Annotated in this window: 52 protein-coding genes (1 of these 52 running past the window's edge); 32 read left to right on the forward strand and 20 right to left on the reverse strand. The window is 72.9% G+C overall.

Features of this window, described 5'->3' with window-relative positions:
• On the forward strand, positions 1 to 969 hold a 969-nt coding region (locus AMK29_RS13655; protein WP_073813750.1), incomplete at its 5' end, for a hypothetical protein.
• Here the strand turns inward: AMK29_RS13655 and AMK29_RS13660 are convergent.
• From AMK29_RS13660 to AMK29_RS13675, 4 genes are all read right to left on the reverse strand, one after another.
• A complete protein-coding gene (locus AMK29_RS13660; protein ID WP_073812355.1) occupies positions 905 to 1,570 on the reverse strand; it encodes an HNH endonuclease in 666 nt (221 codons plus the stop codon). The genes AMK29_RS13655 and AMK29_RS13660 overlap by 65 nt on opposite strands.
• 509 nt (positions 1,571 to 2,079) lie before the next feature.
• Positions 2,080 to 3,537, reverse strand: coding sequence for a catalase (locus tag AMK29_RS13665; RefSeq protein ID WP_073812356.1), 1,458 nt, complete (start codon positions 3,535 to 3,537; stop codon positions 2,080 to 2,082).
• A 187-nt stretch (positions 3,538 to 3,724) separates the two neighbouring features.
• On the reverse strand, positions 3,725 to 4,615 hold the full coding sequence (locus AMK29_RS13670) for a 2-hydroxy-3-oxopropionate reductase (RefSeq protein WP_073812358.1): 891 nt from the start codon (positions 4,613 to 4,615) through the stop codon (positions 3,725 to 3,727).
• 50 nt (positions 4,616 to 4,665) lie between these two features.
• The gene (locus tag AMK29_RS13675; protein ID WP_073812359.1) at positions 4,666 to 5,517 is read right to left on the reverse strand and encodes a TIM barrel protein; all 852 of its coding nucleotides are present in this window, start codon (positions 5,515 to 5,517) and stop codon (positions 4,666 to 4,668) included.
• A 140-nt stretch (positions 5,518 to 5,657) separates the two neighbouring features.
• Here AMK29_RS13675 and AMK29_RS13680 point away from each other — a divergent pair, with 140 nt between their 5' ends.
• The 9 genes from AMK29_RS13680 to AMK29_RS13720 all read left to right on the forward strand — a co-directional run bounded on the left by AMK29_RS13680 (position 5,658) and on the right by AMK29_RS13720 (position 13,670).
• Positions 5,658 to 5,909: a hypothetical protein gene (locus tag AMK29_RS13680; RefSeq protein WP_073813754.1), complete on the forward strand. Its 252-nt coding sequence runs from the start codon at positions 5,658 to 5,660 to the stop codon at positions 5,907 to 5,909.
• Between the two features lie 44 nt (positions 5,910 to 5,953).
• Complete coding sequence (locus AMK29_RS13685; protein ID WP_073813752.1) at positions 5,954 to 6,292, forward strand: helix-turn-helix domain-containing protein; 339 nt, start codon at positions 5,954 to 5,956, stop codon at positions 6,290 to 6,292.
• Between the two features lie 155 nt (positions 6,293 to 6,447).
• Positions 6,448 to 6,972, forward strand: coding sequence for a 2-oxo-4-hydroxy-4-carboxy-5-ureidoimidazoline decarboxylase (gene uraD, locus AMK29_RS13690; protein ID WP_073812361.1), 525 nt, complete (start codon positions 6,448 to 6,450; stop codon positions 6,970 to 6,972).
• Positions 6,969 to 7,361: a hydroxyisourate hydrolase gene (uraH, locus tag AMK29_RS13695; RefSeq protein ID WP_073812363.1), complete on the forward strand. Its 393-nt coding sequence runs from the start codon at positions 6,969 to 6,971 to the stop codon at positions 7,359 to 7,361. The genes uraD and uraH overlap by 4 nt, the downstream gene beginning before the upstream one ends.
• 5 nt (positions 7,362 to 7,366) lie before the next feature.
• Positions 7,367 to 8,290 (forward strand): factor-independent urate hydroxylase, encoded by a 924-nt coding sequence (pucL, locus tag AMK29_RS13700; RefSeq protein WP_073812364.1) that lies wholly within the window; start codon positions 7,367 to 7,369, stop codon positions 8,288 to 8,290.
• Positions 8,291 to 8,363: 73 nt separating this feature from the next.
• Positions 8,364 to 9,782: a nucleobase:cation symporter-2 family protein gene (locus AMK29_RS13705; protein ID WP_073812366.1), complete on the forward strand. Its 1,419-nt coding sequence runs from the start codon at positions 8,364 to 8,366 to the stop codon at positions 9,780 to 9,782.
• A gap of 48 nt (positions 9,783 to 9,830) precedes the next feature.
• Positions 9,831 to 11,219, forward strand: a complete 1,389-nt coding sequence (locus tag AMK29_RS13710; RefSeq protein ID WP_073812368.1) for an 8-oxoguanine deaminase — start codon at positions 9,831 to 9,833, stop codon at positions 11,217 to 11,219.
• A 295-nt stretch (positions 11,220 to 11,514) separates the two neighbouring features.
• Positions 11,515 to 12,963, forward strand: coding sequence for a nucleobase:cation symporter-2 family protein (locus tag AMK29_RS13715; protein ID WP_073812369.1), 1,449 nt, complete (start codon positions 11,515 to 11,517; stop codon positions 12,961 to 12,963).
• Between the two features lie 59 nt (positions 12,964 to 13,022).
• Entirely contained in the window at positions 13,023 to 13,670 is a 648-nt protein-coding gene (locus tag AMK29_RS13720) for an aspartate/glutamate racemase family protein (RefSeq protein WP_079196877.1), read from the forward strand.
• 139 nt (positions 13,671 to 13,809) lie between these two features.
• Here the strand turns inward: AMK29_RS13720 and AMK29_RS13725 are convergent, their stop codons facing one another.
• Positions 13,810 to 14,409 carry a hypothetical protein gene (locus AMK29_RS13725; protein ID WP_073812371.1) on the reverse strand — a complete coding sequence of 200 codons (600 nt, stop codon included), beginning with the start codon at positions 14,407 to 14,409 and terminating at the stop codon, positions 13,810 to 13,812.
• Between the two features lie 143 nt (positions 14,410 to 14,552).
• Between AMK29_RS13725 and AMK29_RS13730 the strand changes: the two genes are divergently transcribed.
• A complete protein-coding gene (locus AMK29_RS13730; protein ID WP_073812373.1) occupies positions 14,553 to 15,521 on the forward strand; it encodes a fibronectin type III domain-containing protein in 969 nt (322 codons plus the stop codon).
• A 104-nt stretch (positions 15,522 to 15,625) separates the two neighbouring features.
• Positions 15,626 to 17,413, forward strand: coding sequence for a hypothetical protein (locus tag AMK29_RS13735; RefSeq protein WP_073812375.1), 1,788 nt, complete (start codon positions 15,626 to 15,628; stop codon positions 17,411 to 17,413).
• A gap of 9 nt (positions 17,414 to 17,422) precedes the next feature.
• On the opposite strand, the gene AMK29_RS13740 is transcribed toward AMK29_RS13735, so the two are convergent.
• The 3 genes from AMK29_RS13740 to AMK29_RS13750 form a co-directional block, all read right to left on the reverse strand.
• Positions 17,423 to 18,568, reverse strand: coding sequence for a GDSL-type esterase/lipase family protein (locus AMK29_RS13740; protein ID WP_073812378.1), 1,146 nt, complete (start codon positions 18,566 to 18,568; stop codon positions 17,423 to 17,425).
• Positions 18,569 to 18,801: 233 nt separating this feature from the next.
• Positions 18,802 to 20,424 (reverse strand): malate synthase A, encoded by a 1,623-nt coding sequence (aceB, locus tag AMK29_RS13745; RefSeq protein ID WP_073812380.1) that lies wholly within the window; start codon positions 20,422 to 20,424, stop codon positions 18,802 to 18,804.
• Positions 20,425 to 20,661: 237 nt separating this feature from the next.
• Complete coding sequence (locus AMK29_RS13750; protein ID WP_073813758.1) at positions 20,662 to 21,276, reverse strand: nucleotidyltransferase family protein; 615 nt, start codon at positions 21,274 to 21,276, stop codon at positions 20,662 to 20,664.
• A gap of 196 nt (positions 21,277 to 21,472) precedes the next feature.
• On the opposite strand from AMK29_RS13750, the gene AMK29_RS13755 reads away from it, so the two are divergent.
• Entirely contained in the window at positions 21,473 to 21,805 is a 333-nt protein-coding gene (locus AMK29_RS13755; RefSeq protein WP_073812383.1) for a DUF5955 family protein, read from the forward strand.
• A 39-nt stretch (positions 21,806 to 21,844) separates the two neighbouring features.
• On the opposite strand, the gene AMK29_RS13760 is transcribed toward AMK29_RS13755, so the two are convergent.
• Both AMK29_RS13760 and AMK29_RS13765 read right to left on the reverse strand, forming a co-directional pair.
• The gene (locus tag AMK29_RS13760) at positions 21,845 to 22,471 is read right to left on the reverse strand and encodes a response regulator (RefSeq protein WP_073812385.1); all 627 of its coding nucleotides are present in this window, start codon (positions 22,469 to 22,471) and stop codon (positions 21,845 to 21,847) included.
• 3 nt (positions 22,472 to 22,474) lie between these two features.
• Positions 22,475 to 23,686, reverse strand: a complete 1,212-nt coding sequence (locus AMK29_RS13765; protein WP_073812387.1) for a sensor histidine kinase — start codon at positions 23,684 to 23,686, stop codon at positions 22,475 to 22,477.
• Positions 23,687 to 23,797: 111 nt separating this feature from the next.
• On the opposite strand from AMK29_RS13765, the gene AMK29_RS13770 reads away from it, so the two are divergent.
• Positions 23,798 to 24,877 (forward strand): ABC transporter permease, encoded by a 1,080-nt coding sequence (locus AMK29_RS13770; RefSeq protein WP_073812390.1) that lies wholly within the window; start codon positions 23,798 to 23,800, stop codon positions 24,875 to 24,877.
• Positions 24,874 to 25,557, forward strand: a complete 684-nt coding sequence (locus AMK29_RS13775; protein WP_073812392.1) for an ABC transporter ATP-binding protein — start codon at positions 24,874 to 24,876, stop codon at positions 25,555 to 25,557. The genes AMK29_RS13770 and AMK29_RS13775 overlap by 4 nt, the downstream gene beginning before the upstream one ends.
• A 115-nt stretch (positions 25,558 to 25,672) precedes the next feature.
• On the opposite strand, the gene AMK29_RS13780 is transcribed toward AMK29_RS13775, so the two are convergent.
• Positions 25,673 to 26,128, reverse strand: a complete 456-nt coding sequence (locus AMK29_RS13780) for a winged helix-turn-helix transcriptional regulator (RefSeq protein ID WP_073812395.1) — start codon at positions 26,126 to 26,128, stop codon at positions 25,673 to 25,675.
• A 126-nt stretch (positions 26,129 to 26,254) separates the two neighbouring features.
• Here AMK29_RS13780 and AMK29_RS13785 point away from each other — a divergent pair, with 126 nt between their 5' ends.
• Entirely contained in the window at positions 26,255 to 27,535 is a 1,281-nt protein-coding gene (locus tag AMK29_RS13785; RefSeq protein WP_079196878.1) for an MFS transporter, read from the forward strand.
• 12 nt (positions 27,536 to 27,547) lie between these two features.
• Here the strand turns inward: AMK29_RS13785 and AMK29_RS13790 are convergent, their stop codons facing one another.
• On the reverse strand, positions 27,548 to 28,354 hold the full coding sequence (locus AMK29_RS13790) for an IclR family transcriptional regulator (protein ID WP_073812398.1): 807 nt from the start codon (positions 28,352 to 28,354) through the stop codon (positions 27,548 to 27,550).
• A gap of 338 nt (positions 28,355 to 28,692) precedes the next feature.
• Here AMK29_RS13790 and allB point away from each other — a divergent pair, with 338 nt between their 5' ends.
• Together allB and alc are read left to right on the forward strand one after the other, a co-directional pair.
• Positions 28,693 to 30,027: an allantoinase AllB gene (gene allB, locus AMK29_RS13795; protein WP_073812401.1), complete on the forward strand. Its 1,335-nt coding sequence runs from the start codon at positions 28,693 to 28,695 to the stop codon at positions 30,025 to 30,027.
• 3 nt (positions 30,028 to 30,030) lie between these two features.
• Entirely contained in the window at positions 30,031 to 31,152 is a 1,122-nt protein-coding gene (gene alc / locus AMK29_RS13800) for an allantoicase (protein ID WP_073812404.1), read from the forward strand.
• Between the two features lie 135 nt (positions 31,153 to 31,287).
• On the opposite strand, the gene AMK29_RS13805 is transcribed toward alc, so the two are convergent.
• Positions 31,288 to 32,028, reverse strand: a complete 741-nt coding sequence (locus AMK29_RS13805) for an SDR family NAD(P)-dependent oxidoreductase (protein ID WP_073812407.1) — start codon at positions 32,026 to 32,028, stop codon at positions 31,288 to 31,290.
• A 165-nt stretch (positions 32,029 to 32,193) separates the two neighbouring features.
• On the opposite strand from AMK29_RS13805, the gene AMK29_RS13810 reads away from it, so the two are divergent.
• The 3 genes from AMK29_RS13810 to AMK29_RS13820 all read left to right on the forward strand — a co-directional run bounded on the left by AMK29_RS13810 (position 32,194) and on the right by AMK29_RS13820 (position 34,099).
• Positions 32,194 to 32,802, forward strand: coding sequence for a dihydrofolate reductase family protein (locus tag AMK29_RS13810; RefSeq protein WP_073812410.1), 609 nt, complete (start codon positions 32,194 to 32,196; stop codon positions 32,800 to 32,802).
• A 128-nt stretch (positions 32,803 to 32,930) separates the two neighbouring features.
• Positions 32,931 to 33,899, forward strand: coding sequence for a DMT family transporter (locus AMK29_RS13815; protein ID WP_073812413.1), 969 nt, complete (start codon positions 32,931 to 32,933; stop codon positions 33,897 to 33,899).
• Positions 33,863 to 34,099 carry a hypothetical protein gene (locus AMK29_RS13820; protein WP_198942239.1) on the forward strand — a complete coding sequence of 79 codons (237 nt, stop codon included), beginning with the start codon at positions 33,863 to 33,865 and terminating at the stop codon, positions 34,097 to 34,099. The genes AMK29_RS13815 and AMK29_RS13820 overlap by 37 nt, the downstream gene beginning before the upstream one ends.
• Before the next feature lie 15 nt (positions 34,100 to 34,114).
• Here AMK29_RS13820 and AMK29_RS13825 read toward each other — a convergent pair whose 3' ends face one another.
• Positions 34,115 to 34,336 (reverse strand): hypothetical protein, encoded by a 222-nt coding sequence (locus AMK29_RS13825; protein WP_073812416.1) that lies wholly within the window; start codon positions 34,334 to 34,336, stop codon positions 34,115 to 34,117.
• A gap of 145 nt (positions 34,337 to 34,481) precedes the next feature.
• On the opposite strand from AMK29_RS13825, the gene AMK29_RS13830 reads away from it, so the two are divergent.
• A complete protein-coding gene (locus tag AMK29_RS13830; RefSeq protein WP_073812419.1) occupies positions 34,482 to 35,696 on the forward strand; it encodes a sensor histidine kinase in 1,215 nt (404 codons plus the stop codon).
• Positions 35,693 to 36,361, forward strand: coding sequence for a response regulator transcription factor (locus AMK29_RS13835; protein ID WP_073813762.1), 669 nt, complete (start codon positions 35,693 to 35,695; stop codon positions 36,359 to 36,361). The genes AMK29_RS13830 and AMK29_RS13835 overlap by 4 nt, the downstream gene beginning before the upstream one ends.
• A gap of 166 nt (positions 36,362 to 36,527) precedes the next feature.
• On the opposite strand, the gene AMK29_RS13840 is transcribed toward AMK29_RS13835, so the two are convergent.
• Positions 36,528 to 37,532: a Gfo/Idh/MocA family protein gene (locus AMK29_RS13840; protein ID WP_073812421.1), complete on the reverse strand. Its 1,005-nt coding sequence runs from the start codon at positions 37,530 to 37,532 to the stop codon at positions 36,528 to 36,530.
• A 139-nt stretch (positions 37,533 to 37,671) separates the two neighbouring features.
• Between AMK29_RS13840 and AMK29_RS13845 the strand changes: the two genes are divergently transcribed.
• The 7 genes from AMK29_RS13845 (at position 37,672) to AMK29_RS13875 (ending at position 45,567) form a co-directional block, all read left to right on the forward strand.
• Complete coding sequence (locus AMK29_RS13845; RefSeq protein ID WP_073813764.1) at positions 37,672 to 38,391, forward strand: GntR family transcriptional regulator; 720 nt, start codon at positions 37,672 to 37,674, stop codon at positions 38,389 to 38,391.
• 87 nt (positions 38,392 to 38,478) lie between these two features.
• A complete protein-coding gene (locus AMK29_RS13850; RefSeq protein WP_073812424.1) occupies positions 38,479 to 39,498 on the forward strand; it encodes a sugar ABC transporter substrate-binding protein in 1,020 nt (339 codons plus the stop codon).
• Positions 39,495 to 40,547 carry an ABC transporter permease gene (locus tag AMK29_RS13855; protein WP_073812426.1) on the forward strand — a complete coding sequence of 351 codons (1,053 nt, stop codon included), beginning with the start codon at positions 39,495 to 39,497 and terminating at the stop codon, positions 40,545 to 40,547. Before AMK29_RS13850 ends, AMK29_RS13855 begins: the two co-directional genes overlap by 4 nt.
• Positions 40,544 to 41,350 carry an ATP-binding cassette domain-containing protein gene (locus AMK29_RS13860; protein WP_382615592.1) on the forward strand — a complete coding sequence of 269 codons (807 nt, stop codon included), beginning with the start codon at positions 40,544 to 40,546 and terminating at the stop codon, positions 41,348 to 41,350. The genes AMK29_RS13855 and AMK29_RS13860 overlap by 4 nt, the downstream gene beginning before the upstream one ends.
• 37 nt (positions 41,351 to 41,387) lie before the next feature.
• Entirely contained in the window at positions 41,388 to 42,563 is a 1,176-nt protein-coding gene (locus tag AMK29_RS13865; protein WP_073812428.1) for an ROK family glucokinase, read from the forward strand.
• On the forward strand, positions 42,560 to 43,138 hold the full coding sequence (locus tag AMK29_RS13870) for a hypothetical protein (protein WP_073812431.1): 579 nt from the start codon (positions 42,560 to 42,562) through the stop codon (positions 43,136 to 43,138). Before AMK29_RS13865 ends, AMK29_RS13870 begins: the two co-directional genes overlap by 4 nt.
• A gap of 128 nt (positions 43,139 to 43,266) precedes the next feature.
• A complete protein-coding gene (locus AMK29_RS13875) occupies positions 43,267 to 45,567 on the forward strand; it encodes an alpha-N-acetylglucosaminidase (protein WP_079196879.1) in 2,301 nt (766 codons plus the stop codon).
• Here the strand turns inward: AMK29_RS13875 and AMK29_RS13880 are convergent.
• From AMK29_RS13880 to AMK29_RS13900, 5 genes are all read right to left on the reverse strand, one after another.
• The gene (locus AMK29_RS13880; protein WP_073813768.1) at positions 45,488 to 47,785 is read right to left on the reverse strand and encodes an ATP-binding SpoIIE family protein phosphatase; all 2,298 of its coding nucleotides are present in this window, start codon (positions 47,783 to 47,785) and stop codon (positions 45,488 to 45,490) included. The two genes, AMK29_RS13875 and AMK29_RS13880, sit on opposite strands and share 80 nt — an antisense overlap.
• A 132-nt stretch (positions 47,786 to 47,917) precedes the next feature.
• Positions 47,918 to 48,754 carry a class II fructose-bisphosphate aldolase gene (locus AMK29_RS13885; RefSeq protein ID WP_073812433.1) on the reverse strand — a complete coding sequence of 279 codons (837 nt, stop codon included), beginning with the start codon at positions 48,752 to 48,754 and terminating at the stop codon, positions 47,918 to 47,920.
• A 68-nt stretch (positions 48,755 to 48,822) separates the two neighbouring features.
• Complete coding sequence (locus tag AMK29_RS13890) at positions 48,823 to 49,773, reverse strand: SIS domain-containing protein (RefSeq protein WP_073812436.1); 951 nt, start codon at positions 49,771 to 49,773, stop codon at positions 48,823 to 48,825.
• Between the two features lie 326 nt (positions 49,774 to 50,099).
• Positions 50,100 to 51,104 (reverse strand): NEW3 domain-containing protein, encoded by a 1,005-nt coding sequence (locus tag AMK29_RS13895; protein WP_079196880.1) that lies wholly within the window; start codon positions 51,102 to 51,104, stop codon positions 50,100 to 50,102.
• A 37-nt stretch (positions 51,105 to 51,141) separates the two neighbouring features.
• A complete protein-coding gene (locus AMK29_RS13900) occupies positions 51,142 to 52,578 on the reverse strand; it encodes a Gfo/Idh/MocA family protein (RefSeq protein WP_073812439.1) in 1,437 nt (478 codons plus the stop codon).
• Positions 52,579 to 52,850: 272 nt separating this feature from the next.
• Between AMK29_RS13900 and AMK29_RS13905 the strand changes: the two genes are divergently transcribed.
• Both AMK29_RS13905 and AMK29_RS13910 read left to right on the forward strand, forming a co-directional pair.
• Positions 52,851 to 54,443 (forward strand): oleate hydratase, encoded by a 1,593-nt coding sequence (locus tag AMK29_RS13905; RefSeq protein WP_073812442.1) that lies wholly within the window; start codon positions 52,851 to 52,853, stop codon positions 54,441 to 54,443.
• Positions 54,443 to 56,219, forward strand: the 5' portion of a protein-coding gene (locus AMK29_RS13910; RefSeq protein WP_079196882.1) for a SpoIIE family protein phosphatase. 251 nt of this gene lie beyond the right edge of the window; the window shows 1,777 of its 2,028 coding nt (coding positions 1-1,777); it begins with the start codon at positions 54,443 to 54,445; its stop codon lies beyond the right edge, outside the window. Before AMK29_RS13905 ends, AMK29_RS13910 begins: the two co-directional genes overlap by 1 nt.

Here is a 56,219-nt window from a genome sequence, read left to right on the forward strand (position 1 = left end):
GGCACCGCCGTCCTGGCGCTCCCCGGCCTGCCGACGTGGGCGCTCTTCGCGATCCTCCTCGCCGAGGGGCTCGTGGCCTCGCTGGGCGGCGGGGTGCGGTACGGGCTCCTGCACGAGATCCTCGACCGGGAGCGCTTCCTCCTCGGCCGCTCGGTGACGAACATGGCGGTCGGCGTCTGCCAGATCGCCGGCTTCGCGGCCGGCGGCGCCCTGATCGCCCTGCTCTCGCCGCGCGGCGCGGTCCTCGCCGGCGCTGTCCTGTACCTGTCCGCCGCGATCCTCGCCCGCACCGGGCTCGGGGCGCGTCCGCCGCGCGCCGCCGGACGCCCCTCGGTCGCCGCGACGTGGCGGACGAACCGGCGGCTGTGGTCCTCACCCGCCCGCCGCCGCTGCTACCTCGCCCTCTGGGTGCCCAACGGGCTGATCGTGGGCTGCGAGTCGCTCTTCGTGCCGTACGACCCCGAGCGCGCCGGGCTCCTCTTCGCGTGCGGCGCGCTCGGCATGCTGGTCGGGGACACGGCCGTCGGCCGCTTCGTGCCGGCGCGGCTGCGCGGCCGGATCCGCTTCCCGCTCCAGGCGCTGCTCGCGGCCCCGTTCCTGGTGTTCGCCCTGGACCCGCCGCTGCCGCTCGTACTCCTGGCGGTGACGGTCTCGGCGGTCGGGTACGGGGCGAGCCTCCTGCACCAGGAGCGGCTGATGGCCCTGGTGCCGGAGGAGCTGAGCGGTCACGCCCTCGGGCTGCACTCCTCGGGGATGCTCGCCCTGCAGGGGGTGAGCGCGGCGCTGGCTGGCACCCTCGCCCAGTACACGTCACCGCGTACGGGGATGGTGCTCCTCGCCCTCGCCTCGCTCACCGTGACGCTCCGGCTCGCGCGGGCCGACCGCGGGGCCGGCGGGGCGCCGTCTAGCGGGGCGCCGTCGAGCGGTGCACGACCGTGTCCTCGCACGGACCGTCGGCGAACAGCTTGAGCGCCTCCATCTCGTCCTTGTCGACCGACAGGCCCCAACGCAGCTTCGTGCCCACCCACTCGCCGACGTAGCGGCAGTACCGGGCGTTCTCCGCGGGCACCCATTCGGCGGGGTCGCGTCCGGCCTTGTCCTTCTGGCTGCGGGCGGTGACGGCGACGAGGGTCGCGGGCGCGCCCTGGTCGTTGGCGTACTTCTCGCGCCGGGCGGCCGTCCAGCCGGACGCCCCCGACCGCCAGGCCTCTTCGAGCGCGACGAGGTGGTCGACGCGGAGGAGGGCCGGGTCGGTGACGTTCTGTCCGTCGTAGTACGAGGTCCACGTGCCGCCGGTGAGGACGCAGTCCGTGCCGGTCTTCGGGGCGTCGACGGCCTCGGCGACGAGGACCTCGGCGCGGGTGTCGCAGCCGTCCGCCGGGTCGAGACCCTTGTTCCAGTGGCGGAACGCCGACTTCGTGTAGCCGGCCGGCTCCTCGGCGGCCTCGGGGAGTTCGGCGAGCGCGTCGGGAAGGAGGACGACGCCGGCGGAGAGGGCGGGGGAGGGGACGGCGAGCGGGGACAGGATCAGGGCGAGCGGCGCGAGACCACGCATCAGGTTCTTGATCATGTACGAGTGGATAGCGCCGGTCGCGGGGCGCACGGGAACCGAATCGCGGTGCGCTCGCCCGACCGGGTGTGGATCTTCACCGCAGAAACGATGCGCTGCGGGTCCGGCCGCCGCGTACCTCCGTACACACGGAGAAGAGCGCGGAACCAGGGACCGTAAACCTGGTTCCGCGCTCTTCCGTCTTGTGACCGCCCGACGGCACGAGGCTGGCGCGACAGGACGTTCGCGCCGCCGGGCGGTGGCTCGGGGGGAGGAGGAGGGTTCCTTCCGGGAAGGCGCCCCCACTGGGGCGTTGGGACCGCGGCGGTGCCGACGGGCGTCACGACCGTCCCCTTCTTTCAGGTCAAGAAGGAGGGCCCGCGCCCTTACCACCGCACTGGCTCGGCGCCGCCGCGGTCCTCACGCTTGTCCGGATCGCCGGCCACCCCTCATCCGGGTCGGCGATCCGGACCACGTACGGCACTGACCTCCCGTCAGGTGCCGTACGCAGTCTGGGTGGTGCTGGTCGGTCAGTCCTCGCGCAGGGCGCGGACGGCCTCGGCGACGCGCTTGCCGTACTCCGGGTCGGCTGCGGCGAAGTGCGCGAGGTTCTTCTCGATGACGTCCTCGCGGGACACCTGGGACAGGCCGCCGGCGATGTTGGCGATCAGACGGCCCTTCTCGTCCTCGGACATCAGCCGGTAGAGCTCACCGGCCTGGAAGAAGTCGTCGTCCTTGGTGTGCTGGGGCGCCTCGTGGGTGCCGGTCCAGCCGTGGATCGCGAGCGGGGCGGAGAGCGCCGCGTCGGTCTGGGCCGGGCCGTGGTACGAGTTGGGCTCGTAGTTCTTGTCGTAGCGCGAGCCCTGGCGGGTGGCCATGAGGCCGTCCCGGCCGTAGTTCTCGGCGACGGTGGCCCGGGGGGCGTTCACCGGGAGCTGGGTGTGGTTGACGCCGAGGCGGTAGCGGTGGGCGTCCGCGTAGGCGAAGAGGCGGCCCTGGAGCATCTTGTCCGGCGACGGGCCGATGCCCGGGACGAAGTTGTTCGGGGAGAACGCGGCCTGCTCGACCTCGGCGAAGACGTTGTCCGGGTTGCGGTCGAGGACCAGACGGCCCACGCGCTGCAGCGGGTAGTCCGCGTGCGGCCACACCTTGGTGAGGTCGAAGGGGTTGAAGCGGTAGTCCACGGCCTCGGCGGCCGGCATCACCTGGACGTACAGGGTCCAGGAGGGGTTCACGCCCCGCTCGATCGCCTGGAGCAGGTCGGTCTGGTGCGAGTTGGCGTCCTTGCCGACGAGCTCGGCGGCCTGGTCGGCGGAGAGGCTGCGGATGCCCTGGTTCGTCTTGAAGTGGTACTTGACGAAGAAGGCCTCGCCCGCCTCGTTGGTCCACTGGTAGGTGTGCGAGCCGTAGCCGTTCATGTGACGGTACGAGGCGGGGATGCCGCGGTCGCCCATGAGCCAGGTGATCTGGTGGGTCGCCTCGGGGGAGTGCGCCCAGAAGTCCCAGACGTTGTCCGGCTCCTGCTTGCCCGTGAAGGGGTCGCGCTTCTGCGAGTGGATGAAGTCGGGGAACTTGATCGGGTCCTTGATGAAGAACACCGGGGTGTTGTTGCCGACGAGGTCGTAGTTGCCCTCTTCGGTGTAGAACTTCAGGGCGAAACCGCGCGGGTCGCGGACCGCGTCCGCGCCGCCGAGCGAGTCGGCCACGGTGGAGAAGCGGATGAAGGTCTCGGTCTTCTTGCCGACCTCGGAGAGGAAGGCGGCCTTCGTGAAGCCGGTGACGTCGTCGGTCACCTCGAAGTAGCCGTACGCGCCGGAGCCGCGGGCGTGGACCACGCGCTCCGGGATCCGCTCACGGTTGAAGCGCGCGAGCTTCTCCAGGAGGTGCTGGTCCTGGAGGAGGAGAGGGCCACCGACGCCGGCGGTGGCGGAGTTCTGGTTGTCGGCGACGGGGGCGCCGGACTCGGTCGTAAGCACGCGCTTCGACATCGTGACCTTCCGTACGGGAGCTCTGCAGACGGTGCGAGGAGCGTAAATTCGGCTCGAACATAACGTCAACAGTTTGTTGAAAAGGAAGTGTGGTGTCCCGGTCGGCGGCGGCGCCTGGGCGCGACAGGACAGTTGTCAGCGCCGCCGCCGACCGGAGATCTGGGCCCCGTCGTGACGGGGCGGTGGGTCAGACCTGCTGGCCGGAGAGGCGCTCGACGGCGCGCAGCAGGGCCGAGTGGTCCAGGCCGCCGTCACCCTGGGCGCGCAGCGAGGCGACCAGCTGTGCGACGACCGCGCCGACCGGGAGGGCCGCGCCGACGTTGCGGGCGGCGTCGGTGACGATGCCCATGTCCTTGTGGTGCAGGTCGATCCGGAAACCGGGCTTGAAGTCGCGGTTCAGGAAGTTGTCCTTCTTGCGGGTCAGGACCGTGGAGCCGGCCAGACCGCCGTTGAGGACGTCCAGGGCGGCCTGGAGGTTCACGCCGGACTTCTCCAGGAAGACCACGGCCTCGGCGCACGCCTGGATGTTGACCGCGACGATCAGCTGGTTGGCGGCCTTCACCGTCTGGCCGGAGCCGTGCGGCCCGCACAGGACGATGGTCTTGCCGAGGGCCTCCAGGATCGGCAGGGCCTCGTCGAAGTCGGCCTGCTCGCCGCCGACCATGATCGACAGCACCGCCTCGATCGCGCCGGCCTCGCCGCCGGACACCGGGGCGTCCAGGACGCGGATGCCCTTCTCGGCGGCGTTCTTGGCGAGGTCGACCGAGGTCTGCGGGGTGATCGACGACATGTCGACGATCAGCGCGCCCTGCCGGGCGTTCTCCAGGATGCCCTCGGGGCCGTAGGCGATGGCCTCGACCTGCGGGGAGGCGGGCACCATCGTGACGATGACGTCGGCGTCCTTCACGGCCTCGGCGATCGACGCGGCGGCCGTGCCGCCGGCCTTCGCGAGCCGGTCCAGCTTGTCCTGCTCCAGCGTGAAGCCGGTGACCTGGTAACCGGCCTTCAGCAGGTTCTCGGACATGGGCGAGCCCATGATGCCGAGGCCGATCCACGCGACCTTGGGAAGATTGCTCATGGTGAGGGTGCCTCTCGGAAAACTGGTGGTACGGGGAGGGGGTCGGCCGGTCAGCGGGCCGCGCGGGCCTCGGCGGGGAGCCACTCGAAGGACGCGGCGGCGTCGGCCGCCTTGTACTCCAGGCCGATCCAGCCGTCGTAGCCGGCCTTCTTCAGCTCGTCGAGCAGCTGCTCCAGCGGGAGGGATCCGGTGCCCGGGGCGCCACGGCCCGGGTTGTCCGCGATCTGGACGTGGCCGGTCTTGGCGGCGTACTCCGCGATGACCTGGCTGACGTCCTCGCCGTTCATCGACAGGTGGTAGATGTCGAGGAGGAACTTGGCGTTGCCGAGCCCGGTGGCCGCGTTGACCTTGTCGACGACCTCGATCGCGGAGGGGGCGCTCACCAGGGGGTAGAGCGGCGACTCCGGCTTGTTGAGGGTCTCGATCAGCAGGATCGCGCCGATCCGGTCCGCCGCGCGGGCGGCCAGGACCAGGTTCTCCAGGGCGAGGGCGTCCTGGATCTGCGGGTCGACGCCGTCGACGCGGTTCCCGTAGAGCGCGTTGAGCGCCTTGCAGCCGACCGAGGCGGCGAAGTCGGCCGCGACCTCGATGTTGGCGCGGAAGCGGTCCGACTCGTCACCGGGCACGGAGAGGGCTCCGCGGTCCGGGCCGGGCAGCTGCCCGGCGTAGAAGTTCAGGCCCACCAGCTGGGTGCCGGCGTCCTCAAGGGCCTTCTTGAGGGCGTCGAGCTCGCTCTGCTCGGGGGTGGCGGTGTCGATCCAGGGCCACCACAGCTCGACCGCGGTGAAGCCCGCCGCGGCGGCGGCCGCGGGGCGCTCCAGGAGCGGGAGTTCCGTGAAGAGGATCGACAGGTTCACATCGAAGCGCTGGTCCGTGCCTGCGCCTACTGAGAAGCGGGCCATGAGGGGCGGCGCTCCTTCCGTATAGCGGAAGTAAGTTTCTGTCTGACGGAATGTTGCAAGGCGGGCGGCGCGCTTGTCAAGAGGTCCCCGCAGGTCCGGGGCTCCCGCGCGGCCGAGCGGGGCCGTAGCGTGGGGCCATGGTGCGTTTGAGAGTGGAGTTCACGACCGAGCCGTTCGACCTCGACGAGGCACCGGCACACGCGGTCGTGGCCCGTGAGGTCATCCAGTCGGCCGAGCTGGACGCGGTCGACGTCGGTCCCTTCGGCAACACGGCGGAAGGCGGCGCCGACGCCGTGCTCACCGCCGTCGACGCGCTGCTGCGCTCGTCGCTGGAGGCCGGCGCCACCCGTGTCTCGCTCCAGGTCAACGTCATCGGGGAGGACGAGAAGTGAGCGAGCACCCCTTGGTCGCTGCGGTGAAGCCCCTGGTCGACGCCATGGGGGCGGAGGTGCTGGTCCCCGCGCAGGCGGAGGCCGACGACGTCGTCCTGTCCTGGGAGGGCGAGGACGTGATCGCCGTACGGCTGCCCCAGCTGTCCGACTCCCTCGATCACATCCTGGCGGCGATGGAGCGGCGGCACGGGATGCCGCTGGCCGAGCTCGACCGGAAATCCAAGCAGGAGGTCGTCCGGCTGCTCGAGGCGCGCGGCGCCTTCTCGGTGCGCCACGGGGTGGAGACGGTGGCGGGTGCACTGGGTGTCAGCCGCTTCACCGTGTACAACTACCTCAACAGGGAGACCGCCCTGAACAGGGAAAAGGCTCCCAAGGGCGACTAGTTGATCATGTGTGACCACAAGCCGTCGTCCGGATGTCGGGACGACGGCTTTTGTGTGGCCGAGTTTTCAACAAAGTGTTGACGTTGTGTTGCGGAGGGCGTTAGCTATCCGCAGCCCGTCCGACGCACAGCGAAAAACAGCCACGGAGGCTTCCCGTGACTTCAGGTACGACACCGGGCCTCACCCGGTTCAACACCTCGGCGGACAGCGAGGCCGTCGCCGCGCTCCACGAGGTGTGTTCCAGTTCGGCGTGGGGGAGCAAGATCCTCGCCCAGCGCCCGTACTCCACCGCCGAAGCTCTCTTCCTCGCCAGTGACGCCGCCATGGCCGAGCTGACCGCCGAGGACCTGGCCGAGGCGATGGCGGGGCACCCGCCGATCGGTCGTCCGAAGGCAGGGGACCCGACCTCCTCCCGCGAACAGAGCGGGATGGCCGGCGCCTCCGCGGAGCTCAAGGCCGAGATGCTCGAACTCAACCTGGCCTACCAGGACACGTTCGGACACGTCTTCCTCATCTGCGCCACCGGCCTGACCGGCGAGCAGATGCGCGACGCGCTCCGGCAGCGGATCGGCAACGCGCCCGAGGAGGAGCGGGAGATCGTCCGCTCCGAACTGGGCAAGATCAACCGCATCCGGCTGACCCGACTCGTAGAGACCACCGAGGAAGAGAGCTCCGCATGAGCACCGACACCACCGCCTCGGTGTCCACCCACATCCTGGACACCAGCATCGGCCGCCCCGCCGAGGGCGTCGCCATCACGCTCGCGGCCCGCAGCGGCTCCGACGCGGAGTGGGTCGCGCTCGGAGGTTCGGCCACCGACGCGGACGGACGGTGCAAGGACCTGCCGGCGCTGCCGGAGGGCACCACCCACGTACGGCTCGACTTCGAGGTCGAGACGTACTTCGCCAGCAAGAAGCAAGCCGAGGCGCAGCAGGACGCCCCCCGCGTAAGGGACAGCGGTGCGTTCTTCCCGGAGGTGGCGATCACGTTCGCCGTCACGCCGGGCGAGCACTATCACGTACCGCTGCTGCTCAACCCGTTCGGCTACTCCGTATACCGAGGGAGCTAGCAGACATGCCCACGATTCTCGGCCAGAACCAGTACGGCAAAGCAGAGAACCGCGTCGTCAAGATCACGCGGGACGGCGACACCCACCACATCAAGGACCTGAACGTCTCCGTCGCCCTCTCCGGCGACCTCGACGACGTCCACCTCTCCGGCTCCAACGCCCACTGCCTCCCCACCGACACGACGAAGAACACCGTCTTCGCGTTCGCCAAGGAGTACGGCATCGAGTCCGCCGAGCAGTTCGGCATCCACCTCGCCCGCCACTTCGTGTCGAGCCAGGAGCCGATCCACCGGGCCCGCATCCGGATCGAGGAGTACGCCTGGGACCGGATCGCCACCTCCGAGGCCAACTCCAAGTTCATCGGCTCCGACGAGGTGAACCACTCCTTCGTCCGCCAGGGCCAGGAGACCCGCGTCACCCAGATCACCTACGACGGCACGAACTGGGAGGTCATCTCGGGCCTCAAGGACCTCGTCGTCATGAACTCCACCAACTCGGAGTTCTGGGGCTACATCAAGGACAAGTACACGACGCTCCAGGAGGCGTACGACCGCATCCTGGCGACGCAGGTCTCCGGCCGCTGGCGGTTCAACTGGACCGACGACGAGCAGCGCATGCCCAACTGGGAGCGGTCCTACGCCGAGACCCGGAAGCACATGCTCCAGGCCTTCGCCGAGACCTACTCGCTCTCCCTCCAGCAGACGCTGTACCAGATGGCCTCGCGGATCATCAACCACCGCTCGGAGATCGACGAGGTCCGCTTCTCGCTCCCGAACAAGCACCACTTCCTGGTCGACCTCGAGCCCTTCGGCCTGAAGAACGACAACGAGGTCTACTACGCCGCCGACCGCATGTACGGCCTCATCGAGGCCACCGTCCTCCGCGACGGAGCCACGGCGCAGATCCCGGTCGACATGACCAACCTCTAAGCGGCATCTGAGTGACCGGCCCCGCCCGCCCGCAGTCGGGCGGGGCCGGTCCACCAGACCGGAGGGAACTCCCATGGCACTGCCCGCAAAGGGACCGGCGACCGCCGAAGGCCCGTGTCCCACCCCGCCGTCCACCCCCGGCCCTGCCCCGACCGAGTGCCACCCGGTGGACGAGAAGCTCCCCGCCTCGCGGCTCGTCCCCGCGGCTCTCCAGCACATCGCCGCCATGTACGCCGGCGTCGTCACCCCTCCGCTCATCATCGGCCAGGCCGTCGGCCTGGACGCCGCCGGGATGACCCGGCTCATCGCCGCGAGCCTGCTCATCGCCGGCTGCGCGACGATCCTGCAGACCCTCGGCGCCGGACGCTTCGCGGGCAACCGCCTCCCGTTCGTCAACGCCGCCTCCTCCGCCGGCATCGCCCCGATGCTCGCCATCGCCGAGACCAGCGCCCCCGGGCACCAACTCCCCGCCATCTACGGCGCGGTGATGGTCGCCGGAGTCTTCTGCCTCGCCGTCGGCCCCTTCTTCGGCAGGCTCCTGCGCTTCTTCCCGCCGCTCGTCACCGGCGTCGTGATCACCCTCATCGGGGTCACCCTGATGCCCGTGCCCGTCGGCTGGGCGCAGGGCGGCGACAGGACCGCCGCCGACTTCGGCGCCATGAGGTACCTGGCGCTCGCCGGCTTCACCCTCGTCGTCATCCTGCTCTTCCAGCGCTTCGGCAAGGGCTTCGTCAAGCAGATCGCCCTGCTGCTCGGCCTCTTCGTCGGCACCCTCGCCGCGATCCCCTTCGGGATGGCCGACTTCTCCGCCCTGCGCGAGGCGCCCGTCGCGGCCCTGCCCGCCCCCTTCGCCTTCGGCACCCCCGAGTTCCAGCCCGCCGCGATCCTCTCCCTGTGCATCGTGATGCTGGTCCTGATGACCGAGTCCAGCGCCGGCATGCTCGCGCTCGGCGAGATCTGCGAGCGCCGCAGCGACGGCCGGACCATCACCCGCGGCCTGCGCACCGACGGCATCGCCACCCTGCTCGGACCCGTCTTCGGCGGCTTCCCGACCTCGGCCTTCGCCCAGAACGTCGGCGTCGTCTCGCTGACCCGGGTGCGCTCCCGGTACGTGGTCGCGGTCGCCGGCGGCGCCCTGCTCGTCCTCGGCGCCTTCCCCGTCCTCGGCGCGGTCGTCTCCATGGTCCCGATGCCCGTCCTCGGCGGCGCCGGCATCGTCCTCTTCGGCTCGATCGCGGTCAGCGGCATCCGGACCCTGTCGGAAGCCGGACTCGACGACAGCTCCAACATCATCCTGGTGGCCGTCGCCCTCGGAGCGGGCATCATCCCGCTCGCCGCGCCCACCTTCTACACGGACTTCCCGGCCTGGGCGCAGACGGTGCTCGGCTCGGGCATCAGCGCGGGCGCGCTCGTCGCCGTCCTGCTCAACCTGTTCTTCCACCACCTCGGCACCCGGAGCCGTCAGACGGCTCCGGCACTCAAATCCTCCTAGGGTCCTGCCGTGCCCACTCCACCCCAGAGGAATGAAGGAACCACCGCCATGGCAGCACCTTCGGCAGCCCAGCGCATCGTCATCGAGAACGCGGCGATCGCGACGGTCGACGCGCACGACACCGAGTACGCCTCCGGCCATCTCGTCGTCGCCGGCAACAGGATCGAGTCCATCGGTGCCGGCCAGGCTCCCGAGGGCCTGGAGAACGTCGTCCGGAGGATCGACGCCTCCGGGCACCTGATCACGCCCGGTCTCGTCAACACCCACCACCACTTCTACCAGTGGATCACCCGGGGCCTCGCGACCGACCACAACCTCTTCGACTGGCTCGTCGCGCTCTACCCGACCTGGGCCCGGATCGACGAGCAGATGGTGCGCGCCGCCGCCCGGGGCTCGCTGGCGATGATGGCCCGCGGTGGTGTCACCACCGCCATGGACCACCACTACGTGTACCCGGTGAACTCCGGTGACCTGTCCGGGGCCATCATCGGTGCCGCCTCCGACATGGGGGTGCGCTTCACCCTCGCCCGCGGCTCCATGGACCGCAGCGAGAAGGACGGCGGCCTGCCGCCGGACTTCGCCGTGGAGACCACCGAGGGCGCGCTCGCCGCGACCGAGGAGACGGTGAAGAAGTACCACGACGCCTCCTTCGACGCGATGACCCAGGTCGCCGTCGCCCCCTGCTCCCCCTTCTCCATCTCCACCGAACTCCTCCGGGAGGGCGCGGCGCTGGGCCGCCGCCTTGGGGTGCGCATGCACACCCACGGCTCGGAGACCGTGGAGGAGGAGAAGTTCTGCCACGAGCTCTTCGGGATGGGCCCGACGGACTACTTCGAGTCCACCGGCTTCCTCGGCGAGGACGTGTGGATGGCGCACTGCGTCCACATGAACGACTCCGACATCGCCGCCTTCGCCCGCACCAAGACCGGTGTGGCGCACTGCCCCTCCTCCAACGCCCGCCTCGCCGCCGGCATCGCCCGCGTCCCCGACATGCTCAAGGCCGGTGTACCCGTCGGCCTCGGCGTCGACGGCACCGCCTCCAACGAGTCGGGCGAGCTCCACACCGAGCTGCGCAACGCCCTCCTGATCAACCGCCTCGGCGCCCACCGCGAGGCCGCGCTCAACGCCCGCCAGGCCCTGCGCCTCGGCACCTACGGCGGCGCCCAGGTCCTCGGCCGCGCCGACAGCATCGGCTCCCTCGAAGCCGGCAAGCTCGCCGACTTCGTCCTCTGGAAGATCGACGGCCTCGGCCACTCCACCATCGCCGACCCGGTCACCGCCATCGTCTTCGGCGCGGCGGCCCCGGTCACGGCCTCCTTCGTCAACGGCCGGCAGATCGTCGAGAACGACCGCCTGCTCACCGTCGACGAGGACACCATCGCGCGCGAGGCGCGCGAGGAGGCGCAGCGCCTGGCCCGCATCGCGGCCCAGGGCTGACCCTCCCCATGGAGTCCGACCGAGGGGGACGGCCCTCGGTCGGTCGCCGCGGACCCGAGCGGGGCCCGCGGCAGCCCGACCGGGAGGTGCCGTACGCAGAAGACGTACGGCGCCTCCCGGGACGGTGACATCCGCCCGCACCCCCACCGGGCACCCCGTCCCCCGCGCCGAGCCTCCCCCCGCGCGCACCGCACCACCCCCGCAACGAGCCGCACCTCCTGCACCTCGCACCGCATCGCACCACCTCCCTGAACCCCGCGTCGCCGCCGACGTGTAACCGACCGGAGGAACCGCCGTGGCCGCCAAGCCCCAGGTTCGCAATGCACAAGACGCAGGCTCCGCTCCCGACGACCGAGAGACGCATCCGGTCGACGAGACGCTGCCCCCAGTGAAGATGCTCACCAGCGGCCTCCAGCACGTGGCCGCCATGTACGCGGGGGTCGTCGCCCCGCCCCTGATCGTGGGAGCGGCCGTCGGCCTCTCCGGCACCGAACTCACCTTCCTGACCGGCGCCAGCCTCTTCACCGCCGGTCTCGCCACCTTCCTCCAGACGCTCGGCGTCTGGAAGATCGGTGCCCGGCTGCCGTTCGTCAACGGCGTCACCTTCGCCGGCGTCGCCCCGATGCTCGCCATCGTCGACACCACCGACGACAAGGCCGACGCCCTCCCCGTGATCTTCGGCGCGATCATCGTGGCCGGACTCCTCGGCTTCCTCGCCGCCCCCTGGTTCTCCCGGCTCGTGCGGTTCTTCCCGCCCGTCGTCACCGGCACCGTGATCACCCTCATAGGCGTCTCCCTCCTCCCGGTCGCCTTCGGCTGGGCCCAGGGGCCCAACCCCCAGGCCGAGGACTACGGTTCGACCACCTTCCTCTCCCTGGCCGCGATCACGCTCGTCGTCGTCCTGCTGCTCCGCCGCTTCACCCGCGGCTTCCTCAAGCAGATCGCCGTCCTCGTCGGCCTCGTCATCGGCACCCTCATCGCCATCCCGTTCGGCGTCACCGACTTCTCGCCGGTGACCGAGGCGGACATCGTCGGCTTCCCGACCCCCTTCCACTTCGGCGGCCCCCAGTTCGCCCTCGCCGCGATCATCTCCATGTGCGTGGTCATGCTGGTCTCCATGACCGAGTCGACCGCCGACATGCTGGCGCTCGGCGAGATCGTCGAGCGGCCCGCCGACGAGAAGACCATCGCGGCCGGGCTGCGCGCCGACACCCTCGGCTCCGCGATCAGCCCGCTCTTCAACGGCTTCATGTGCAGCGCCTTCGCGCAGAACATCGGCCTGGTCGCCATGACCCGGATCCGCAGCCGCTTCGTCGTCGCCTGCGGCGGCGGGTTCCTGGTCCTGATGGGCCTCTCGCCGGTCGCCGCCTCGCTCATCTCGGTCGTCCCCCGGCCGGTCCTCGGCGGCGCGGGCGTCGTCCTCTTCGGCTCGGTCGCCGCGAGCGGCATCCAGACCCTGGTCAAGGCAGGCCTGGAGAAGGACAACAACGTCCTGATCGTGGCCGTCTCCCTGGCCGTCGGCATCATCCCGATCACGGCGCCGGAGTTCTACCACGCCTTCCCGGAGACCGCGAAGATCATCCTGGACTCCGGCATCTCGACCGGCTGTGTCGCGGCGGTCGTGCTCAACGTGGTCTTCAACCACCTGGGCAGGGGCCGGGACGACGACGAGGTGACCGCGCCGATGGAACCGGGCGAGGACATCTCCGGCAGCCACACGGCGAAGGCGGCGCACGTCCACTGAACCCGCCCGTCGCCCCACCGCCCGCCCCGGTCCCCGCGCACGCCGCGGGGCCCGGGGCCGTGGTGCTCGTCAACCCCAACACCTCCGCCGCCACCACCGCGATGATGACCGTCCTCGCCCGCCGCGCCCTGGGCCCCGCCCTCCCGGTCCGCGGCGTCACCGTGGCCCGGGGACCGCGCATGCTCACCGAGCCGGCCGCCCTGCGCGCCGCGGCCCCCGAGGTCCTGGCCGCGGGCCTCCGCGCCACGGCCGGCGGCGGTTGCGCGGGGCTCCTGGTCGGTGCCTTCGGCGACCCGGGTGTGGCGGCGCTGCGCGCGGCGGTGGACGTCCCCGTCGTGGGCATCGGCGAGGCGGCCCTCAGGGAGGCCGCCGCCGACGGGACGCCCTTCGGGGTCGCCACCACCACGCCGCTCCTGGCCGCCGCGGTCAGCGACCAGGTGTCGGCCCTCGGCCTCGCCGACCGGTTCACCGGCCTCCGCCTCACCGTGGGGGACGCCGCGCGCCTCTCCGCCGATCCGGCCCTGCTCCTCGACCGGCTGGAGCTGGCGGTCCTGGCCTGCGCGGAACGGGACGGCGCGGAGGCGGTGGTGATCGGCGGCGGCCCGCTGGGCGAGGCGGCGGAGGAACTCCGGTCCCGCTGCCCGGTCAGGATCGTGGCCCCGATCCCGGCCGCCTGTCGAGCGCTCACCCGGCTGCTGCGCCTCTGACGGCCCCGGGCCCGGGCGAGGTGACGGTCACTCAGCCACGCCGCGCGACGGCCACGGAAACGAGCCACGCGGTCCCGAGCCGCGCGCCGCCCCCGGAACCACGCCGCGAGACCGCCCCGGAGCCGCCCCCCGGCGCCGTTCACCGTTCCACCGCGATCCGGCGGCGGCATTCGTCGGTCAGCGCCGGGTACGCGGCTGCGATCGCCTCGTACAGACGCCTCCGTAGCAGCCGTTCGGCCTCGCCCCGCCCGGTCTCCCCGTACAGACCGTCGAGCAGCACCTCGTACCGCGACAGGACGTGCCGCAGATAGGTCACCTGCCACCGCACGAGGGCCCCCGCGGGTGCGCCGCAGGGCCCGTCCCCGGGGGCGCCCGGCCTCCGTGCCCCGAGCAGTTGCCGGTGGCGGACGGCCCGGCGCTCCAGTTCGGGTCCGGGGAGCCGGGGCACCTCGATCGGTTCCGCGCGGATCGCGGCGAGCACGGCGCCCCGTCGCCGCTCGGCGTAGGCCGCGGCGGCCGAGGAACGGGCGGGGGCGAGCGCCGAGGTCTCGGCGAACTCCGGTGTCCGCTCCACGGTCTCGACCCGGGCGAGGAGGTAGAGCCGCAGCGGCGCGAGGGACCAGCGGCGCGGATCGCGCCCCTGCACGTCGGGCGTGCCGAGCAGGTCCCGCACCATCGAGTCGGTCCACCCCCGGCGGCGTACCCCGGCGAAGCTCACATAGGTCGTACGGTCCGTCATGATTCCCCCAGAATCGACTACGGAGAGTGATGTTCTCAGTGAAGCGCACGCCACTGACAACGCCCCTCTTGCCGTGATCGGCCCGGCTGTGCGATATAGGTCTGGACCTTTTCGACGGACCGCTCCGGACGGAGGCCGCCCCCGTGCAACGTCCGCTCGCCCGCAGCCTGTTGGCGCCCCTCGCACTCGTCGGCACGCTCGCCCTCGCGGGGTGCTCCGGCGCCGCCCCCGTGGTGAAGGACACCCGCGCCCCCACCGCCCCCGCCGGGGTCACCGCGACCGCCGGCAGCGCGAGCACCGTCCACGTCATGTGGAGCGCGGCCACCGACGACCGGGCCGTCACCGGCTACACGGTCTTCAGCGAGGGCCGCAGGGTCAAGGACCTCCCCGCCACCACCCTGATGACCGACATCGTCGGACTCGCCCCCGCCACCCCCCACCGCTTCACCGTCCGGGCCCGCGACGCCGCCGGCAACGCCTCGCCGCCCAGCGCCACCGTCACCGCCACCACCCTCCGCGCCGCCGCCGAGGACCGCACGCCCCCGACCACCCCGACCGCCCTCCGCGCCACGCCCGACGGCGGTCGCGCCGTCACCCTCCGCTGGTCCCCGGCCAGGGACGACACCCGGGTCACCGCGTACGACGTCTACCAGGCCGACACCCGCATCCACACCGTGCCCGGCACGACCACCAGCGCCCGCGTCGACGGCCTGCGCCCCGGCACCGCCTACGCGTTCACCGTCCGCGCCCGCGACGCCGCCGAGAACTCCTCCCCGGACAGCGCCCCCGCCGACCTCACCACCGCCGCGTCCCCCGGCGCGCCCCCGAACACCGCCCCCACCCGCCTCGCCGTGACCTCGGCCCGGAGCGAGGTCACCGTCACCTGGACCCCACCCGACACCGGCGCCCCGGTGACCCACCACGAACTCCACCTCGACGGCCGCTTCACCACCACCATCATCTGGGGCACCGCCCCACCCCCCGGCCGCGCCACCTACACCTTCCCGGTCCAGGACCCCCCGGGCACCCGCTACACCGTCACCCTCCGCGCCCGGCTCCCCGACGGCACCTGGGGCGACTTCTCGGCACCGCGCACGGTGGTCGTGCGCTGACGCCGCCGTCCGCCCTGGCCGTGACCGCCGTGACCCGCCATGTCGCGCACCCGTCCCGCCTGCGTCGTACGCCCGATTCGTCCCCTCGGAACTACTCTGGGAGCGTGGCCGAGACCGTTCTGACCAACACCGGGCTCGACAGCTTCCTCGACGGAGCGCCCGAGCGCCGCGATCCTGTCTTCGTCCGTGCCGCCGAGGCGGTCCTCGGACTGCTCGCCCTCCGGGGCGCCGACCGGGGGAGCGGAGTGCCCGAGCCGACTCCCGCGCTCGTCCGGCAGCTGCTCGTCGAGGACCTGCCCACCTTCGTGTACGCGGCGCCCGGGGAGCTCGACGTCTACCCGGCCGTCCTCCGCGAACTCGCCGGACGGTTCGACGGGGAGCTGCCCGAGCGGGTCGCCGCCGTGGTCAGCGAGGCCGGGCCCGACTTCGAGCGGGCCATGACCGACCCCGGCAACCTCACCTGGCAGCGCTGGTACGCCTCCCTGCTGCGGGCCTGCGGCGCCGACCTCGGCGACCCCGAGGACGTACGGCGCCGGCTCACCGCCCTCGACGGGGCGCCGCTCCCCGACGGGGTGCACCGGGCCGATCTCATGGGGCGCACGGCCCTCGCGGACGTGCTCCTCGCCGAGGCCCTCACGCGCGCGTACGTCCGGGACGCCGAGAAACCGCCCGCCGCCGGGCCGCTGCTGACCGACCACGACGTCGCCACGGGCATCGGGCGGGTCGCCGCCGCCCTCCAGGACCGGTGGACCGCCGCCGGTCTCACCGAACAGCTCGCCGGGCCGTACGCGCAGTTCGCCCCGGGACCCGACGCGTTCCCCCATCTGGTGCTGGCCGACGCCCTTCTCGACGAGCACCTGGACCACTACGGCGACATCGGCGTCCCCGCGCCTCCGCCGCCCGCCATCGAGGCCGGGCCCGTCGAGGAGGACGCCGACACCCTCATCGCCGCCGTCGAGGAGCTGGCGGAGGAGGAGTTCGAGCCGTACGGCGGGGAGGCGCCCCACCTCCTGTACGTGGTCTACCGGCGCGGCTGCGCGCCGGAGTCCGTCGCCCGCAAGGCCGCCGAGTACGAGGACTGGTCCGTCGACCCGGACCTGGAGGACGTGGCCGTACCCGTACCGGCCGAGGCGCCCGAGGAGTACGCGCTGCCGCCCCTGCCCGAACTCGTGCGGCTCCTCGGCACGGCGGGGGCGACCGAGGCCGACCGGGCCGGTCTGGAGGAACCCGCCCGCGAGCTGGCCGGCGTCATCGACCGGCTCGCCGCCACCGGCCTGGTCTTCCGCGCCGGCGACGCCTTCGGGCTCACCCCGCGCGGCGCGGGCGTCGTGCGGTACCTGCTCGGGGTGCGCGGGATCGCCGCTCCCCGCGCCGCCGACGCCCGGGGATGGGCGGCGCCCGAGCTGGTCGCGGCCGCCGCCGGCTGGCCCCGGCCGGTCGCCGCGCGCGTGCTCGCCGACTGGCTCCACGCGCGCGGGGGGACCCCCGACGCCTGGTCGCAGCTGCTGGCCGCCCTCGGCACGGTCCACGCCGGCGGCTCCGACGCGGCCGCCGTCCGTGGGCTCTTCGCGGCCCTCGACACCACCACCGCCCCGCCCGAGGCCCTGCGCGGCGCCCTCCGGGACCCGGTGATCGGCGCGTACGCCCACCAGGCCCTGCGCCTGCGGGGCGAACCGTCCGACCTGGTCCAGGTGGGCACCTCGGCGCGGGCGCTCTACGTCCTCGACGCGCTGCCCGCCAAGAAGGGCCCCCTCGAAGCCCGGCGCACCGCCTTCGACACCGCGGCCGCCGCCTGGCCGGGCGGATCCGCCGCCCTGGTGCGGGCGATGACCGAGGCGGACCACCACGAGACGGAGCGGGTCCTCGGCCCGCTCGGTCTCGTCCCCTCGTGAGGCCCTGGCTCAGCCCGCCGTGAGGTACATCCCGGCGGGACCCGACCCCGCCGTGTTGCGGCAGCTGTGGTTGCCGGTGGGGCGGGCGTGGATGAGGGCCAGGCAGCGGCCGAGGGCCTGCTGGCCGTAGGCGTTCGGGTGCATGGACTCCTGGACGAGGCCCTGGGTGCTCTGGCTGTCGATCCACCGCGCCCATTCGCTCGTCGTGCCCGACGCGGGCGCGGTCGCGGTCACCTGACGGCTCGCCTTCGCGCAGACCTCACGGCCCTGGAGCGCGTCCCGCAGGTCCATGAACTGCACGCCCTTGGCGGCGGCGACGCCCTTCAGACGGTTGGCGAGCTGCGGGACGAGGGAGTCGCGGGCCCAGTCGGAGTCGGCGTTCCAGAAGGGGCAGCCGCCGGTGTTCGTCCGGGCCCAGCCGCTCTCGGCGTACCGGTTGTCGGCGGCGCGCGGGATGGGGGAGGGGTACGACTGGAGGACGATCCGGTAGTCGGACGAGCCGTAACCGGCGGCCGTCATGACGGCCCTGATCTCGTCGACGGAACGGGAGACGTCCGCCATGACGCCGTCGATCTTCGCGTCGACCTCGGCCTGCTGGTCGTCGTGGCAGTACGAGTACCAGACGATGTAGTCGGTGGCGCAGCTGGTGATGATGTCGGCGAAGCCGAGGTCGTTGCCGCCGACGGAGAGCGCGATCAGCTCCACGTCGTGCGAGGCGGCGACGGCGGCGAGGCGGTCGGCCTGCGGGGCCTCGCCCTTGTAGGCCTGGCCGCCCTGGGAGGCGCGGATGACGTTGTCGGTGGTCGCGCCCGAGCAGGCCAGGTTGATCAGGGAGCTCGCGATCGGTCCGGCGCTGAGCACCTCGGAGGTGTCCGAGCGGTGGCAGCCGCCGGCGGTGCTCCCGTAGACCCGGGAGGGGGCGTATCCGCTGCCCGTCCAGGCGCGGTCGGTGCCGTTGCGGCTGCCGGAGTTGGTGAGGCTGTTGCCGAGCCAGCGGCCGGCCTCGCCGGAGATGTAGCTGTCGCCCATGGCGACGACGGCGGTGGGCCCGCTGCCGTTGGACGCCTGGGCGGAGGGGGCGGCGACGGAGGCGAGCCCGGCGGCGGTACACAGTGCCAGGAGTGCGCGCAGCGCACGGTGGGGGGTCGAAGGCATGGCTGTGCTCCTGCGGTACGCAGTGACGTGGGGGACAGCCGCCGGCCGGTGGCATGGCGGAATCTCGCACGCGCCGACTTGTTACCGCTAGGTAGCTGCACGTCTCGGTTGCGTCACGGCACCTGTGGCACACCAGGGCGGGCGACGCGGCACGGAACAGGGCTCTGCCCCCGGTGCCTGTGCGGGCACCGGGGGCAGAGCCCCGTCCTGTGAGCTGTCCGGCCGCTGTGCGGTCAGCCGACCAGCTGTTCGTACGCGGGCAGCGTCAGGAAGTCCGCGTAGTCCGCGTCGAGGGAGACGTGCAGCAGCAGGTCGTGCGCCTGCTGCCACTTGCCGGCCGCGAAGGCCTCCTCGCCGATCTCGGCGCGGATCGCGGCCAGCTCCTCGGCGGCCACCGTGCGGGCCAGCTCGGGGGTGGCCGTCTCGCCGTTCTCGAAGACGACGCCGGCGTTGATCCACTGCCAGATCTGCGAGCGCGAGATCTCGGCGGTGGCCGCGTCCTCCATCAGGTTGAAGATGGCGACGGCGCCCAGGCCCCGCAGCCACGCCTCGATGTAGCGGATGCCGACCTGTACGGCGCTCACCAGACCGGCGTAGGTCGGCCTGGCGTCCAGCGAGTCGATGGCGATCAGGTCGCCGGGTGCGACGGAGACGTCCTCGCGGAGGCGGTCCTTCTGGTTCGGCTTCTCGCCGAGGACGGCGTCGAAGGAGGCCATCGCGATCGGCACCAGGTCGGGGTGGGCGACCCAGGAGCCGTCGAAGCCGTCGCCGGCCTCCCGGTCCTTGTCGGCCTTGACCTTCTCGAAGGCGACCTTGTTCACCTCGGCGTCCTTGCGGGACGGGATGAACGCCGCCATGCCGCCGATCGCGTGCGCGCCGCGCTTGTGGCAGGTGCGCACGAGGAGTTCGGTGTACGCGCGCATGAACGGGGCCGTCATCGTGACCGCGTTGCGGTCCGGCAGGACGAACTTGGATCCGCCGTCACGGAAGTTCTTGACGATGGAGAAGAGGTAGTCCCAGCGCCCGGCGTTCAACCCGGCGGCGTGGTCGCGGAGTTCGTAGAGGATCTCCTCCATCTCGTACGCGGCCGTGATGGTCTCGATGAGGACCGTGGCGCGGACGGTGCCCTGCGGGATGCCGACGTAGTCCTGGGCGAAGACGAAGATCTCGTTCCAGAGGCGGGCCTCCAGGTGCGACTCCGTCTTCGGCAGGTAGAAGTACGGGCCCTTGCCGAGGTCGATGAGCCGCTGGGCGTTGTGGAAGAAGTACAGGCCGAAGTCGACCAGCGCGCCCGGCACCGGGCGTCCGTCGAAGGTGAGGTGACGCTCCTCCAGGTGCCAGCCGCGCGGCCGCATGACGACCGTGGCGAGCTGGTCGGCGGGCTTGAGGGCGTACGACTTGCCCGAGCGCGGGTCGGTGAAGTCGATGTTCCGGCCGTACGCGTCGATCAGGTTGAGCTGGCCCAGGACGACGTTCTCCCAGGTCGGCGCCGAGGCGTCCTCGAAGTCGGCGAGCCAGACCTTCGCGCCGGAGTTCAGGGCGTTGATCGTCATCTTGCGGTCGGTCGGGCCGGTGATCTCGACACGGCGGTCGTTCAGCGCCGCCGGGGCCGGCGCGACCCTCCAGGAGTCGTCGGCGCGGATCGCCGCCGTCTCCGGCAGGAAGTCCAGGGTGGACGTGCGGGCGATCTCGGCGCGGCGCTCCGCCCGGCGGGCGAGGAGCTCGTCCCGGCGCGGGGTGAACCGCCGGTGCAGTTCGGCGACGAAGGCCAGGGCGGCCTCGGTGAGCACCTCTTCCTGACGCGGCAGGGGCTCGGCATCGACGACGGCCAGGGGGGACGGCGCTGGTGCGGACATGAACTGTCACTTCCTTCAGCGGACTTCACGGGCGGTGCCAGGCGGCCGCCGGGCGTCGCGGGACGGCACGGAGTGCCGCAGGCGCCGAGATACGGCCGCAAGCGCCTTCTCAACGAGCAGACGCTTCTGAACAGTGGATACTAGTTTCCTCATGGTGGAAGTTCAATGGTTTGTTGATGTCGAGATTCTCCGGATCGACAGACCATGGCGCTCGGTGCCAGGCCGTGCACGCCCCGCTCACTCCAGGTGGTCCAGATCCGCCTCCGTGTCGATGTCATACGGCTCGGCCACATCCGAACAGTCCACCGGCGTGATCGCATCCCGGTGCGCCCCCAGATAGTCCCGCGCGCCCCGGTCGCCCACCGCCGACGCGACGATCCCCGCCCAGTGCCCGGCGCCGAACAGCACCGGATGGCCGCGCTCCCCGTCGTACGAGGCGGCCGCCAGCGTGTCCCGTGAGCCGTACGCCCCCAGGACCCGGGACACCGCCTCCGCTCCGATCCCCGGCTGGTCGACCAGGAGGACCAGCGCCGCGTCCACCCCGCGCGGATCGGCGGCCAGGGACGCGAGTCCCGCCCGCAGCGAGGAACCCATCCCCTCCGCCCACGCGGGGTTGTCCACCAGGACGCACCCCGGCAGCTCGGCCCGCTCGCGTACGACCTCGGCCGACGCCCCCAGGACCACGTGCACCACCTCGCAGCCGGCCGCGCGCAGCACCCCCGCCGCGTGCTCGACCAGCGGCCGGCCCCGGTGCGACAGGAGCGCCTTGGGGCGCCCGCCGAGCCGCCGCCCGCCCCCTGCGGCGAGCAGCAGACCGGCGACGACGGGCCTTCGATCATTCACAGAAGTCATGGGGAGTGCATACCGCATCAGGCGGAATGACACGGTCGCCTGAATTCCGCCCTCCAAGGGTGGCGCGCCGGGGTGGCGAAGGAGTTAACTGGCCCGCGACTCACAGCGCCGGGCACCGTCCGGCAGGCCCGCCCGAGGTGTGCGGTGAGTCGGGGGCAAGGCGTTCTGCGCACAGTGTCGTGCGAGGGGGAGAACCATGTTGCGAAGCGTGGGGCAGAGGCGAGTGACCGGCGAGGGCGTGGACCCCAGGGTGGCCGAACTGCGGTCCGCCGTGTCCCGGCTCAGGCGTGAACTCGCCGCCCACCGGGTCGAGTTCGCCGACCGGGGCATCGCCGAGGACGAGCTCGCCGCCCTGGACGCGATGGCACTCAGCGGCGCCCCGGAGGTACGGCGGCTGCGCCGCTCCCTGCTGCTCGTCGCCGGCTCCGTCGGCTCCGTCAGCGCCCTCGCGGAAGGCCTCGCCGGGGTCCGCCGCGCCGTCGAACTCTTCGGACCGCCGCCCGCCCAGGACGCCGGGCCTACCGCCTGAGCAGGACGCCGGGCCAACCGCCCGCCCAGGACGCCGGGCCTACCGCCTGATCAGCCGGCGTGCCGTCGCCGCCGCCACGGCCGCCGTGCGCGAGTCCACGCCGAGCTTCGCGAAGACATGCACCAGATGCGACTTCACCGTCGCCTGGCTCAGGAAGAGCGCCTTGCTGATCTGCTGGTTCGACAGACCCTCGCCGACCAGCTGGAGCACTTCCAGTTCCCGTCGGGTCAGCGCCTGCGCCGGGGTCCGCATCCGGTCCATGAGCCGGTGCGCCACCGCCGGCGCGAGCGCCGACTGCCCGGCCGCGGCCGTCCGCACCGCCGCCGCCAGCTCCTCCGGCGGCGCGTCCTTCAGGAGGTAGCCGGAGGCGCCCGCCTCCACCGCCGCCAGGATGTCCGCGTCCGTGTCGTACGTCGTCAGGACCAGTACCTTCGGCCCGCCGGGCGCCGCCGTGATCGCCGCCGTCGCCTCCGAGCCGTGCATCCCGGACCCGAACTGCAGGTCCATCAGGACGACGTCCACCCCTCCGGCGGTGGCCAGTTCCACCGCGCGCCCGGCGGTGGCGGCCTCCGCGACGACGGCGAAGTCCGGCTCCGTGTCGAGGACCGCGCGCAGGCCCGCCCGTACCACCGGGTGGTCGTCGGCGAGAAGAAGGCGGATGGTCATGGCTCAGGCTCCAGCCGGGAGAGGGAGGGAGACGGCGACGGCCGTGCCCTGGCCGGGCGCGGACTCCACCGTGAACATGCCGCCCAGCGACTCCGCCCGCGAGCGCATCGCCGGAAGCCCGAAACCGCCGTCGGACGACGGGCGCACGGACGCGGGCTCGAACCCCTCGCCGTCGTCGACCACGTCCAGGGTGACCGAGGCGTCCATGAACGACAGGGTGATCTCCGCCCGCGAGGCGCCCGCGTGCCGCACGGTGTTCGCGAGCGCCGACTGCGCGATGCGCAGCAGAGCCACCTCGTAGGGGGTCGGCAGCTCGACCGGCGTACCGCTCACGGAGAAACGCACCCGCGGCCCGCCCGACCGTTCGTAGACCCCCGACTCGGGTGCCGCCCCCGGCTCGCACAGCCGTTCCAGGGCCGCCGCCAGGGAGCCGTGCTCCAGGTCCGGTGGGGACAGGGCCCGGACGAAGCGCCTCGCCTCCGCCAGGTTGTCCTGCGCCGCCTGCCGCGCCCGGTCGATGTGGCCGGCGGCCGGGGAGCCCGGCGGCAGCGCCCGCTCGGCGGCCCGCAGCAGCAGCTGGATCGACGACAGGCCCTGCGCGAGCGTGTCGTGGATCTCCCGCGCGAGCCGCTCCCGCTCGGCGAGCGTCCCCGCGTGCCGCTCGGCCGCCGCCAGCTCCGCCCGGGTCGCGATCAGCTCCTCGATCAGCCGGCGCCGCCGCTCGCTCTCCCGGTACAGGGCCTGGTAGCCCAGGACCGTCGCCACCGCGACCGCCCCGCCGAGCAGCGGCCCGATGAAGACCCCGGGGTTGAGCGCGGCGCCGTGCCCCACGAACGAGAGGATCGCCGCGCCCGCCGTCAGCGCGACCACCGGCAGCGACCAGCGCACCGGCAGCAGATGCAGCTGGAGGAAGTAGAGGGGGAACGCCACCCACAGCGCCTCCGGGGTCAGCCAGAGCAGCGCCAGCCAGGACGCGCCCAGGACCGCCAGCCACACCGCGGCGGCCCGCTGCGAACTCCGTACGGACGGCAGGTACGAACCGGCCGCGTACACCGCGCCCGTCACCACCGCGAGCGCCGATCCGGCGGCCGAGTCCGCCCCTGCCGCCGCCAGGACGAGCAGGCCCGCCATCAGCAGATGCAGACAGAGGCGCAGCGCGCGCAGGACGGGCGTCGGGGGGCGCCGGGAGGGGTGGGGGGAGGGTTGCGGATCCATGTCCCCCCAGCCTAGACACGGGGCGACAATCCGGACTCAACCGAAAGTTTGATTGCGGGGCCATCCGCGGCGCGATGCCCGCCCGGCACCGGCCGGACCACTCTGGTCGGCATGTTCGTGGCATGGAGAGACCTCAGATTCGCCAAGGGGCGGTTCGCCCTCATGGGCACGGTGATCGTGCTGATCACCCTCCTCGTCGGGTTGCTGTCGGGGCTGACAGCCGGGCTCGCGCGGGAGAACGTCTCCGCGATCACCGGGCTGCCCGCCGACCGGCTCGCCTTCGCGGCGCCGCCGGCCGGGCAGTCGGTCTCCTTCACCAACTCGACGGTGACGGAGGACCAGTGGCGCCTCTGGTCCCGGCGGCCGGGCGTGACGGCCGCGACACCGCTCGGCATCCGTACGCTCAACGGCGCCGCCGGGGACCGTACCGCCGCCGTGTCCGCCTTCGGCACGGAACCGGAGGCCGGGCTCGCGCCCGTGCCCCCCGCCCCGGGCAAGGCGGTCCTCTCCGCGTCGGCGGCCGAGGAGCTGGGCGTCTCCGCGGGCGACGCCGTCCGCGTCGGCCCTCTGGAGCTCACCGTCGCGGCGGTGGCCGGCGATGCCTCGTACAGCCACACCCCCGTGGTGTGGACCGCCCTCGACGACTGGCAGCGGATCGGCCACGACGGCACGGCCGCGGGGGAGCAGGCCACCGTCATCGCGCTGCGCGGGGGAGACGGGGCCGACTGGACGGCCGGGGACGAGGCCGCCGGCACCGAGGCCCGGAGCGTCGACGAGGCCCTCACCGCCCTGGGCTCCTACCAGGCCGAGAACGGCTCGCTCCAGCTCATGCGCGGGTTCCTCTTCGCCATCTCCGCGCTGGTCATAGGAGCCTTCTTCACCGTCTGGACCATCCAGCGCAGCGCCGACGTCGCCGTCCTCAAGGCGCTCGGCGCCTCCACCCCGTACCTCCTCAGGGACGCCCTCGGACAGGCCGTCCTCATGCTCGCGGCGGGCACGCTGCTCGGCACCGCGCTGGCGGTCGGCATCGGCGCGCTGGTCAGCGGCGGGAACGTGCCCTTCGTCCTGGAACCGCTCACCGTCCTCGGACCGGCCGCCGTGATCATCGTGCTCGGTGTCCTCGGGGCCGCCCTGTCCATCCGGCGGATCACCGCCGTCGACCCCCTCACCGCCCTCGGGAGCGCCCGATGAGTCTCGTCCTCGACGACGTCACCCTCACCTACCCGGACGGGGACGGTCGCCTCACCGCCCTCGACGCCGTCTCCCTCGTCGTCCCCGCCGGGACGCTCGCGGCCGTCGTCGGGCCCTCCGGATCCGGCAAGTCCAGCCTGCTCGCGGTCGCCGCCACCCTGGTGACGCCCGACCGTGGACGCGTCGTCGTCGCCGGTACGGACACGGGCCCGCTCACCCCCGCCGCCCGCGCCGCACTGCGCCGCGAGCACGTGGGGATCGTCTTCCAGCAGCCGAATCTGCTGCCTTCGCTGAGCGCGGCGGAACAGCTCCAGGTGATGGCGCACCTCTCGGGCCGGACACCGGCGTCGGTACGGGGCCGGGCCATGGAACTCCTCGACGCGGTGGGCCTCGCGGAGCTGGCCGGGCGGCGGCCCCACCAGCTGTCGGGCGGCCAGCGGCAGCGCGTCAACATCGCGCGGGCCCTGATGAACGAGCCCTCAGTCCTCCTGGTCGACGAGCCGACGTCGGCCCTCGACCACGAGCGGGGGGCGGCGGTCATGGACCTGCTGGCCCGCCTGACGGCGGACCGCGGCACGGCGACGGTCCTGGTCACCCACGACCGCGCCCATCTGTCCCGCGCGGACCGCACGGTGACGGTCCAGGACGGCCGACTCGCGGATCCGGTGACGGCGGACTGAGGCCGGGCTTCCGGCCGTGCTGAGGGCCGCCCGGCTTCCGGTCGTGCTGAGGCCCGTCCGGCTTCCGGTCGTGCTGAGGGCCGCCCCGCCGCCGGCGTACTCCCCGTCCTCCGGTCTACTCGGCGTCCTCCGCCTTCTCCACCACCGTGTCCGCCGGTTCCACCGGCCGTCCGTCCGCCGCCCGGACCTCCAGGCGGCGGAGCGGCCGGCCGGTCCGGCGGTCCAGCAGACGGGACCGGGGCTCACCGGGGGTGAAGCACTCCTCCTCGCCCCACTGGCGCAGGGCCACGATCACGGGGAACAGCGCCCGGCCCCGGTCGGTGAGGACGTACTCCCGGTGGGGCGCCCCGTCCGGCGCGGGCGTGCCGTGCAGCACCCCGGCCTCCTCGAGCGCCCGCAGCCGGGCGGTCAGGATGTTCTTGGCGATACCCAGACCCCGCTGGAACTCGCCGAAGCGGCGGCTGCCGTCGAAGGCGTCTCGCACGATCAGCAGCGACCACCTGTCACCGATGACGTCCACCGATCTCGCGACGGGGCAGGGGGCGTCGTCGAAACGCGTGCGGGCGACCATCCGCCCACCTTCCTCTCGGCCTCTCTCGGCCTGCTCGGCTTCTCCCGACCTGGTTGCAACATGCTACCGCTTACGCCTACGGTACGGGCCGGTGGCACGTTGCAACCAGGGTGGAGGCGTGTGCGCATGGCGATCGAATGCTCCGGCCGGGCCGGGAGGACGGGCGGGCCCGGTGGCCCCGGTGCGCCCGGCCCCGACGGGCCGCCACCCGCCCGGGTCGTGCCCCTGCTCGCACTGGCCTGCGGCAGCTCCGTCGCCACCGTCTACTTCGCCCAGCCGCTCCTGGTGACCCTCGGGGAGCGGTTCGCGCTGGACCCCGCACTGGTCGGCGTGATCGTCACGCTCACGCAGCTCGGTTACGCGGCCGGCCTGTTGCTCCTGGTGCCGCTCGGCGACCTGCTCGACCGGCGGCGGCTGGTCACCGGACAGCTCGGGCTGCTGGCGCTCGCCCTCCTGGGTGTCGGGCTCGCCCCGGGCGCGGCGGCGCTGCTGGTCGCGCTCGCCGCCGTCGGGCTCCTCGCCGTCGTCGCCCAGACGATGGTCGCCACGGCCGCCGCCCTGACCCCGCCCGCCCGGCGCGGGCGCGCCGTCGGAACGGTCACCGGGGGCATCGTCACCGGAATCCTGCTGGCCCGCGCCGCCTCCGGAGTGCTCGCCGACCTCGCCGGCTGGCGGGCGGTCTACCTGGTGTCCGCGGCCTTCACCGCCGTGCTCGCCCTGCTGCTGCGCCGCGCGCTGCCGGCCGTCATGCGGTCGGAGGGGCCGGGCGGGGCGCCGTCGGAGAGGCCGGGCGGTAGCGGTGGGTCGTACGCGCGGTGGGTGGCCTCGACCGTCACCCTCTTCGCGCGTGAGCCGCTGCTGCGGATCCGGGGCACGCTGGCCCTGCTGGTGTTCGCCGCCTTCAGCACGCTGTGGACCGGGGTGGCGCGGCCGCTGAGCGACCCGCCGTGGTCGCTGTCGAGCACCGCGATCGGCGCGTTCGGGCTCGCCGGAGCGGCCGGGGCCCTCGCCGCGGGGGTCGCGGGGCGGTGGAACGACCGGGGGCTCGCCCGGCGCACGACCGGCGTGGGCCTCGCCGTGCTGGTGCTGTCATGGCTGCCGATCGGACTGACCGGGCGGTCGCTGTGGGCGCTCGCGGCCGGAGCGGTTCTGCTGGACTTCGCCGTGCAGGCCGTCCACGTCACCAACCAGACGGTGATCCACGCCGTCCGCCCGGAGGCGGGCAGCAGGATCATCGGCGGCTACATGGTCTTCTACTCGGCGGGCAGCGCGCTCGGCGCCCTCGGCTCCTCGCTCGCCCACGCGGCCGGAGGCTGGCCGATGGTGACGGCTCTGGGTGCGGCGTTCAGCCTGGCCGCTCTGCTGCTGTGGGCGGCGACCCTCCGGACGGCGCCGCCCGTCGGCTGAGCCGTCCCCGCCTCAGGCGCCGCCGTTGCCCGCCGTGTTCGCCAGGGCCGCCGACAGCTCGCGGGCCACCTGCTGGAGGATCGGGACGATCTTCTCCGTGGCCGCCTCGGTCACGCGGCCCGCCGGGCCGGAGATGGAGATGGCCGCCGCGGTGGGGGAGTCGGGCACGGACACCGCGAGGCAGCGGACTCCTATCTCCTGCTCGTTGTCGTCGACCGCGTACCCCGTCTCGCGGACCGCGACGAGCGCGTCGAGGAAGCCGTCCGGCGTGGTGATCGTCTTCTCGGTCGCGGCGGGCATGCCGGTCCGGGCGAGCAGCGCGCGCACCTCCTCCGCCGGGGTGTGCGCGAGGAGCGCCTTGCCGACGCCGGTCGAGTGCGGCAGCACCCGCCGGCCGACCTCGGTGAACATGCGCATCGAGTGCTTGGACGGCACCTGCGCCACGTACACGATCTCGTCGCCGTCGAGCAGCGCCATGTTCGCGGTCTCGCCGGTCTCCTCGACGAGCCGCGCGAGGTACGGGCGGGCCCAGGTGCCGAGGAGGCGGGAGGCGGACTCGCCGAGCCGGATGAGCCGGGGGCCGAGCGCGTACCGCCGGTTGGGCTGCTGGCGCACGTAGCCGCAGGCGACCAGGGTGCGCATCAGGCGGTGGATGGTGGGGAGCGGGAGTCCGCTGCTGGCGGAGAGCTCGCTCAGCCCGACCTCGCCCCCGGCGTCGGCCATCCGCTCCAGGAGGTCGAAGGCACGCTCAAGGGACTGGACGCCCCCGCTCGCGGCGGGCTTGGCGGCGTCGGTGGTGCTGGCGCTGGACGTCGGCACGTCAACGGTCCTTTCGGGGCAGGCGGGCAAGGCAGCAGCCTACCGGGCCACCGGCCGGGGCACCCGGCCCCGGTACCGGCGTACGGGCCGGTCAGGGGGTGTTTGTCCGGTGTCGGGGAGGGCTCGGCGGGGTCCGGCTCTGCCCCGCATGTGGGGAGCTACGTTCTACTGTACGGAATTAGGATTCCACTTTGTGGAAACATCCAAGACGGGTTCGCCGACGGCCGATGCTGGAAGTGTGCCCTTGACGACCCGTCGCCCGGAAGTGAACACTCCTTTTCAACAGTTCGTTGAATTTCTCGGATTTCTCCGCGAGTCACTTGAAGAGAGGGGTACGGGTGGACGTCACCCTGGTCCTGCGCTCGACACGCGTCATCACCCCCGAGGGGACGCGTCCGGCGTCGATCGCCGTCTCCGGAGGGACGATCGCGGCCGTGCTGCCGTACGACGCCGAGGTACCCGCCGGTGCCCGGCTCGAGGACGTCGGCGACGACGTGGTCCTGCCCGGTCTCGTCGACACCCACGTGCACGTGAACGACCCGGGCCGCACCGAGTGGGAGGGCTTCTGGACCGCCACCCGCGCGGCCGCCGCCGGCGGCATCACCACCCTGCTCGACATGCCCCTCAACTCGCTGCCCCCGACCACCACCGTGGAGCACCTGCGGATCAAGCAGGAGGTCGCCCGCGCCAAGGCCCACATCGACGTCGGCTTCTGGGGCGGCGCCCTGCCCGACAACGTCAAGGACCTGCGGCCGCTCCACGACGCCGGTGTCTTCGGCTTCAAGTGCTTCCTCTCACCCTCCGGAGTGGATGAGTTCCCCGCGCTCGACCAGGAGCAGCTGGCGACCTCCCTCGCCGAGATCTCCGGCTTCGACGGCCTGATGATCGTGCACGCCGAGGACCCGCACCACCTCGCCGCCGCGCCCCAGCGGGCGGGCGGCGCGTACGCCGACTTCCTCGCCTCCCGTCCCCGGGACGCCGAGAACACGGCGATCGAGAACCTGGTCAACCAGGCCCGCCGACTCGACGCCCGCGTCCACGTGCTGCACCTCTCCTCCTCCGACGCGCTGCCGCTGATCGCCGCCGCGAAGGCCGAGGGCCTCAAGATCACCGTCGAGTCCTGCCCGCACTTCCTCACGCTCACCGCCGAGGAGATCCCGGACGGCGCCACCGAGTTCAAGTGCTGCCCGCCCATCCGGGAGGCCGCCAACCAGGACGCGCTGTGGCAGGGGCTCGCGGACGGCACGATCGACTGCATCGTCTCCGACCACTCGCCGTCCACGGCCGACCTCAAGACCCCCGACTTCCTCTCCGCCTGGGGCGGCATCTCCTCCCTCCAGCTCGGACTGCCCGCCATCTGGACCGAGGCCCGCCGCCGCGGCCACACCCTGGAGGACGTCGTCCGCTGGATGTCCGCGGGGCCGGCCCGGCTCGCCGGACTCACCCGCAAGGGCGCCATCGAGGCCGGCCGCGACGCCGACTTCGCCGTCCTCGCCCCGGACGCCACCTTCACCGTCGACCCGGCGGAGCTCCAGCACCGCAACCGCATCACCGCCTACGCGGGCAAGACCCTCAGCGGCGTCGTCACCTCCACCTGGCTGCGCGGAGAGCGGATCGCCGACCACGGCACCCTCGCCGAGCCCTCCGGCCGCCTCCTCGAAAGGAACAACTGACCCGTGAGCAGCGGCATACCCTCCTTCACCGGTGACGCCAGCCCCTACGGCGGCGGCGACCCGTACGCCGACTACCGGACGGCCGACTTCGCCTTCACCCGGTACGCGGACCTCGCCGACCGGCGCCTCGGCGCCGGCGTCATCGCCGCCAACGACGAGTTCTTCGCCGAGCGCGAGAACCTGCTCAAGCCCGAGGCCGCCGAGTTCGACCCCGAGCACTTCGGCCACAAGGGCAAGATCATGGACGGCTGGGAGACCCGCCGCCGCCGTGGCATCTCCGCCCAGCAGCCGCATCCCACCGAGGACGACCACGACTGGGCCCTCGTCCGGCTCGGCGCACCCGGTGTCGTCCGCGGCATCGTCGTCGACACGGCCCACTTCCGCGGCAACTACCCGCAGGCCGTCTCCGTCGAGGCCACCTCCGTCGCCGGCTCGCCCTCGCCCGAGGACCTCCTCGCCGACGACGTGAAGTGGACGACGCTCGTCCCGCGGACCGCCGTCGGCGGCCACGCCGCCAACGGCTTCGCCGTCGACGTCGAGCAGCGCTTCACCCACCTGCGCGTCAACCAGCACCCCGACGGCGGCATCGCCCGCCTCCGCGTGTACGGCGAGGTCGCCCCGGACCCGGCGTGGCTCGGCGTCCTCGGCACCTTCGACCTCGCGGCCCTGGAGAACGGCGGCCAGGTCGAGGACGCCTCCGACCGCTTCTACTCCCCGGCCACCAACACGATCCAGCCGGGCCGCTCCCGCAAGATGGACGACGGCTGGGAGACCCGCCGCCGCCGTGACAAGGGCAACGACTGGATCCGCTACCAGCTGGCCGCCGAGTCCGAGATCCGCGCCGTCGAGATCGACACCGCGTACCTCAAGGGCAACAGCGCCGGCTGGGCCGCGCTCTCCGTCGCCGCCGAGGGCTCCGACGAGTGGACCGAGGTCCTGCCCCGGACCCGCCTCCAGCCCGACACCAACCACCGCTTCGTCCTCGACGCCCCGGCGGTCGGCTCCCGCGTCCGGATCGACATCTACCCCGACGGCGGCATCTCCCGCCTCCGCCTCTTCGGCTCCCTCACGGAGGCGGGCACGGCCCGGTTGACCGCCCGCCACCAGGAGCTGGGCGGCCAGTAGTCCTGGACCGCAGTCCTGGGCCGGGCGGGTACGACACCCCGCCCGGCCCATGAGGGCGCACCGGCCCGACAGCACCCGGTGCGCCCTCGCTCCTCTCCTTCTCGACCGCACCCCCGCGTCATGTCCGCCCGGGGTTCACGCCGCGTGCCCGCCGTCCACCGCGAACTCGGCGCCCGTCACGTACCGCCCCTCCGGCCCCGCCAGGAAGGCGACCATCGCGGCCACCTCGTCCGGGGTGCCGAAGCGGTCGAGGGCCGTCAGGGCCGCCTGGCCCTCCGCGTGCGGGCCGCCGACCGGGTTCATGTCGGTGTCGACGGGGCCGGGGTGCACCAGGTTCGCGGTGATGCCGCGGCCGCCGAGATCCCGGGCGAGCCCTTTCGTCAGGCCGATCAGCGCCGTCTTGCTCAGCGCGTACAGCGCCCCGCCCGGGCCCGGCACCCGCTGTGCCATACAGCTTCCGATCGTGATGATCCGCCCGCCGTCCGGCAGCCGTCCGGCCGCCGCCTGCGAGGCGAGGAACACCGCCCGGACGTTCACCGCGAGGACCCGGTCCACGTCCGCGAGAGCCAGCGACTCCAGCGGACCGAGCACCCCGACGCCCGCGTTGTTCACCAGGACGTCGAGCCGCCCCAGGGCGTCCGCCGCCCAGGCCACCGCGCCCGCCGCGTCCCCGGCGTCGGCCGCGTCGGCCCGCAGGGGCAGCGCCTTGCGCCCGACCGCCTCGATCCGCGCGGCGACCTCCGCGGCCCGTGCCTCGTCCTGGACGTAGGTGAAGGCCACGTCGGCGCCCTCCCGCGCGAGCCGGACGGCCGTCGCCGCGCCGATCCCCCTGCTGCCGCCCGTCACCAGAACCGCCGTGCCGTTCATCGTGGACATCCCGAACCTCCGTGGAAGAACTAATGGTTGCGGGTTCAATGAAAGTCGTCCGGCTCTCCGGACGCTGGCGGGAATCGGACCCCGACCCGATCACCGATGACTTCCGCCGAGCTGTGCCGTCTGCACGGGTGAGACACGATGGACCGGAGACGAAAGGGCACCCCCATGGCCACGCTCAGCCTCACCCAGTTCCTCACCCTCGACGGCGTCCACCAGGCCCCCGGCGGCCCGGACGAGGACCCCAGCGGCGGCTTCGAGCACGGCGGCTGGTCCGTGCCGTACGGCGACGAGGACTTCGGACGCTTCATGGACGAGGTCTTCACCCGGCCGACGGCCTTCCTCCTCGGCCGGCGCACGTACGAGATCTTCGCCGGCTACTGGCCGCTGCAGACCGACCCCGCCGACCCGGTCGCGAGCAAGCTGAACGCCCTCCCCAAGTACGTCGCCACGACCACCCTCGACTCCGCCGACTGGGCCGGGACCACCCTCCTCCGCGGGGACATCGTCAAGGAGGTCGCCGCCCTCAAGGAGCGCGCGGACGGCGAGATCCAGATGCACGGCAGCGCCGGTCTCGCCCGGACACTCCTCGACCACGACCTGATCGACACCCTCCACCTGCTCGTCTTCCCCGTGGTCCTCGGCACCGGCCGCCGCCTCTTCTCCGACGGCGTCCGGCCCACCGCCTTCCGGCACACCTCCGCGCGGACGACCGGCTCGGGCGTCGCCATCCACACGTACGAGCTGGCGGGCCGGCCCACGTACGGCAGCTACTGACGGGAGCCGCCGTGACGACCACCACGGAAAGATGTAGCCACCACGGGCCGCTCCGGGTACGGTGATCGCTCCGTGTGCGAGCCGTCGAAGTCTCCACCCCGCCCCGAGACTTGGAGAACCGGCCCGCCATGGCAGCTTCGTCCCCCGTCGCCGCACCCCTGTCCCTCGGCGCCCCGCGCCGCGCCTGGCTCACCGATCTGCCCGTCCTGCTCGTCGCCGTCGTCTGGGGCGCCAGCTATCTCGCGGCCAAGGGCATCACCACCACCCACACCGTCATCGCCGTCCTCGTGCTGCGGTTCGCGGTGGTGCTGCCCGTCCTCGTCGTCGCCGGCTGGGCCAGGCTCCGCGCGCTGAGCGCGGCCCAGTGGCGCGGCGCCGCGACCCTCGGGCTGATCCTCAGCGGGATCTTCCTCCTGGAGACCTACGGCGTCGTCCACACCTCCGCCACCAACGCGGGCCTCATCATCAGCCTCACCATGATCTTCACCCCGCTCGCCGAGGCCGCCGTCCACCGGGCCCGCCCCGGGGCCGACGGCTCCGCCGGGGCGGCCCCCATGCCCCGCGCCTTCCTCGCCGCCGCCGCGCTCTCCGTCACCGGCGTCGTCCTCCTCACCCAGGGCGGCGGGTTCACCGCCCCCTCCCTCGGCGACCTGCTCATGCTCCTCGCCGCCGTCGCCCGTACCGTCCACGTCCTCGCCATGTCCCGGACCAAGGCGGTCCAGGGCGCCGACGCGCTCTCCCTCACCACCGTCCAGCTCGGCGCCGCCGTCGCCGTGTTCGCCGTCATCGCGGCCTTCCCCGGCACCGGCGCCTCGCCCTGGGCGGTCGCCCTCGACTTCGGCCCCCGCGAGTGGGCCGGGCTGCTCTTCCTCTCCGTCTTCTGCACGCTCTTCGCCTTCTTCGTGCAGATGTGGGCGGTCCGCCGCACCTCCCCGTCCCGGGTCAGCCTCCTCCTCGGCACGGAACCGCTCTGGGCCGCCGCCGCGGGCATCGCCCTCGCCGGCGACCGCCCCGGCGTCCTCGGCCTCGTGGGCGCCGTCCTCGTGCTCGCGGGCACCAGTTGGGGCCGCCGGGCCGTCGGCGAGGGCGCCGGGTAGGTTCTTCGACCGTCACCAGCGAGTACGTCCACCACGACGACTGCGTCGAGAGCAGGGACTGGCCCGCCCTGCTCGCCCTGCTCGGCGGGTCCCTCCCCTTCGCCGTCGTCGGCGGCGCCCTCTACACCAGCGGCGCCGTCTCCCACCGCATGTCCGAGCACCTCGCCGAGGTCACGCGCCTGGACACCGCGAGCGTCTGACGCCGGGACGGACCGTCAGGACTTCGCCAACCGGCTCGCCGATATCGCCAGGGCCACGCCCAGGACCGCGATCACGATGTTCGCGAACAGCTCCCGGCCCTCCAGGAACCCCACGTTCTCCGTCAGGAACCGGGTCAGACCCACGAATCTGAACCAGCCGTCCGTCAGCTCGCGGATCACTCCGCAGACGCCCGCCACACACATCAGGGCCCCCAGGCCCTCCAGAAAACCCTTCATGATCCGATCATGCCGGGCAGGACCGAGGGGCCGCGTCCGCCGCTCGTCTACGGCGGCCGATACGAAAGTATCGACCTCGGCGACTCCCGTAGCCCGGGCGCCCGTACGACCGGTGGAGCGCCCCCCGCCTGCGTACATTGCGGATATGACTCGCACGGACCGGCAGCGCTGGCTGCTCCCCTCCCACCTGGTCGAACCGGGCGGGAGCGGGGCGGCCCGGCCCCGCCGCACCGTCCGCGACTGGATCGTGGACACCTCGCTCTTCCTCCTCGCGGCCCTCGTCGGCCTGCTCGCGGCGGAGACCAGCGCCAAGTACACCAGCGAGGCCGTCGTCCTCACCGACCAGGTGATCGGCGCCGCCGCCTGCTGCGCCCTCTGGCTGCGCCGCCGTCTGCCCGTCGCGCTCGCGATCGCGCTCTCCCTGGTGAGCGCCGTGGTCCCCGTCGCCGGCGGCGCCCTCCTGGCGAGCCTCTTCAGCCTCGCCGTACGCCGGCCCTTCCGCGAGGTCTCCTGGATCGCGGCCCTCGCCGTCCTCGGTTCGGTCGTGTCCGCCTTCGTCCGCCCCGACCCCGAGACCCCGACCTGGCTCAACATCGCGCTGAGCCTGATCCTCGTCCTCCTCGTCACCGCCTGGGGCATGCTCGTCCGCTCCCGCCGCCAGCTCGTCGAAGCCCTCAGGGAACGAGCCCGCCGTGCCGAGGCCGAGGCCGAGCTGCGCGTCGCCCAGGCCCAGCGGCTCGCCCGCGAGTCCATCGCCCGCGAGATGCACGACGTCCTCGCCCACCGGCTCACCCTGCTCAGCGTCCACGCCGGAGCCCTGGAGTTCCGGCCCGACGCCCCTCCCGAGCAGGTGGCCCGCGCCGCCGGAGTCATCCGGGACAGCGCCCACGAAGCCCTCCAGGACCTCCGCGAGATCATCGGGGTCCTGCGCGCGCCCGGCGAGAACGGCGACGGAGGCAACCGGCCGCAGCCCACCCTCGCCACCCTGGACGCGCTGATCGCCGAATCCCGCGAGGCCGGAGCGGACGTCGTCCTCGACACCACCGTCGACGACCCCGCGGCCGTGCCCGCCGCCACCGGCCGCACCGTCTACCGCATCGCCCAGGAAGCCCTCACCAACGCCCGCAAGCACGCCCCCGGCACGACGGTCACCGTCACCGTGCGCGGCCGGCCCGGCGAAGGCCTCACCGTCGACGTCCACAACCCTGCCCCCGAGGGACCGGTCCCGCCCGTCCCCGGCTCCGGGCAGGGCCTCATCGGCCTCACCGAACGCGCCGCCCTCGCCGGCGGCCGGCTCGACCACGGCCCCGGCCCCGACGGCGGATTCACGGTGCGCGCCTGGCTACCGTGGCCCCCATGACCATCCGGCTGCTCGTCGTCGACGACGACCCCCTCGTCCGCGCGGGCCTCGCCCTGATGCTCGGCGGCGCCGAGGACCTGGAGATCGTCGGCGAGGGCGCCGACGGCGGCGAGGTCCCCGAGCTCGTCGCCCGCCTCGCCCCCGACGTCGTCCTCATGGACCTCCGCATGCCCCGGGTGGACGGCCTCACCGCCACCGAACGCCTCCGCGCCCTGCCCGGCGCCCCCGAGGTCGTCGTCCTCACCACCTTCCACGCCGACGAGCAGGTGCTGCGCGCGCTGCGGGCCGGTGCCGCGGGCTTCGTCCTGAAGGACACCCCGCCCGCCGAGATCGTCGCCGCCGTCCGCCGGGTCGCCACCGGCGACCCGGTGCTCTCCCCGGCCGTCACCCGCCAGCTGATGACCCATGTCGCCGGGCAGCCCGCACAGCCCCGGCGGGCCGCGGCCGCCGATCGGCTCGCCGTGCTCGCCGCGCGCGAACGGGAGGTGGCTGTCGCGGTCGGTCGCGGCCTCTCCAACGCGGAGATCGCCGGGCGGCTCTACATGAGCGTTCCGACGGTCAAGGCGCACGTCAGCCGGGTCCTGGCCAAGCTCGGGCTCGACAATCGCGTGCAGATCGCGCTGCTCGTCCACGACGCGGGGCTGCTCGACGACGAACCGGCCTGACGCGGCGGGACCCCCCTGCCGGACCCGGGCTCCCGCGCCTGGACGTGCACCCCGGGTGCGGCGCCGTCGTGGGTTGTGCCCACCCGTTCCGCCCCGCGGAACGCCTGCCCACAACGGAGGGCCCCGCCCGTTCCGCCCCGCGGAACGCCTGCCCACAACGGGAGGGCTACGGCGCCTCGTTCTCCCCCACCCGTACCGGGCGGCGTTCGCGGCGGGAGTGTTCGCAGGCCTCGGCGATGCTGAGGGCCGCCAGGGCCTCGCGGCCGTCGCACGGGTTGGCGGCCTCGCCGCGTACGAGCCGGACGAAGGCGTCGAGCTCCGCCTCGTACGCGGGGGCGAACCGCTCCAGGAACCCCGGCCACGGCTTCCCCGGCGCCGCCGGCCCGTGCCGTTCCACCGAGGTGAGCGGGGTGCGGTCGTCCAGGCCCACCGCGATCTGGTCCCGGTCGCCCGCCAGCTCCATCCGGACGTCGTACCCGGCGCCGTTGCGGCGGGTCGCGGTCGCCGTCACGAGCGTCCCGTCGTCCAGGGTCAGGAGCGCGGCGGCCGTCGACACGTCCCCCGCCTCCCGGAACATCGCCGGGCCCGCGTCCGAGCCCGTCGCGTACACCTCCACGACCTCCCGGCCGGTCACCCAGCGGACGATGTCGAAGTCGTGCACCAGGCAGTCCCGGTAGAGGCCGCCGGAGAGCGGCAGATACGCGGCGGGCGGCGGCTCCGGGTCCGAGGTCACCGCCCGTACGGTGTGCAGCCGGCCGAGCCGCCCCGACTGCACGGCCTCCCGGGCCGCCCGGTACCCCGCGTCGAAGCGGCGCATGAACCCCAGCTGGAGTTCGGTCCCCGCCTCGGCGACCGCCGCGAGCGCGAGCCGCGTCCCCGGCACGTCCAGGGCGATCGGCTTCTCGCAGAACGCCGGGAGCCCGGCGCCCGCCGCGCGCGCGATCAGCTCGGCGTGCGCGGCCGTCGCCGAGGCGATCACCACGGCGTCCAGGGCGTGCCCGAACAGGGCCGTCACGTCCGGCGCCGCCTCCGCCCCGAGGGCCCCCGCGACCCCGGACGCCCGGACGGGATCCACGTCCGCGAGGACCAGCGCCCCGACCTCCGGGTGGCGGGCCAGCACCCCCGCGTGGAAGCTCCCGATCCGTCCCGTACCGATGAGTCCGATGCGCATGGCCCCACCGTGGAGGCGCACGTCCACGGTGTCAAGGATTTGTCAGGACAACCGGACGTCACGACTTCCCGTCATCAGCGCCCCGAGCTACGCTCCCCCCGTGTCCAAGCAGTCCGGCTCGTCCCTGCCCCCGCTCGCCGTGGACCGCACCAGCCCGGTCCCGCTCTACTTCCAGCTGGCCACGCAGCTGGAGGACGCCGTGGCGAACGGGACGCTGACCCCGGGCACGCTCCTCGGCAACGAGATCGACCTCGCCACCCGCCTCGGCCTCTCCCGCCCCACCGTCCGGCAGGCCATCCAGACCCTCGTGGACAAGGGCCTCCTCGTCCGCCGCCGCGGCATCGGCACCCAGGTCGTGCACAGCACGGTCCGGCGCCCGCTGGAACTCAGCAGCCTCTACGACGACCTCGACGCCGCCGGGCAGCTCCCCGCCACCCGGGTCCTCGTCCACCGCGTCGAACCGGCGACCGCCCCGGTCGCGGCCGCCCTCCGCGTCCCCGAGGGCAGCGAGGTCCTCTACCTCGAACGGCTCCGTACCGCACACGGCGAACCCATGGCGTACCTCCGCAACCACCTCCCGGCCGGGCTCGTCGAACCGGACACCGAACGCCTGGAGACCACCGGCCTCTACCGGATGCTCCGCACCGCCGCGCTCACCCTGCACAGCGCCCGCCAGACCGTCGGCGCCCGCGCCGCGACCGCCGCGGAGGCGGCCCTGCTCGACGAGAGGGAGGGCGCCCCGCTCCTGACGATGGAGCGCGTCACCTTCGACGACACCGGCCGGGCCGTCGAGTACGGTTCCCACCTCTACCGCGCCGCCCGCTACACCTTCGAGTTCCAGCTGATGGTCCGTCCGTAGCCCCGGAAGGCCCCCCTGACGAGTGCCACGACCCGCATGACCGATACTGCAATGCACGCAGAAGGACACAAAGGAGGGCACGGCCTCGTGACCAGGCTTCGGACAGGAGGGGTACGCGCCGCAGTCGGCGCCGTCCTCGCGCTCGCGCTCACAGGAGCGCTCGCCGGATGCAGCAGCACCGGCGGCAAGCGGGCGGAGGACGCCCGCAAGGCGGCCGAGGCCCAGGGCAGGGCGGCCGTCGACACCCCCCGCTGGACCTTCGCCATGGTGACGCACTCGGGTGACGGCGACACCTTCTGGGACATCGTCCAGAAGGGCGCCAAGCAGGCCGCCGCCAAGGACAACATCAACTTCCTCTACGCCCACAACGACGAGGCGCAGCAGCAGGCCCAGCTGATCGACTCGTACGTCGCCAAGGGCGTCGACGGGCTGATCGTGACCCTCGCCAAGCCCGACGCCATGAAGGCCGCCGTCGAGAAGGCCGTCAAGGCGGGCATCCCGGTGATCACGGTGAACTCCGGCGCCGAGCAGTCCAAGGCGTACGGCGCGCTCACCCACATCGGGCAGGACGAGACGGTCGCCGGCGAGGCCGTCGGCGAGGAACTCGACAAGCGCGGGAAGAAGAAGGCGCTCTGCGTCCTGCACGAGCAGGGCAACGTCGGCCACGAGCAGCGCTGCGCCGGCACGAAGAAGACCTTCGGCGGCGAGCTGGTCAACCTGTACGTCGACGGCACCAACATGCCCGACGTCAAGGCCTCCATCGAGGCCAAGCTCCAGTCCGACAAGGACATCGACGCCGTCGTCACCCTCGGCGCCCCCTTCGCCGACACCGCCGTACAGGCCGCGAAGAGCGCCGGGAGCAAGGCCGAGGTCGACACCTTCGACCTCAACGCCAAGGTCGCCACCGCCCTCAAGGCCGGCACCCTCGGCTTCGCGGTCGACCAGCAGCCCTACCTCCAGGGGTACGAGGCCGTCGACCTGCTCTGGCTGTACCGCTACAACGCCGACGTCCTCGGCGGCGGGAAGCCGGTCCTCACCGGCCCCCAGATCATCACCGAGGACGACGCGGCCAAGCTCGTCGAGTACGCGGAGCGGGGCACCCGATGAGCTCCACCGCCCCGCCGTCCGGCATCGACCACGTCGACGAGCGGCTGCTCCGCACCACCCCGCTGAAGAAGTTCCTCGCCCGCCCCGAGCTCGGCTCGGTCGTCGGCGCACTCGCCGTCTTCGTCTTCTTCGCGGTGTTCGCCGACAGCTTCCTGCGCGCCTCCAGCCTCGGGACCGTGCTCTACGCGGCCTCCACCATCGGCATCATGGCGGTGCCCGTCGCGCTGCTCATGATCGGCGGCGAGTTCGACCTGTCCGCCGGTGTCCTCGTCACCAGCTCGGCGCTGGTCTCCTCGATGGTCAGCTTCCAGATGACGGCGAACGTCTGGGTCGGCGTGGGCGTCTCACTGCTCGTCACCCTGGCGATCGGCGCCTTCAACGGCTTCATGCTGACCCGTACCGGACTGCCCAGCTTCATCATCACGCTCGGCACCTTCCTCATGCTGACCGGTCTGAACCTGGGCCTCACCAAGCTGATCAGCGGCACCGTCTCCACCAAGACCATCGCCGACATGGAGGGCTTCCCCTCCGCCCGCAAGCTCTTCGCCTCGCAGCTGACCGTCGGCGGTGTCGAGTTCAAGGTCACCATCCTGTGGTGGATCGGCCTGGTCGCGCTCGCCACCTGGATCCTGCTCCGCACCCGCTTCGGCAACTGGATCTTCGCGGTCGGCGGCGGCGCCGACGCGGCCCGCGCGGTCGGCGTCCCCGTCCACCGGACGAAGATCGGCCTCTACCTGGGCGTGGCCTTCTGCGCCTGGGTCTCGGGCCAGCACCTGCTCTTCTCCTTCGACGTCGTCCAGTCGGGCGAGGGCGTCGGCAACGAGCTCATCTACATCATCGCCGCCGTCATCGGCGGCTGTCTGATCACCGGCGGATACGGCTCCGCCATCGGCTCGGCGATCGGCGCCCTCATCTTCGGCATGACCAGCAAGGGCATCGTCTACGCCGAGTGGAACCCGGACTGGTTCAAGTTCTTCCTGGGGGCGATGCTCCTCCTGGCGACCCTGCTCAACGCCTGGATCCGCAAGCGCGTGGAGGCCACCAAGTGACGACGGCCCTGAAGACCGAGTCCGTTCCCCTCGTCGAGCTCGACGACGTCAGCAAGTACTACGGCAACATCCGCGCCCTCGAAGGCGTCTCCCTGGAGGTCCGCTCCGGCGAGATCACCTGCGTCCTCGGCGACAACGGCGCCGGCAAGTCCACCCTCATCAAGATCGTCGCCGGGCTCCACCGGCACGACGCCGGCGTCTTCCGCATCGAGGGCGAGGACGTCACCCTCGCCAACCCGCGCGAGGCCCTCGACCGGGGCATCGCCACCGTCTACCAGGACCTCGCCGTCGTCCCCCTGATGCCGGTCTGGCGGAACTTCTTCCTCGGCTCCGAGCCGACCAAGGGCTCCGGCCCCTTCAAGCGGCTCGACGTCGGCCTGATGCGGTCCACCACCCGCGAGGCGCTGCTCCGCATGGGCATCGACCTGCGCGACGTCGACCAGCCGATCGGCACCCTCTCCGGCGGCGAGCGCCAGTGCGTGGCCATCGCCCGCGCCGTCCACTTCGGCGCCAAGGTCCTCGTCCTCGACGAGCCGACGGCCGCCCTCGGCGTCAAGCAGTCCGGCGTCGTCCTCAAGTACGTCGCCGCCGCCCGTGACCAGGGCCTCGGCGTGGTCCTCATCACGCACAACCCGCACCACGCCTACCTCGTCGGCGACCGTTTCGTCCTCCTGAAGCGCGGTGTGATGGCCGGAAGCCACACCAAGGGCTCCGTCACGCTCGACGAGTTGACCCGGCAGATGGCCGGCGGCACCGAGCTCGACGACCTGCGCCACGAACTGGAACGGCCCTCCGCGACGTAACGGCCCCTTCACCCCCCACCTGGCAGAATCGGAGCCGATGAGTACCTACCGTGACCTCGCGCACCGGGGCTCCGCCCGCGGCACCGTGCTGCGGACCGTCGGCACCCGGGAGCGGCGCTCCCACCTGACGGCGCCCCGGGTGCCGACCGTCGGCATCGACATCGGCGGTACGAAGGTGATGGCCGGGGTCGTCGACGCCGACGGGAACATCCTGGAGAAGCTCCGCACGGAGACCCCGGACAAGTCCAAGAGCCCCAAGGTCGTCGAGGACACCATCGTCGAACTGGTCCTCGACCTCTCCGACCGGCACGACGTGCACGCCGTCGGCATCGGCGCGGCCGGCTGGGTCGACGCCGAGCGCGCCACGGTCCTCTTCGCCCCGCACCTGGCCTGGCGCAACGAGCCCCTCCGCGACGCCCTCCAGGGCCGTCTCGCCGTCCCCGTCATGGTCGACAACGACGCCAACACCGCCGCCTGGGCGGAGTGGCGCTTCGGCGCGGGACGCGGCGAGGACCACCTCGTGATGATCACCCTCGGCACCGGCATCGGCGGCGCCATCCTGGAGGGCGGCCAGGTCAAGCGCGGCAGGTACGGGGTCGCCGGCGAGTTCGGGCACATGCAGGTCGTCCCCGGTGGACACCGCTGCCCCTGCGGCAACCGCGGCTGCTGGGAGCAGTACAGCTCGGGCAACGCGCTGGTCCGCGAGGCCCGCGAGATGGCCGCCGCCGACTCCCCGGTCGCGTACAACATCATCGACCGGGTCAAGGGGAACATCCCCGAGATCACCGGGCCGCTCATCACCGAGCTCGCCCGCGAGGGCGACGCGATGTGCGTGGAGCTGTTCCAGGAGATCGGGCAGTGGCTCGGCGTCGGCATCGCGAACCTCGCCGCGGCCCTCGACCCCTCCTGCTTCGTCATCGGCGGCGGCGTCTCCGCCGCCGACGACCTGCTCATCGGCCCCGCCAGGGACGCGTTCCGCCGTCACCTCACCGGCCGCGGCTACCGTCCCGAGGCCCGCATCACCCGCGCCCAGCTCGGTCCCGAGGCCGGCATGGTCGGCGCCGCCGACCTCGCCCGGCTGGTCGCCCGGCGCTTCCGCCGCGCCAACCGGCGCCGGGTCGAGCGGTACGAGCGGTACGAGCGCTACGCCCAGGCCCTGCGCAACGGGACCTCGGCCCTGGCCCCCCGCCCTCCCGAGGATCCGCGTCCATGACCGTGCCCCGCCAGTCCCTCCCGCCGCGCGACACCCGGGAGAAGCTGCCCGAGGACCGCCGGCACATGATCCGCCGCCGCTGGCTGACGGCCGTCATCATCGTGCTGCTCGTCGGCATCCCGGCCGGCTACCTCGTCATCTCCGCAGGCCAGAGCCGGGACAGCGGCCGCGACAAGGAACGCGAGTCCTCGGCGGCCGGCCTCCAGGACAATTGGCCCTCGCTGATGAAACGCCGTGTCTTCGAGGTCCCCGTCCCCGCGGGGGCCTGGGGCGTCGCCTACTACGAGACGAGCAACTGGAGGACGAGCCGGCTGTACGTCCAGTTCACGACGACCGCGGCCGGCCTCGACACCTATCTGGCCGAGTCCGGCACCAGCCGCGCCGCGCTCACCCCGGGCCGCATCACCATCGGCGAGCGGGACGCCGACATCGCCGGCTGGAAGTTCGTCGAGGGCATGAACTGGGCGGGCACCACGGTGAAGCGCGAGGAACCCCGCCCGACCACCGACATCACCGTCGATCTCACCGACCCCGCGTTCCCGCGCGTCCACACCGTCTCGACGACCAGCCCCTGAAATGATCGGACGCTCCCACACCCCCGCTCCGATGGGTAGCCTCCGTGAGAAGACTGTGCTCCTGGGCCTCCGCGTTCGTGGCCCTGGCCCTCGCCGTTCCCGCCGCTGCCGCGGATACGTCCACGGCCATGACGGAGCCCCGGCCGGTGGCGGCCGCCACCGGCCGGGCGGCTTTCGACCCGGCGCCGGCCAGGGAGGCGCTCGCCCGGCTGCTGCCCCGCCACGCCTCCCAGTTCACCTTCGTCCCGGTGAGCCGCCCCGCGTCCGGTGACCACTTCACCGTGTCCGGCGCCGCCGGCGCCCTGAGGGTCGCGGGCACCAGCCCCGCCGTCCTCCTCAGCGGCGTCAACTGGTACCTGAAGTACACCGCGAAGGTCGACATCGGGTGGCCCGGCGACAGCACCGCGAGACTGCCCCGGATCCTCCCCGCTCCCTCCGGCACCGTCCGCAAGGACGCGTCGGTGCCCCACCGCTTCGCGCTCAACGACACCGACGAGGGCTACTCCGGCGCCTACCGCGACTGGGCCGCGTACGAGAGGCAGATCGACCTGCTCGCCCTGCACGGCGCGAACGAGGTCTTCGTCCAGATGGGCGCGGACGCCGTCTACCACCGGACGTTCCAGGAGTTCGGCTACTCCCCGGACGACCTGCGGTCCTGGATCCCCGGCCCCGCGCACCAGCCGTGGTGGCTGATGCAGAACATGTCGGGCTTCGGCGCCCCCGTCTCCGAGCGGCTCCTCGACGACCGCGCCGCCCTCGGCCGCAGGATCGTGGACCGACTGCGCCGGCTCGGCATGACCCCGGTCCTGCCCGGCTACTTCGGCACCGTGCCCCCGGGCTTCACGGCGCGCAACCCCACCGGACCCGTCGTCCCGCAGGGCCGCTGGGTCGGCTTCGACCGGCCCGACTGGCTCGACCCGCGCAGCCCGGCGTACCCCCAGGTCGCCGCCTCGTTCTACCGTCACCAGCGCGACCTCATCGGCGACTCCACGATGTACAAGATGGACCTGCTCCACGAGGGCGGGCGACCGGGAGACGTCCCCCTGGGCGATGCCGCCAAGGCCGTGATGGACGCACTGCAGACCGCGCGCCCCGGCGCCGTCTGGACTCTGCTGGGCTGGCAGAACAACCCTCCCGCGCAGATCGTCGACGCCGTCGACAAGAGCAGACTGCTGATCGTCGACGGCCTGTCGGACCGGTACGACGGCCTCGACCGGGAGACCACCTGGCACGGAGCGCCCTACGCGTTCGGCACGATCCCCAACTTCGGCGGCCACACCACCCTCGGCGCGAACACCGCCGTCTGGGCCGCCCGCTTCGACCAGTGGCGCTCCAAGCCCGACAGCGCGCTGAAGGGCATCGCCTACCTGCCGGAAGGCACCGGCACCAACCCCGTCGCCTACGAGCTGTTCACCGAACTGGCCTGGCGCACCGGCCCGCTCGACCAGCGGGCATGGTTCGCCGCGTACGCCGAACGGCGCTACGGCGGCGCCGACCCGCACGCCGCCGCGGCGTGGGAGCTGCTGCGCTCCGGCCCGTACAGCACCCCCTCCGGTACGTGGAGCGAGCCCCAGGACAGCCTGTTCACCGCCCGCCCCCGGCTGACGGCGACCAAGGCGGCGACCTGGGGCCCCGGCGGGATGCGCTACGAACCGGGCACGGTACGGCGGGCGCTCACGGAACTGCTGCGGGTCGCCCCCGGACTGCGGACCACCGACGCCTACCGCTTCGACCTGGTCGACGTCGCACGGCAGGTTCTCGCCAACCACAGCCGGACCCTGCTCCCGCAGATCAAGGCCGCCTACGACGCCAAGGACCTCCCCCGGTTCCGGCAGCTGGCCGCCGAGTGGAAGGGGCATCTCGCCCTCCTCGACGAGCTCCTCGCCACGGACCGCCGGTTCCTCCTCGGCCCCTGGCTGGAGGACGCCACCGCCTGGGGCGCCACCGAACAGGAGCGGGCGACGGCCGAGTTCGACGCCCGTTCCGTCCTCACCACCTGGGGCGACCGCTCCGGCAGCGACTCGGGCGGCCTGCACGACTACGCCAACCGGGAGTGGTCCGGGCTCGTCTCCGACTTCTACGCCATGCGCTGGACGAGGTACCTCGACTCCCTCGACACCGCCCTGGCCACCGGCCGGGCACCGGTCGCCGTCGACTGGTTCGCCGTCGAGAACGCCTGGAACCAGGAGCGTGCCGCGTACCCCGTCGATCCCTCGGGTGACCCGGTGGCCCTGGCCACCGCCGTGCACGAGGCCCTGCCCGAGCCACCGCCCACGGCCCCCGTCACCGGCGCCGGCGGCGCCACGGCGGAGCTCCCCGCGGGGCGTCGGTCCCGGGACCGGGCGGCGCTCAGCCCGACGGGGGCAGGGACTGCTCCGTCCAGATCGTCTTCCCGTGCCGTGTGTACCGGCTGCCCCACCGGTCGGTGAGCTGCGCGATCAGGAAGAGGCCCCTGCCTCCCTCCTCCGAGGCCTGCGCGCGGCGCATCCGGGGCTGGGTGCTGCTGCGGTCGGAGACCTCGCAGATCAGCGACGCCGCGCGGATCAGCCTGAGTTCGAGCGGACCGCCGGCGTAGCGGATGGCGTTCGTGACCAGTTCGCTGGCCACCAGCTCGGTGGTGAAGGCCAGTTCCTCCAGACCCCACCGCGAGAGCTGGTCGAGGACGCGCTCCCGGGCCTCCGCCACCACCGACGGCTCCGCCGCGAAGGTCCAGGCGACGGTGTCCCGCGCGGGCACCGCCCGGGTCCGCGCGAGCAGCAGCGTCACGTCGTCCGACAGCGGGCCCGGGACGAGCTCTCCCACGATGGCGGGTCCGGCCTCCTCCAGCGGCCGGCCGAAGGCGACGGCCGAGGACAGCGCGTTCCCGAGCGAGGCCATCCCCACGTCGAGGTCGGCGTGGCGCCGCTCGATCAGACCGTCGGTGTAGAGCGCGAGGACGCTGCCGTCCGCCACCTCCGTCTCGACCGGCTCGAAGGGCAGTCCGCCGACGCCGAGCGGTGGTCCCGGACTGATGTCCAGGTAGGCGACGCGGCCGTCCGGAGAGACCAGCGCCGGCGGTGGATGCCCCGCGCTGGCAGCGAGGCAGCGCCGGGTCACCGGGTCGTACGTCACGTACAGGCAGGTGGCGCCGAACGAGCCGTACGCGGTCTCCGCCCCGGGCGTCCGCGTCGCCTCGCCGGCCTCGCTCACGAACTGCGCCACCAGGTCGTCCAGGTGCGTGAGGAGTTCGTCGGGTTCGAGGTCGAGGTCCGCGAGGGTCCGTACGGCGGTCCGCAGCCGGGCCATCGTCGCGGTGGCCTGGAGACCGTGCCCGACGACGTCGCCGACGACGAGCGCGACCCGCGCGGAGGACAGGGGGATGACGTCGAACCAGTCCCCGCTGACCCCGTTGGCCGTGTCGGTCGGCAGATAGACGCTCGCGCTGTGGACCGCGACGGTGTCGGTCGTCGGTGACGGCAGCAGACTGCGCTGCAGGCTGATCGCGGCGTGCCGCTCACGGTTGTACCGGCGGGCGTTGTCCACGACCAGGGCGGCCCGCGAGGCGATCTCGTCGAGCAGGGCGAGGTCCTCCGGGACGAACGGCGGACGGCCCTCGCCCCGTCCGACCTGGATACGGCCGAGGAGCAGCCCCCTGGCCCGCAGCCACGCGCTCATGCCGTACGGGGAGGCGACGGGATCGACCTCGACGCCGGCGTCGAGCAGCCCGGGGAGGCCCCCGGCGACGGCCACCCGGCGCAGGGAGTCGCCGAAGTCGTGCTCGGGCGCCGGATCCTCGCAGGTGAACACGGCCTCCGCGACGTCCACGACCGCCACGTCGGCGAGGCCGGGGACGAGCACCCCTGCCAGGTCGCGGGTGGTCTCCTCGGCGGCGAGATTGGCGCTCAGCACGGTCGTCGCCCGGTGCAGCAGGTCGAGTCGGCGCTGCGACAGCCGCTCCTCCGTGACGTCGAGGAAGAGGGCCGTGACACCCGCGACCTCCCCGTTCGTCCCCTGGAGCCGGAACGCGGACAGCGCCAGGATGCGCCCCGTACCCGGGTCGACCTGCGTGTGGGCCTCCACGTCGACCGAGACCAGCGGCACCCCGGTCGTCAGCACCTCGCGCAGCCGCGCGTCGATCGCCCGGGCGTCCGACTCCCGGAGGAAGTCCCCGAGCCGGGCCCCGTACAGGTCGGCGGGGACGCCCGTGTAGGGGAGGAGAGGGGTGTTCGTCCGGACCAGCCGCAGCTCCTTGTCCAGCACGGCGAGACCGACGCGCTCCTGGAGGAACAGCTCCCGCATGAAGGCATGGCCCTGGCGCCACTGCGCGACGAGGGCGAGCGGGGCGGCGAGGACCAGGAACTGGTGCGCCTCCCGGGCGCCCCGCCCCTCGTCGAGCGGCAGGACGCGGAACAGCACGTCGCCGCCGCCGCCCGGAACGAGCTGCGCCCGGCCCTCCCAGACGGGACCGTCCCGCCGCTGGGCCATCACCGTCTCCCAGCTCTCGGGGTCCGCGAGCAGATCCCGGATCCGCAGGCCGCGCAGGTCCCGCGCCGTGCGGTTCAGGAGCGACTCCGCCGCTGGGGTGCAGCTCAGGACGGTCCCCTCGGCGTCCACCACGAGCCCGGCCGCGTGCCCGGCGTCGAGGGGGTCGTCGTTCGTGCGGGCCATCCGGGTGCACCCTCCGTTCCACGCCTGGTCACCGGCGAGGACCACGGCTCCTCGTCACTCTGCCCGCGCGAGCGCTCCGCGGCACGCCGTCGTGGCCCGAATGGCGGGGCGGCGCCGGCCGGCCCGTACGGGTCAGCCGACCGCGAGCAGGCGCAGGAGCCGTGCCACCTCCGCCGCGACGGCGTCGCGCGCCGGGCCGAGGTACTTCCTGGGATCGGCGGCCTCGGGGTGGGCGTCGAGGTGGTCGCGCACGGCCCGGGTGAACGTCCTGTTGAGGTGGGTGGAGATGTTCACCTTGGTCATGCCTGCCGTGACCGCCTTGGCGAGGTCGTCGTCGGCGACGCCGGAGGAGCCGTGCAGGACGAGCGGAACGCCCACGGCGGCCCGCAGCCGTGTGATGAGCGCGAAGTCGAGGACGGCGTCGCGGGTGAGCATGGCGTGGGAACTGCCGACGGCGACGGCGAGGGCGTCCACGGCGGTCGCCGTGACGAAGGCGGCGGCCTCGTCGGGGTCGGTGCGGACGCCGGGGGCGTGGGCGCCGTCCTTGCCGCCGACCTCGCCCAGTTCCGCCTCGACCCACACGCCCGCGCGGTGGCAGTGGTCGGTGATCTCCCGGGTGGCCTCCACGTTCCGTGCGTACGGCAGCGTGGAGGCGTCGAACATGACGGAGGTGAAGCCGAGGTCGACGGCCTCGCGGACCAGGTCGGCCGACTCGGCGTGGTCGAGGTGGACGGCCACGGGGACCTCCGCCGCACGGGCGAGGGCGAGGGACGCGAGGCCGATCGGCGCGAGCGATCCGTGGTAGCGGGCGGTGTTCTCGCTGATCTGGAGGATGACCGGCAGCCCGGCGCTCTCGGCTCCCGCGACGATCGCCTCGGCGTGCTCGATCTGCACGACGTTGAACGCGCCGACGCCGGACGTCCTCGTGTACGCGGGGGCGACGATCTCGTCAGTGGCTGACAGGGGCATGGCTTCCCTCCCCGGAGACGGACGTACGGGACGACCGGGGGGAACCCCCGCCGCGGGGGCCGTCCTCGTCAGGCACCGGGGCCCTCGAGGATCACCGAGCGGGTGAGGTTGCGCGGCCGGTCGGGGTCGAAGCCCTGGGCCTCGGCGAGCCGGACGGCGAGCCGCTGCGCCAGCACGAGGTCCGCCAGCGGGTCGAGAGCGCCGGACTCGTCGCCTGATCCGGCGACGAGCGTGCCGCCGACCCGGGCGACGTCGTCGGCGAGACCCGCCGGGGTCGGGCCGAAGACCCAGGCCACCCGGCCGGGGCCGGTGATGCTGATGGGTCCGTGTCGGTACTCCATGGCCGGGTACGCCTCGGTCCAGGCGCCGGCGGCCTCACGCATCTTCAGGCCGGCCTCCAGGGCGAGGCCGTAGGTCCAGCCCGTGCCGAGGAAGGTGAACTGCTCGGCGGCGCACACGTCGGTGTCGAGGTCCAGCGAGACCGCCCGCCGCACGTCGGCGATCGCCCGGTCGAGCGGCCGCACGCCGGCCGGCAGCGCGCCCTCCGTCTCCAGGTGCGCGCGCAGCAGCGCGAGCACGGTGGTGGCGAACCGCGTCTGCACCACCGACTCCTCGTCGGCGAAGTCGAGCACGGCGACGGCGTCGGCCACCCGCATGACGGGGGTCTGAGGGTCGGCGGTGATCGCACCGGTCGGCGTGGTGCCCTTCACCCGGGCCAGGAGGTCCAGGACCTCGGTCGTGGTGCCGGAGCGGCTGATCGCCAGCACGCGGTCGTAGCGGCGCCCGTGGGGGAACTCGGACGCGGCGAAGGCGTCCGTCTCGCCGTGGCCGCCGCGCTCCCGGAGCTCGGCGTAGGCGAGGGCCATGAACCAGGACGTGCCGCACCCGACGACGGCGACGCGCTCGCCCCGGCGGGGCAGGACGTCGGCGTAGCGGGCCGACGACTCCTTCACCCGGAGCCAGGTGTCGGGCTGCGAGGCGATCTCGACCGAGGTGCGGGACGACGCTGTGGTGGTCATGGGGAGCGGCTCCTTCAGAGTGCGGGCCCACACGCCCCGAGCTAGGTGTGTGTGAAAACGCAGGGTAAAGGCTTGCTTCGATCACTCGCAAGCATATGGGGTGCGAGAATTATGACGGAGCGGGTGCTCCGGGGTCCATAGGGTGGGCCGGGAGTCACGCGAAAGGCCCATACCAAGGAGCGTCTTTCCCGCGCGTGCACGGATGACGCGCCCCTGTCGGCCAGGAGCCTGGGGAGCGCCCGGGCCGACGACGTCCGGGGGAGCGGGTCCGCCCCGGACCTCGGGGGAGGGCCGGGGCGGACGCCGGTGATGCTCGCGGGCGGTTCTCAGGGAGCGATGGCCATGTCGAAGAGGTGGATGCTGCCGTTGCTCGGCAGCACCACGAAGTCGACCTGCTTCGTCCGGTCGAGGGGGATGGAGTGGGCGAAGACGCGGTACGCGATGCCGGCGTTCCCGTACCCGCTCGGCCGGTTGCGTCCGTCGCTCGACGCCACCAGGGTCGCCCCGTGGGCGTTCGCCGGGTCGAACGACCAGTTCGGGAAGCCGAACGAGCCGGTGCTGCTGGAGCCGTCCGTGTAGTACACGGTGGCCGTGCCCGAGGCGCCACTGGTGACGCCCGAGCCGAGGAACACGAGCTTGCCGCCGGTGCCGCTCAGGGCGACCGCCTGGCCCGAGGCGGTGACGTTGTTCCGGGTGCCGCTCGGCACGTTCGGCCAGTGCAGCTCCGCGCCCAGGGCGCTCACGGGCGCTCCGGGACGCAGCCCCACGGCGGCGAGCTTCTGGGCGGAGAAGCTGTTGCCCTCGCCGTCGTAGTCGCCGGGCGCGGTGTCGCTCTCGTCGGTCACGGCCACGTTGTTGTACGCGGCGGCCAGGTTCGCGAGCGGCGTGCCGCTGCGCTGGGTGCGGGTGGCCGTGGCCGAGCCGGCTCCGTCGCCGCCCTGGTAGGTCGCCGTCGCGGTGAACGCGCGGACGGTGAAGCCGGAGCGCGGCTCCGGCACCTGGATGCGGAAGGTGGCGTCGGCGGAGGCCCCCTTGGTGAGGGAGCCGTCCACGCGGACGACCGGGGGCTGGACGGCCCAGCCCACCGGGCCGCCGAAGGACACCTGGAGCGAGCGCATCCGGTCCGGTCCCGCGTTGGTGACGGTCACCTTCACCGTGGAGATGGCGGGACCGGCCAGGTCCACGGGGGAGATCGTCACCGCCGTCCGCGCGGTGGGCGCCGGTTCCTGTTCCGCCGCGACCGCCGTCCCGGCCGCCGCGACCGGGACGAGGGCGAGCGCACCCGCCACGGCCACCGCTCTGAGGGTGCCGATCAGTCCTGCTGCTCTCACGTGCTGCTCCTGTTCGGGAAGGGGGTGGCGGAAGGCGTCAGCCGACGGGGGGCATCTCGGTGGTGCGCGAGTCGAGGCCGAGGCGGAGGTTGACCCAGGCTCCCCGGGTGAAGTCCGGGACCTGCACGGGTCGCCCCTTGGCTGCCAGGGACATGACACTCAGGGGGACGGGGGCGCACCAGGCCGCCGAGTCGTAGACGTCGATGTCGGGGACGAGGCCCGCCCGCATGAGCTGGACCGTCCGCCACTGCAGGACGTAGTCCATGCCGCCGTGGCCGCCGTTGTTCGCCGCGTCGTCACCGATCTTCTTCCACAGCCAGTGGTCGAACTCCTTGCGGTACGAGCCGAAGTCACGCCAGGCGTGGCCGCCGTGGTCCGGCTCGACGTAGACGCGCCCCCCTCCGGCCGACAGCACCCCGGCGTAGTCCTCGAAGATCCCCCGGCTGCCGGCGAGCGTGTTGATGCGGCTGTACGGGCGGGGCGAGCTCACGTCGTGCTCCGCGCGGATGACGCGGCCCTTGGCGGTGTCGATCAGACACGTGACCAGATCGCCGTTGACGTACGTCTCGTTCCAGGAGGGGTGGCTCCGGGGCACGAACCGCTCGCGGTAGTCGGCCAGGCCCTTCGGCGCGGTCGCGGTGGCGCGCAGCGTCGTCATCCGGTCGCCCCGGTTGATGTCCATGGCGGCGGCGATCGGAGCGAGCCCGTGCATGGCGTAGAAGGAGGCGGTGCTGCGGGTGTGCCACAGCCGGCGCCAGGAGTCGGTGTAGTACGTGTCGGAGAACAGCAGCGCGCGCAGGTCGTGCAGGTAGCCGCCGTGCCCGTTGGTGATGTCGCCGAAGAGCCCCTCGTGCGCCATCTTGAGCATGGCCAGCTCGTTGCGGCCGTAGCTGCAGTTCTCCGCCAGCATCAGATGGCGCCGGGTGAGCTCCGAGGTGTCGACCAGGTCCCAGAGCTCGTCCAGCCCGGTGGCGATGGGCAGCTCCACGATGACGTGCTTGCCGGCCAGGAGCGCGGCCTTGGCCTGCTCGTAGTGGAACTCCCAGGGCGTGGCGATGTAGACGAGGTCGATGTCGTCGCGCCGCAGCATCCGGGCGAACGAGTCGGCGGAGCCGCCGAACTCGGCGGGACGGGGCTTGCCGTCGGCCGCGAGCCGGTCGGCGACCCGCTTGGTGCGGTCGGCGCGGATGTCGCAGACGGCGGTCACGGTGCAGCCGGGCACCACGGACCAGCCCGTGGTCATGCCGGAGCCGCGGTTGCCCAGTCCGATGACACCGACACGGACCGTGCGGTGGACCTCGTAGGGCACGTCGACCATCGACTTCTGGCCCGCCTTCCGGCGCGGCGTCGCCGCCGCCGTGTCCGTCGCGGCGCCGGCGGGGGCCGCCGCTCCGACTCCGGTGGCCAAGGCCCCGGTGGCGGCCACAGCGCCTCCCAGGATCAGGCGGCGTGAGACTGCGGGGGTTCCTGTCATGGATTCATCGCTCCTCTAGGCGTACGGCAGCGGACGCGTGACGACTGTGACGGGGCGATCAGAGACATGTCAATAGGTGTTCATAGAGGGGTTGTTGCACGCAGCGTCGCGCATCCCAGGTGGGATTCGGTGCGTGGAGCGTTCAGGAGGGGCGGGCGCTCCGTTCGCGCCCCGCACGGATCCGGGTGAGGCTCGTACAGATGGGCGGTCGGTCGACACGTCGCTCCCCGGCCGTCCCCGCTGCGTCCGCCCGCGAAACCGGAGGTCCCGCCGTGCCGGCATCGAAGCACTCCAAGGTCCATCTGGTCGGCGGTGGCATCGCCTCGCTCGCCGCCGCCGCCTTCCTCGTGCGGGACGCGGGAGTGCCCGGGCCGAACGTGCGCATCCTGGAGCAGCTGCCGATCGCGGGCGGCTCGATGGACGGCGCCCCCGCGCCGACCCGCGAGGGCGGATACGTCACCCGGGGCGGCCGGATGTTCGAGGACGAGCACTACGTCTGCCTCTGGAACCTCCTGGAGTCGATCCCCACCCTGGACGACCCGGCGGTCTCGGTACGGCAGGAGATCCAGGCCTTCAACATCGAGCACCCCACGTACGCCAAGGCCCGCATCATCAACAGGGACCGCACCGTCGCCGACGCCTCCCGGCTCGGTCTGGACACGCGCGACCGTGCCGACATGACCCGTCTGCTGGCCCTGCCGGAGAAGGTGATCGGGGCCCGGCGCATCGACGACTTCTTCCAGCCGCACTTCTTCACCACCAACTTCTGGTGCATGTGGCGGACCACGTTCGCCTTCCAGACCTGGCACTCGGCGATCGAGCTCAAGCGGTACTTCCTCGCCTTCGTGCAGGAGTTCGACCGCATCCACACCCTGTCCGGAGTGCGGCGCAGCCGGTACAACCAGTACGACTCCGTGATCCGCCCGCTCCAGGAGTGGCTCACCGCCCAGGGCGTGCGGACCGACTTCGGCGTGACCGTCGCCGATGCCGACTTCTCCGGCCCGGCCGCCCGCCGGATCTCCCGGCTCCACCTGGAGCGGGACGGCGCCGAGGACGGGACGATCGAACTGGGGGAGGACGACTACACGTTCCTGACCCTCGGCTCCATGACCGCCGACACCGCGTACGGCGACAGCACCACCGTCCCCGAGCTGATCCGCGACAAGCGGGACGGTTCCTGGCGGCTGTGGGAGTCCATCGCCAAGAACGCCCCCGACTTCGGCCGCCCCAACGCCTTCTGCGGCAACATCGACGAGACCAAGTGGGAGTCCTTCACCCTCACCATGACCGGCCGCACCCTCCTGGACCGCATCCAGGAGTACACCGGCAACGCCCCCGGCGAGGGCGCCCTGATGACCTGGAAGGACTCCAGCTGGCTGCTGTCGGTCGTCGTGCCGGCCCAGCCCCACTTCCGGGACCAGCGGGAGGACACGTACACGCTGTGGGGGTACGCCCTCTTCGGCGACGTCCCCGGCGACCACGTGCCCAAGAAGATGGACGCCTGCACCGGAGCGGAGATCCTCGACGAGCTCCTCGGCCACCTCGGCTTCGACGACATCGCCGACGAGGTACGCGCCACCACGCAGGTCACCACCGTCCAGATGCCCTACATCGACGCCCAGTTCCAGCGCCGCGCCCTCGCCGACCGCCCGCTCGTCGTCCCGGACGGCGCCCAGAACTTCGCCTTCCTCGGACAGTTCGTCGAGATCCCCGACGACGTCGTCTTCACCGTCGAGTACTCGGTCCGCTCCGCCATGCTGGCCGTCTACCACCACTTCGGCGTCGACCGGGAGATCCCCGCGATCTACCACGGCCTCTCCGATCCGAAGGTCGCCTGGTCCGCCCTGAAGACCGCGTTCGCCTGATGCCGGAGGAACGAGTGGAACCGGACTTCGAAGAGCCGCGGGCCAACGCCGTCTGGGGTCTCTGGGACGAAGCGGTCCTGGAGGCGGTGTTCACCCACTCCGACATCGGCCTCCACGTCCTGGACACGGAGCTTCGCGTCGTCCGCGTCAACACGGTCGGCGTCGGCATCCGGGGCATCCCGCCGGAACGCCTCGTCGGACTGCCGGCGGCCGAGGCCTACGCCCTCGCCGGAGTCAGCGTCGACGTGGACGTCCTGCGGACCGTCCTCGCCACCGGCCGCTCGGCGGTCGACCGCCTCGTCACCGGCCGGCCCCCCACCGACCCCCGCGCCGAGCACGTCTTCTCCGCCTCCGTCTACCGCCTCCAGGACACCGCCGGACACGTCCTCGGCCTGGTCATCGCGAGCACGGACGTCACCGCACGCGAACGCGCCCGGTCCCGGCTGCGCCTGCTGCAGGACGCCCACGAACGGATCGGCACCAGCCTCGACGTGGAGCGCACGGCCCGCGAACTCGTCGACCTGACGCTGCCGCGGTTCGCCGAAGCCGTCGTCGTCGCCCTCACCGACACCGTCCTGAGAGGCCGCGAACCGGGCCTGCGGTCCCGCAACCCCTCACCCCTGCTGCGCTGTGCGGCGGCGGGACGGACCGACACCGGCCCACCGGTGCCTGCCGCGGGCACCACCCTGCTCCCGGGGATCTTCGGCGACACGCTGCCGTCCACGGCCGTGCTGCTCCCGGGCGACGAGGACGGCGCGCCCGCCGGGACCCGGCTGGTCGCCCCCCTGACGGTACGAGGGCAGATCTTCGGCGTCGTCGCCTTCCAGCGGTCGGCCGACGCCGAACCGTACGTCGCGGACGACGTCGAACTCGTCGAGGGAATCACGGACCGCACGGCGACCTGCCTGGAGAACGCCCTGCGGTTCACCCGCGAGCACGTGATCATGACCGCGCTGCAGAGCTGGCCGCTGCGTCAGGAGGAGGCCACCCAGCGGGCCGTCGAGGTGGCGCAGCGGCACCGCCCCGGCGGCAGCGGCGCCGGAGCCTGGTTCGAGGTCGTCCCGCTCCCCGGGGCGCGGGTCGCGCTCGTCGTCGGACAGGTCGAGCACGCGGGCCTCAGCGCCGTCGCCACCATGAGCCGACTGCGGACCGCCGTCCACAGCCTGACCACGCTCGACCTCGACCCCCACGAACTCCTCGCCCGCCTCCACGACACCACCCTCCGCCTCGCCGCGGAGCACACGAGCGGGCCCGACAAGGACCGCCCGACGGCGAGCTGCACCGTCGCCGTCCACGACCCCGTCGGCGGACGCCTCGACATCGCCCGCGCCGGCACCTCGCTCTTCGCCGTGGTACGGCCCGACGGATCGATCGACACGAAACCCGTCGACGAGGGCCCGCTGCTCGGTGCCGAGGGCCCGCCCTTCGCCTGCGCGGAGCACGTCCTGCCCGAGGGGAGCACCCTCTGCCTGGCCTCCTCGGCCACCGGCTGCGACGCCGACCCCCCGACGGAGGACCTCCTCCGGGCCCTCGGCCGCCCCGACCGCGGCGTCGAGACGATGGCGGACGCCGTGGAGAAGCTCCTCGCCCGCGACCGCGTCGTGCTCCTGGCACGGACCCGCCACCTGCCGCCGAGCGAACTGGCCGAATGGGCCGTCCCCTTCGACTTCGAAGCCGTCGGCGCCGCGCGCGCACACGTCGAGGAGTGCCTGCGCCGCTGGAATCACCCCGCCGACGCGTTCACGGTGGCGCTCGTCGCCAGCGAGCTCGTCACCA

Source organism: Streptomyces sp. CB02261 (assembly GCF_001905665.1).
In the GTDB taxonomy this organism is placed as follows: Bacteria; Actinomycetota; Actinomycetes; order Streptomycetales; family Streptomycetaceae; genus Streptomyces.

What these genes read in the sequence shown, in the direction of transcription:
- AMK29_RS13660 (WP_073812355.1), bottom strand. Translation starts at nt 1,570, where the DNA reads ATGATCAAGAACCTGATGCGTGGTCTCGCGCCGCTCGCCCTGATCCTG.
- AMK29_RS13665 (WP_073812356.1), bottom strand. Translation starts at nt 3,537, where the DNA reads ATGTCGAAGCGCGTGCTTACGACCGAGTCCGGCGCCCCCGTCGCCGAC.
- AMK29_RS13670 (WP_073812358.1), bottom strand. Translation starts at nt 4,615, where the DNA reads ATGAGCAATCTTCCCAAGGTCGCGTGGATCGGCCTCGGCATCATGGGC.
- AMK29_RS13675 (WP_073812359.1), bottom strand. Translation starts at nt 5,517, where the DNA reads ATGGCCCGCTTCTCAGTAGGCGCAGGCACGGACCAGCGCTTCGATGTG.
- AMK29_RS13685 (WP_073813752.1), top strand. Translation starts at nt 5,954, where the DNA reads ATGGGGGCGGAGGTGCTGGTCCCCGCGCAGGCGGAGGCCGACGACGTC.
- uraH (WP_073812363.1), top strand. Translation starts at nt 6,969, where the DNA reads ATGAGCACCGACACCACCGCCTCGGTGTCCACCCACATCCTGGACACC.
- pucL (WP_073812364.1), top strand. Translation starts at nt 7,367, where the DNA reads ATGCCCACGATTCTCGGCCAGAACCAGTACGGCAAAGCAGAGAACCGC.
- AMK29_RS13705 (WP_073812366.1), top strand. Translation starts at nt 8,364, where the DNA reads ATGGCACTGCCCGCAAAGGGACCGGCGACCGCCGAAGGCCCGTGTCCC.
- AMK29_RS13710 (WP_073812368.1), top strand. Translation starts at nt 9,831, where the DNA reads ATGGCAGCACCTTCGGCAGCCCAGCGCATCGTCATCGAGAACGCGGCG.
- AMK29_RS13725 (WP_073812371.1), bottom strand. Translation starts at nt 14,409, where the DNA reads ATGACGGACCGTACGACCTATGTGAGCTTCGCCGGGGTACGCCGCCGG.
- AMK29_RS13740 (WP_073812378.1), bottom strand. Translation starts at nt 18,568, where the DNA reads ATGCCTTCGACCCCCCACCGTGCGCTGCGCGCACTCCTGGCACTGTGT.
- aceB (WP_073812380.1), bottom strand. Translation starts at nt 20,424, where the DNA reads ATGTCCGCACCAGCGCCGTCCCCCCTGGCCGTCGTCGATGCCGAGCCC.
- AMK29_RS13750 (WP_073813758.1), bottom strand. Translation starts at nt 21,276, where the DNA reads ATGACTTCTGTGAATGATCGAAGGCCCGTCGTCGCCGGTCTGCTGCTC.
- AMK29_RS13755 (WP_073812383.1), top strand. Translation starts at nt 21,473, where the DNA reads ATGTTGCGAAGCGTGGGGCAGAGGCGAGTGACCGGCGAGGGCGTGGAC.
- AMK29_RS13760 (WP_073812385.1), bottom strand. Translation starts at nt 22,471, where the DNA reads ATGACCATCCGCCTTCTTCTCGCCGACGACCACCCGGTGGTACGGGCG.
- AMK29_RS13765 (WP_073812387.1), bottom strand. Translation starts at nt 23,686, where the DNA reads ATGGATCCGCAACCCTCCCCCCACCCCTCCCGGCGCCCCCCGACGCCC.
- AMK29_RS13770 (WP_073812390.1), top strand. Translation starts at nt 23,798, where the DNA reads ATGTTCGTGGCATGGAGAGACCTCAGATTCGCCAAGGGGCGGTTCGCC.
- AMK29_RS13775 (WP_073812392.1), top strand. Translation starts at nt 24,874, where the DNA reads ATGAGTCTCGTCCTCGACGACGTCACCCTCACCTACCCGGACGGGGAC.
- AMK29_RS13780 (WP_073812395.1), bottom strand. Translation starts at nt 26,128, where the DNA reads ATGGTCGCCCGCACGCGTTTCGACGACGCCCCCTGCCCCGTCGCGAGA.
- AMK29_RS13785 (WP_079196878.1), top strand. Translation starts at nt 26,255, where the DNA reads ATGGCGATCGAATGCTCCGGCCGGGCCGGGAGGACGGGCGGGCCCGGT.
- AMK29_RS13805 (WP_073812407.1), bottom strand. Translation starts at nt 32,028, where the DNA reads ATGTCCACGATGAACGGCACGGCGGTTCTGGTGACGGGCGGCAGCAGG.
- AMK29_RS13810 (WP_073812410.1), top strand. Translation starts at nt 32,194, where the DNA reads ATGGCCACGCTCAGCCTCACCCAGTTCCTCACCCTCGACGGCGTCCAC.
- AMK29_RS13815 (WP_073812413.1), top strand. Translation starts at nt 32,931, where the DNA reads ATGGCAGCTTCGTCCCCCGTCGCCGCACCCCTGTCCCTCGGCGCCCCG.
- AMK29_RS13825 (WP_073812416.1), bottom strand. Translation starts at nt 34,336, where the DNA reads ATGAAGGGTTTTCTGGAGGGCCTGGGGGCCCTGATGTGTGTGGCGGGC.
- AMK29_RS13830 (WP_073812419.1), top strand. Translation starts at nt 34,482, where the DNA reads ATGACTCGCACGGACCGGCAGCGCTGGCTGCTCCCCTCCCACCTGGTC.
- AMK29_RS13835 (WP_073813762.1), top strand. Translation starts at nt 35,693, where the DNA reads ATGACCATCCGGCTGCTCGTCGTCGACGACGACCCCCTCGTCCGCGCG.
- AMK29_RS13840 (WP_073812421.1), bottom strand. Translation starts at nt 37,532, where the DNA reads ATGCGCATCGGACTCATCGGTACGGGACGGATCGGGAGCTTCCACGCG.
- AMK29_RS13855 (WP_073812426.1), top strand. Translation starts at nt 39,495, where the DNA reads ATGAGCTCCACCGCCCCGCCGTCCGGCATCGACCACGTCGACGAGCGG.
- AMK29_RS13865 (WP_073812428.1), top strand. Translation starts at nt 41,388, where the DNA reads ATGAGTACCTACCGTGACCTCGCGCACCGGGGCTCCGCCCGCGGCACC.
- AMK29_RS13870 (WP_073812431.1), top strand. Translation starts at nt 42,560, where the DNA reads ATGACCGTGCCCCGCCAGTCCCTCCCGCCGCGCGACACCCGGGAGAAG.
- AMK29_RS13875 (WP_079196879.1), top strand. Translation starts at nt 43,267, where the DNA reads ATGACGGAGCCCCGGCCGGTGGCGGCCGCCACCGGCCGGGCGGCTTTC.
- AMK29_RS13880 (WP_073813768.1), bottom strand. Translation starts at nt 47,785, where the DNA reads ATGGCCCGCACGAACGACGACCCCCTCGACGCCGGGCACGCGGCCGGG.
- AMK29_RS13885 (WP_073812433.1), bottom strand. Translation starts at nt 48,754, where the DNA reads ATGCCCCTGTCAGCCACTGACGAGATCGTCGCCCCCGCGTACACGAGG.
- AMK29_RS13890 (WP_073812436.1), bottom strand. Translation starts at nt 49,773, where the DNA reads ATGACCACCACAGCGTCGTCCCGCACCTCGGTCGAGATCGCCTCGCAG.
- AMK29_RS13900 (WP_073812439.1), bottom strand. Translation starts at nt 52,578, where the DNA reads ATGACAGGAACCCCCGCAGTCTCACGCCGCCTGATCCTGGGAGGCGCT.